The sequence below is a fragment of the Butyrivibrio sp. M55 genome (genome assembly GCF_900116865.1).
GTDB lineage: Bacteria > Bacillota > Clostridia > Lachnospirales > Lachnospiraceae > Butyrivibrio.
Genome location: NZ_FPCD01000004.1, coordinates 57,672 through 114,500, shown reverse-complemented (window position 1 = coordinate 114,500; position 56,829 = coordinate 57,672). Strand labels below are relative to the sequence as shown.

Annotated in this window: 62 protein-coding genes and 1 tRNA gene (2 of these 63 running past the window's edge); 19 read left to right on the top strand and 44 right to left on the bottom strand. The window is 41.6% G+C overall.

The window, feature by feature from the left end; genetic code table 11:
* Positions 1 to 932 carry the 5' portion of an O-acetylhomoserine aminocarboxypropyltransferase/cysteine synthase family protein gene (locus BM398_RS06460; RefSeq protein ID WP_092336940.1) on the bottom strand. The gene continues 352 nt to the left of window position 1, outside the view, so 932 of the gene's 1,284 nt are visible here — the first part of the coding sequence; the start codon lies at positions 930 to 932; its stop codon lies beyond the left edge, outside the window.
* A gap of 174 nt (positions 933 to 1,106) precedes the next feature.
* On the opposite strand from BM398_RS06460, the gene BM398_RS06455 reads away from it, so the two are divergent.
* Positions 1,107 to 1,505 carry an RrF2 family transcriptional regulator gene (locus BM398_RS06455; protein WP_092336939.1) on the top strand — a complete coding sequence of 133 codons (399 nt, stop codon included), beginning with the start codon at positions 1,107 to 1,109 and terminating at the stop codon, positions 1,503 to 1,505.
* Between the two features lie 363 nt (positions 1,506 to 1,868).
* On the opposite strand, the gene BM398_RS06450 is transcribed toward BM398_RS06455, so the two are convergent.
* The 10 genes from BM398_RS06450 to BM398_RS06405 all read right to left on the bottom strand — a co-directional run bounded on the left by BM398_RS06450 (position 1,869) and on the right by BM398_RS06405 (position 12,398).
* Positions 1,869 to 2,174, bottom strand: a complete 306-nt coding sequence (locus tag BM398_RS06450) for a type II toxin-antitoxin system RelE/ParE family toxin (protein WP_092336938.1) — start codon at positions 2,172 to 2,174, stop codon at positions 1,869 to 1,871.
* The gene (locus BM398_RS06445; RefSeq protein ID WP_092336937.1) at positions 2,167 to 2,430 is read right to left on the bottom strand and encodes a type II toxin-antitoxin system prevent-host-death family antitoxin; all 264 of its coding nucleotides are present in this window, start codon (positions 2,428 to 2,430) and stop codon (positions 2,167 to 2,169) included. Before BM398_RS06445 ends, BM398_RS06450 begins: the two co-directional genes overlap by 8 nt.
* A 72-nt stretch (positions 2,431 to 2,502) precedes the next feature.
* Entirely contained in the window at positions 2,503 to 5,283 is a 2,781-nt protein-coding gene (locus BM398_RS17515; RefSeq protein WP_330390557.1) for a carboxylesterase family protein, read from the bottom strand.
* 81 nt (positions 5,284 to 5,364) lie between these two features.
* Positions 5,365 to 6,330 carry an ABC transporter ATP-binding protein gene (locus BM398_RS06435; protein WP_092336936.1) on the bottom strand — a complete coding sequence of 322 codons (966 nt, stop codon included), beginning with the start codon at positions 6,328 to 6,330 and terminating at the stop codon, positions 5,365 to 5,367.
* A gap of 1 nt (position 6,331) precedes the next feature.
* Entirely contained in the window at positions 6,332 to 7,156 is an 825-nt protein-coding gene (locus tag BM398_RS06430; protein ID WP_092336935.1) for an ABC transporter permease, read from the bottom strand.
* 26 nt (positions 7,157 to 7,182) lie between these two features.
* A complete protein-coding gene (locus BM398_RS06425; RefSeq protein ID WP_092336934.1) occupies positions 7,183 to 7,974 on the bottom strand; it encodes an ABC transporter permease in 792 nt (263 codons plus the stop codon).
* A gap of 87 nt (positions 7,975 to 8,061) precedes the next feature.
* A complete protein-coding gene (gene ybaK / locus BM398_RS06420) occupies positions 8,062 to 8,538 on the bottom strand; it encodes a Cys-tRNA(Pro) deacylase (protein ID WP_092336933.1) in 477 nt (158 codons plus the stop codon).
* Between the two features lie 15 nt (positions 8,539 to 8,553).
* Positions 8,554 to 9,135 carry a flavodoxin family protein gene (locus tag BM398_RS06415; protein ID WP_092336932.1) on the bottom strand — a complete coding sequence of 194 codons (582 nt, stop codon included), beginning with the start codon at positions 9,133 to 9,135 and terminating at the stop codon, positions 8,554 to 8,556.
* A 105-nt stretch (positions 9,136 to 9,240) separates the two neighbouring features.
* Positions 9,241 to 11,283, bottom strand: a complete 2,043-nt coding sequence (locus BM398_RS06410; RefSeq protein WP_092336931.1) for a methyl-accepting chemotaxis protein — start codon at positions 11,281 to 11,283, stop codon at positions 9,241 to 9,243.
* A 194-nt stretch (positions 11,284 to 11,477) separates the two neighbouring features.
* Positions 11,478 to 12,398, bottom strand: a complete 921-nt coding sequence (locus BM398_RS06405; protein ID WP_092336930.1) for an AEC family transporter — start codon at positions 12,396 to 12,398, stop codon at positions 11,478 to 11,480.
* A 226-nt stretch (positions 12,399 to 12,624) separates the two neighbouring features.
* Here BM398_RS06405 and BM398_RS06400 point away from each other — a divergent pair, with 226 nt between their 5' ends.
* Both BM398_RS06400 and BM398_RS06395 read left to right on the top strand, forming a co-directional pair.
* Positions 12,625 to 13,287, top strand: a complete 663-nt coding sequence (locus BM398_RS06400) for a DUF4230 domain-containing protein (protein ID WP_175531867.1) — start codon at positions 12,625 to 12,627, stop codon at positions 13,285 to 13,287.
* A 14-nt stretch (positions 13,288 to 13,301) separates the two neighbouring features.
* Positions 13,302 to 14,078 carry a hypothetical protein gene (locus tag BM398_RS06395; protein WP_051199005.1) on the top strand — a complete coding sequence of 259 codons (777 nt, stop codon included), beginning with the start codon at positions 13,302 to 13,304 and terminating at the stop codon, positions 14,076 to 14,078.
* A 36-nt stretch (positions 14,079 to 14,114) separates the two neighbouring features.
* Here the strand turns inward: BM398_RS06395 and BM398_RS06390 are convergent, their stop codons facing one another.
* Positions 14,115 to 15,602: a 4Fe-4S dicluster domain-containing protein gene (locus tag BM398_RS06390; RefSeq protein WP_092336928.1), complete on the bottom strand. Its 1,488-nt coding sequence runs from the start codon at positions 15,600 to 15,602 to the stop codon at positions 14,115 to 14,117.
* Positions 15,603 to 15,854: 252 nt separating this feature from the next.
* Here BM398_RS06390 and BM398_RS06385 point away from each other — a divergent pair, with 252 nt between their 5' ends.
* The 3 genes from BM398_RS06385 (at position 15,855) to BM398_RS06375 (ending at position 17,188) form a co-directional block, all read left to right on the top strand.
* Positions 15,855 to 16,055, top strand: coding sequence for a helix-turn-helix transcriptional regulator (locus tag BM398_RS06385; protein WP_027208449.1), 201 nt, complete (start codon positions 15,855 to 15,857; stop codon positions 16,053 to 16,055).
* Position 16,056: 1 nt separating this feature from the next.
* Entirely contained in the window at positions 16,057 to 16,464 is a 408-nt protein-coding gene (locus tag BM398_RS06380; RefSeq protein ID WP_092336927.1) for a hypothetical protein, read from the top strand.
* Positions 16,465 to 16,543: 79 nt separating this feature from the next.
* The gene (locus BM398_RS06375) at positions 16,544 to 17,188 is read left to right on the top strand and encodes a polysaccharide deacetylase family protein (protein WP_242949768.1); all 645 of its coding nucleotides are present in this window, start codon (positions 16,544 to 16,546) and stop codon (positions 17,186 to 17,188) included.
* Positions 17,189 to 18,036: 848 nt separating this feature from the next.
* Here the strand turns inward: BM398_RS06375 and BM398_RS06370 are convergent.
* The 4 genes from BM398_RS06370 to BM398_RS06355 all read right to left on the bottom strand — a co-directional run bounded on the left by BM398_RS06370 (position 18,037) and on the right by BM398_RS06355 (position 21,509).
* The gene (locus BM398_RS06370) at positions 18,037 to 19,137 is read right to left on the bottom strand and encodes an MFS transporter (protein ID WP_092336925.1); all 1,101 of its coding nucleotides are present in this window, start codon (positions 19,135 to 19,137) and stop codon (positions 18,037 to 18,039) included.
* A gap of 204 nt (positions 19,138 to 19,341) precedes the next feature.
* The gene (locus BM398_RS06365) at positions 19,342 to 20,472 is read right to left on the bottom strand and encodes a galactitol-1-phosphate 5-dehydrogenase (protein WP_092336924.1); all 1,131 of its coding nucleotides are present in this window, start codon (positions 20,470 to 20,472) and stop codon (positions 19,342 to 19,344) included.
* Entirely contained in the window at positions 20,472 to 21,200 is a 729-nt protein-coding gene (locus tag BM398_RS06360) for a 2-C-methyl-D-erythritol 4-phosphate cytidylyltransferase (RefSeq protein WP_092336923.1), read from the bottom strand. Before BM398_RS06360 ends, BM398_RS06365 begins: the two co-directional genes overlap by 1 nt.
* A gap of 75 nt (positions 21,201 to 21,275) precedes the next feature.
* Positions 21,276 to 21,509 (bottom strand): GlsB/YeaQ/YmgE family stress response membrane protein, encoded by a 234-nt coding sequence (locus BM398_RS06355; RefSeq protein WP_026656002.1) that lies wholly within the window; start codon positions 21,507 to 21,509, stop codon positions 21,276 to 21,278.
* Positions 21,510 to 21,640: 131 nt separating this feature from the next.
* On the opposite strand from BM398_RS06355, the gene BM398_RS06350 reads away from it, so the two are divergent.
* A complete protein-coding gene (locus tag BM398_RS06350; RefSeq protein WP_092336922.1) occupies positions 21,641 to 21,892 on the top strand; it encodes a TIGR03905 family TSCPD domain-containing protein in 252 nt (83 codons plus the stop codon).
* Positions 21,893 to 21,969: 77 nt separating this feature from the next.
* Here BM398_RS06350 and BM398_RS06345 read toward each other — a convergent pair whose 3' ends face one another.
* The 6 genes from BM398_RS06345 to BM398_RS06320 form a co-directional block, all read right to left on the bottom strand.
* Complete coding sequence (locus BM398_RS06345; RefSeq protein ID WP_330390556.1) at positions 21,970 to 22,371, bottom strand: pyridoxamine 5'-phosphate oxidase family protein; 402 nt, start codon at positions 22,369 to 22,371, stop codon at positions 21,970 to 21,972.
* A 231-nt stretch (positions 22,372 to 22,602) separates the two neighbouring features.
* A complete protein-coding gene (locus BM398_RS06340) occupies positions 22,603 to 25,389 on the bottom strand; it encodes a carbohydrate-binding protein (protein WP_092336921.1) in 2,787 nt (928 codons plus the stop codon).
* Positions 25,390 to 25,609: 220 nt separating this feature from the next.
* Entirely contained in the window at positions 25,610 to 26,344 is a 735-nt protein-coding gene (locus BM398_RS06335; RefSeq protein ID WP_092336920.1) for an amino acid ABC transporter ATP-binding protein, read from the bottom strand.
* Position 26,345: 1 nt separating this feature from the next.
* Positions 26,346 to 27,014, bottom strand: coding sequence for an amino acid ABC transporter permease (locus tag BM398_RS06330; protein ID WP_092336919.1), 669 nt, complete (start codon positions 27,012 to 27,014; stop codon positions 26,346 to 26,348).
* Between the two features lie 4 nt (positions 27,015 to 27,018).
* Positions 27,019 to 27,678 carry an amino acid ABC transporter permease gene (locus BM398_RS06325; protein ID WP_092336918.1) on the bottom strand — a complete coding sequence of 220 codons (660 nt, stop codon included), beginning with the start codon at positions 27,676 to 27,678 and terminating at the stop codon, positions 27,019 to 27,021.
* Between the two features lie 83 nt (positions 27,679 to 27,761).
* The gene (locus tag BM398_RS06320; protein ID WP_092336917.1) at positions 27,762 to 28,772 is read right to left on the bottom strand and encodes a transporter substrate-binding domain-containing protein; all 1,011 of its coding nucleotides are present in this window, start codon (positions 28,770 to 28,772) and stop codon (positions 27,762 to 27,764) included.
* Positions 28,773 to 29,086: 314 nt separating this feature from the next.
* Here BM398_RS06320 and panB point away from each other — a divergent pair, with 314 nt between their 5' ends.
* Genes panB through panD form a run of 3 tightly spaced genes read left to right on the top strand, consistent with a single transcriptional unit; the run spans position 29,087 to position 31,294 of the window.
* A complete protein-coding gene (gene panB, locus BM398_RS06315; RefSeq protein WP_092336916.1) occupies positions 29,087 to 29,950 on the top strand; it encodes a 3-methyl-2-oxobutanoate hydroxymethyltransferase in 864 nt (287 codons plus the stop codon).
* Between the two features lie 42 nt (positions 29,951 to 29,992).
* Positions 29,993 to 30,847, top strand: coding sequence for a pantoate--beta-alanine ligase (panC, locus tag BM398_RS06310; protein WP_092336915.1), 855 nt, complete (start codon positions 29,993 to 29,995; stop codon positions 30,845 to 30,847).
* Between the two features lie 54 nt (positions 30,848 to 30,901).
* Complete coding sequence (panD, locus tag BM398_RS06305) at positions 30,902 to 31,294, top strand: aspartate 1-decarboxylase (protein WP_092336914.1); 393 nt, start codon at positions 30,902 to 30,904, stop codon at positions 31,292 to 31,294.
* 62 nt (positions 31,295 to 31,356) lie between these two features.
* On the opposite strand, the gene BM398_RS06300 is transcribed toward panD, so the two are convergent.
* The 3 genes from BM398_RS06300 to BM398_RS06290 are packed head-to-tail and all read right to left on the bottom strand — an operon-like array spanning position 31,357 to position 33,571.
* Entirely contained in the window at positions 31,357 to 32,109 is a 753-nt protein-coding gene (locus BM398_RS06300; RefSeq protein WP_092336913.1) for a basic amino acid ABC transporter substrate-binding protein, read from the bottom strand.
* Positions 32,110 to 32,139: 30 nt separating this feature from the next.
* On the bottom strand, positions 32,140 to 32,871 hold the full coding sequence (locus BM398_RS06295) for an amino acid ABC transporter ATP-binding protein (protein ID WP_304528541.1): 732 nt from the start codon (positions 32,869 to 32,871) through the stop codon (positions 32,140 to 32,142).
* A gap of 10 nt (positions 32,872 to 32,881) precedes the next feature.
* A complete protein-coding gene (locus BM398_RS06290) occupies positions 32,882 to 33,571 on the bottom strand; it encodes an amino acid ABC transporter permease (protein WP_175531866.1) in 690 nt (229 codons plus the stop codon).
* Positions 33,572 to 33,810: 239 nt separating this feature from the next.
* On the opposite strand from BM398_RS06290, the gene BM398_RS06285 reads away from it, so the two are divergent.
* Entirely contained in the window at positions 33,811 to 34,341 is a 531-nt protein-coding gene (locus BM398_RS06285; RefSeq protein ID WP_175531865.1) for a GNAT family N-acetyltransferase, read from the top strand.
* 69 nt (positions 34,342 to 34,410) lie between these two features.
* Here the strand turns inward: BM398_RS06285 and BM398_RS06280 are convergent, their stop codons facing one another.
* Positions 34,411 to 35,133, bottom strand: coding sequence for a hypothetical protein (locus BM398_RS06280; protein ID WP_092336911.1), 723 nt, complete (start codon positions 35,131 to 35,133; stop codon positions 34,411 to 34,413).
* Positions 35,134 to 35,243: 110 nt separating this feature from the next.
* Positions 35,244 to 35,588: a winged helix-turn-helix transcriptional regulator gene (locus BM398_RS06275; protein ID WP_092336910.1), complete on the bottom strand. Its 345-nt coding sequence runs from the start codon at positions 35,586 to 35,588 to the stop codon at positions 35,244 to 35,246.
* A 118-nt stretch (positions 35,589 to 35,706) separates the two neighbouring features.
* Between BM398_RS06275 and BM398_RS06270 the strand changes: the two genes are divergently transcribed.
* The 3 genes from BM398_RS06270 to BM398_RS06260 are packed head-to-tail and all read left to right on the top strand — an operon-like array spanning position 35,707 to position 36,879.
* Positions 35,707 to 35,907 carry a 4Fe-4S binding protein gene (locus tag BM398_RS06270; RefSeq protein ID WP_092336909.1) on the top strand — a complete coding sequence of 67 codons (201 nt, stop codon included), beginning with the start codon at positions 35,707 to 35,709 and terminating at the stop codon, positions 35,905 to 35,907.
* Entirely contained in the window at positions 35,894 to 36,487 is a 594-nt protein-coding gene (locus tag BM398_RS06265; RefSeq protein ID WP_092336908.1) for a 4Fe-4S binding protein, read from the top strand. Before BM398_RS06270 ends, BM398_RS06265 begins: the two co-directional genes overlap by 14 nt.
* 2 nt (positions 36,488 to 36,489) lie before the next feature.
* A complete protein-coding gene (locus tag BM398_RS06260; protein ID WP_092336907.1) occupies positions 36,490 to 36,879 on the top strand; it encodes a C-GCAxxG-C-C family protein in 390 nt (129 codons plus the stop codon).
* A gap of 74 nt (positions 36,880 to 36,953) precedes the next feature.
* Here BM398_RS06260 and BM398_RS06255 read toward each other — a convergent pair whose 3' ends face one another.
* From BM398_RS06255 to BM398_RS17115, 4 genes are all read right to left on the bottom strand, one after another.
* Entirely contained in the window at positions 36,954 to 38,069 is a 1,116-nt protein-coding gene (locus BM398_RS06255) for a 5-methyltetrahydropteroyltriglutamate--homocysteine S-methyltransferase (RefSeq protein WP_092336906.1), read from the bottom strand.
* Positions 38,070 to 38,199: 130 nt separating this feature from the next.
* Positions 38,200 to 38,601 carry a (deoxy)nucleoside triphosphate pyrophosphohydrolase gene (locus BM398_RS06250; protein ID WP_092336905.1) on the bottom strand — a complete coding sequence of 134 codons (402 nt, stop codon included), beginning with the start codon at positions 38,599 to 38,601 and terminating at the stop codon, positions 38,200 to 38,202.
* Between the two features lie 15 nt (positions 38,602 to 38,616).
* Positions 38,617 to 41,583: a DEAD/DEAH box helicase gene (locus BM398_RS06245; RefSeq protein WP_092336904.1), complete on the bottom strand. Its 2,967-nt coding sequence runs from the start codon at positions 41,581 to 41,583 to the stop codon at positions 38,617 to 38,619.
* A gap of 152 nt (positions 41,584 to 41,735) precedes the next feature.
* The gene (locus BM398_RS17115; protein ID WP_175531864.1) at positions 41,736 to 42,443 is read right to left on the bottom strand and encodes a hypothetical protein; all 708 of its coding nucleotides are present in this window, start codon (positions 42,441 to 42,443) and stop codon (positions 41,736 to 41,738) included.
* Between the two features lie 461 nt (positions 42,444 to 42,904).
* Here BM398_RS17115 and BM398_RS17110 point away from each other — a divergent pair, with 461 nt between their 5' ends.
* The gene (locus tag BM398_RS17110; protein ID WP_175531857.1) at positions 42,905 to 43,177 is read left to right on the top strand and encodes a hypothetical protein; all 273 of its coding nucleotides are present in this window, start codon (positions 42,905 to 42,907) and stop codon (positions 43,175 to 43,177) included.
* On the opposite strand, the gene BM398_RS17590 is transcribed toward BM398_RS17110, so the two are convergent.
* A complete protein-coding gene (locus BM398_RS17590; protein WP_242949767.1) occupies positions 43,116 to 43,298 on the bottom strand; it encodes a hypothetical protein in 183 nt (60 codons plus the stop codon). The two genes, BM398_RS17110 and BM398_RS17590, sit on opposite strands and share 62 nt — an antisense overlap.
* A 45-nt stretch (positions 43,299 to 43,343) precedes the next feature.
* On the bottom strand, positions 43,344 to 43,532 hold the full coding sequence (locus tag BM398_RS06230) for a hypothetical protein (protein ID WP_092336902.1): 189 nt from the start codon (positions 43,530 to 43,532) through the stop codon (positions 43,344 to 43,346).
* Positions 43,533 to 43,625: 93 nt separating this feature from the next.
* Between BM398_RS06230 and BM398_RS06225 the strand changes: the two genes are divergently transcribed.
* The gene (locus BM398_RS06225; protein ID WP_092336901.1) at positions 43,626 to 45,227 is read left to right on the top strand and encodes an ArnT family glycosyltransferase; all 1,602 of its coding nucleotides are present in this window, start codon (positions 43,626 to 43,628) and stop codon (positions 45,225 to 45,227) included.
* Between the two features lie 253 nt (positions 45,228 to 45,480).
* Complete coding sequence (locus BM398_RS06220) at positions 45,481 to 45,687, top strand: hypothetical protein (RefSeq protein ID WP_092336900.1); 207 nt, start codon at positions 45,481 to 45,483, stop codon at positions 45,685 to 45,687.
* 84 nt (positions 45,688 to 45,771) lie between these two features.
* Here BM398_RS06220 and BM398_RS06215 read toward each other — a convergent pair whose 3' ends face one another.
* From BM398_RS06215 to BM398_RS06180, 8 genes are all read right to left on the bottom strand, one after another.
* A complete protein-coding gene (locus BM398_RS06215; protein ID WP_139233789.1) occupies positions 45,772 to 46,233 on the bottom strand; it encodes a hypothetical protein in 462 nt (153 codons plus the stop codon).
* A gap of 401 nt (positions 46,234 to 46,634) precedes the next feature.
* The gene (locus BM398_RS06210) at positions 46,635 to 47,123 is read right to left on the bottom strand and encodes a flavodoxin family protein (protein ID WP_092336899.1); all 489 of its coding nucleotides are present in this window, start codon (positions 47,121 to 47,123) and stop codon (positions 46,635 to 46,637) included.
* A gap of 110 nt (positions 47,124 to 47,233) precedes the next feature.
* On the bottom strand, positions 47,234 to 47,962 hold the full coding sequence (locus BM398_RS06205) for a MerR family transcriptional regulator (protein ID WP_092336898.1): 729 nt from the start codon (positions 47,960 to 47,962) through the stop codon (positions 47,234 to 47,236).
* Between the two features lie 123 nt (positions 47,963 to 48,085).
* Positions 48,086 to 48,529, bottom strand: coding sequence for a GNAT family N-acetyltransferase (locus BM398_RS06200; RefSeq protein WP_092336897.1), 444 nt, complete (start codon positions 48,527 to 48,529; stop codon positions 48,086 to 48,088).
* A 16-nt stretch (positions 48,530 to 48,545) separates the two neighbouring features.
* The gene (locus BM398_RS06195) at positions 48,546 to 48,998 is read right to left on the bottom strand and encodes a PaaI family thioesterase (RefSeq protein ID WP_026656027.1); all 453 of its coding nucleotides are present in this window, start codon (positions 48,996 to 48,998) and stop codon (positions 48,546 to 48,548) included.
* A 23-nt stretch (positions 48,999 to 49,021) separates the two neighbouring features.
* The gene (locus BM398_RS06190; RefSeq protein ID WP_092336896.1) at positions 49,022 to 49,801 is read right to left on the bottom strand and encodes a recombinase family protein; all 780 of its coding nucleotides are present in this window, start codon (positions 49,799 to 49,801) and stop codon (positions 49,022 to 49,024) included.
* 222 nt (positions 49,802 to 50,023) lie between these two features.
* Positions 50,024 to 50,365 (bottom strand): arsenate reductase family protein, encoded by a 342-nt coding sequence (locus BM398_RS06185; RefSeq protein ID WP_027208430.1) that lies wholly within the window; start codon positions 50,363 to 50,365, stop codon positions 50,024 to 50,026.
* Between the two features lie 9 nt (positions 50,366 to 50,374).
* On the bottom strand, positions 50,375 to 51,142 hold the full coding sequence (locus BM398_RS06180) for a nucleoside phosphorylase (RefSeq protein WP_092336895.1): 768 nt from the start codon (positions 51,140 to 51,142) through the stop codon (positions 50,375 to 50,377).
* A gap of 229 nt (positions 51,143 to 51,371) precedes the next feature.
* Between BM398_RS06180 and BM398_RS06175 the strand changes: the two genes are divergently transcribed.
* On the top strand, positions 51,372 to 53,417 hold the full coding sequence (locus BM398_RS06175; RefSeq protein ID WP_092336894.1) for a methyl-accepting chemotaxis protein: 2,046 nt from the start codon (positions 51,372 to 51,374) through the stop codon (positions 53,415 to 53,417).
* 61 nt (positions 53,418 to 53,478) lie between these two features.
* Here the strand turns inward: BM398_RS06175 and BM398_RS17105 are convergent, their stop codons facing one another.
* From BM398_RS17105 to BM398_RS06165, 3 genes are all read right to left on the bottom strand, one after another.
* Positions 53,479 to 53,655, bottom strand: a complete 177-nt coding sequence (locus tag BM398_RS17105) for a hypothetical protein (RefSeq protein WP_175531863.1) — start codon at positions 53,653 to 53,655, stop codon at positions 53,479 to 53,481.
* A gap of 115 nt (positions 53,656 to 53,770) precedes the next feature.
* Positions 53,771 to 54,025 carry a helix-turn-helix domain-containing protein gene (locus tag BM398_RS06170; RefSeq protein ID WP_026656033.1) on the bottom strand — a complete coding sequence of 85 codons (255 nt, stop codon included), beginning with the start codon at positions 54,023 to 54,025 and terminating at the stop codon, positions 53,771 to 53,773.
* 710 nt (positions 54,026 to 54,735) lie between these two features.
* Positions 54,736 to 54,816, bottom strand: a tRNA-Leu gene (locus BM398_RS06165).
* A 504-nt stretch (positions 54,817 to 55,320) separates the two neighbouring features.
* On the opposite strand from BM398_RS06165, the gene BM398_RS06160 reads away from it, so the two are divergent.
* Positions 55,321 to 56,829 carry the 5' portion of a pectate lyase family protein gene (locus BM398_RS06160; protein WP_092336893.1) on the top strand. 615 nt of this gene lie beyond the right edge of the window, so 1,509 of the gene's 2,124 nt are visible here — the first part of the coding sequence; the start codon lies at positions 55,321 to 55,323; its stop codon lies off the right edge, out of view.

Below are 56,829 nucleotides of genomic sequence, written 5' to 3'. Positions count from 1 at the left end.
TGCTTTGAAAGAAACTCTACTACCTTCTTGGTGTTCTCTGCATGTCTCTCGAGACGAAGTGAAAGTGTCTCAAGTCCCTGAAGAAGCAGGAATGCGTTGAACGGAGAAATTGTTGCTCCTGTGTCTCTAAGAAGGATAGCTCTAATAAATGTAACGAATGCAGCAGGTCCTACGGCATCATAGAATGATACACCGTGATAGCTGGGATTGGGAGCTGCGATGTTAGGATACTTGCCGCTCTTTTTCCAATCGAACTTACCTGACTCAACGATTACACCACCAAGAGTCGTTCCGTGACCACCGATGAACTTTGTTGCTGAATGTACAACGATGTCAGCGCCGTGCTCGATAGGTCTGATAAGATAAGGTGTTCCGAATGTATTGTCGATAACAAGAGGAAGTCCGTGCTTGTGTGCTATCTCTGCAACTGCGTCGATATCAGGAATATCACTGTTGGGATTTCCAAGTGTCTCAAGGTAGATTGCTCTTGTGTCTTCCTCGATTGCACCCTCGATCTCTGCAAGATTATGTGCATCAACGAATGTTGTTCTTATTCCGTACTGAGGAAGTGTGTGTGCAAGGAGGTTGTAACTTCCACCGTAGATTGTCTTCTGTGCTACGATGTGTCCTCCGTTAGCTGCAAGTGCCTGGATTGTATATGTTATTGCTGCTGCACCGGATGCAACTGCAAGTGCTGCGCTTCCGCCTTCCAAAGCTGCGATTCTCTTTTCAAATACATCCTGTGTGGAATTTGTAAGTCTTCCGTAGATGTTACCTGCATCAGCAAGTCCAAATCTGTCAGCAGCGTGCTGGCTGTTTCTGAATACGTATGATGTAGTCTGATAAATCGGAACCGCTCTTGCGTCTGTAGCGGGATCCGGCTGTTCCTGTCCAACGTGTAACTGTAATGTCTCAAATCTGTAATTACTCATAATCTATCTCCTTCATTTGCATTTATTTTTCGTGTGTGTTATGTTGTGTTAATGTTATTCCCATTTACCTATTACGTCAATAGGTTTTATGATAACTAAATCAGCATGCCACTAATAAGTTTTTGTTATATCTCTTTATATGGGGTACAATGTCAGTATAAATAGGAGGTTCACATGTTTACTACCAAAGGACGCTATGCCCTGCGCGTTATGATCGATCTTGCGCAGCACCCGGAAAACGAATACATTCCTCTCAAGGATATCGCCACAAGGCAGGATATCTCCAAGAAATACCTTGAGATTATTGCAAAAGAACTGGTAAAAGGCGGTCTTATCGAAGGAGCCAGCGGAAAGCACGGCGGCTACAAACTCTTAAGAAGTCCCGAAGAATACAGTGTCGGAGAAATAATAGAACTTATGGAAGGCACGATCGCGCCCGTAGCCTGTCTCGAAACAGGCGCTCCCGAATGCACGCGTGCCTGCAAGTGTAACACCATATCCATGTGGACAGAGTTCTACGAACTTGAACGCAACTTCTTTTTTGGAAAGAAGCTCAGCGATCTGTGTAATTAGTGTGTAGACTTTCCGTACGCCCGGCCACAAGGTATATATTCGGAAATACGCTGTGTACGGCTGCGCAGTGATTTTCATACTTTAATAAAACCCGAAGATGCTTCCTTTCACGTTGTTCAGAGAAGTCAGCATCTTCGGGTTTTATTAAAGTTGAAAATCATCTTGCTCGTCCGAAGACAGCGTATTTCCGAATATATACCTTTGTGGCCGGGCTGTCTATGAAAAGGGCGGCAAACATAAAAAACTAGCTTCGAAAAGCACTGACCATGCTCTTTACTCATTGTCAATTTCAATTGCCTCATTTCTTTTGAATTGATGCAATTGAACCTGTGATGATGTAGTTAAGCTATTAAATCTAAACGTCTAAGTAAGTTGTCTCCCTTGATATTGCATGGTAATGACATTTACGATTTTCTTTTTCTCATTGATTTTGAAAATCGCCACATAGTTATCTATCAAAAGCTGACGATAGCCCTTGTTTGCATATTTTCCAACTTGTCTTTCCTGATGTGACTGTGGAAAAGTATCCAATCCCAAAATCGCTTCTCGAATTCGCTTGACCTGACCGTACGCATTTTCCGGAGAAAGTTTTTCACTGGCAATATAGGCGTAGATTCCATCAATATCTCTATATGCCCTTTTGTACAACTTGACTTGATACTTATCCAAAATACTTCTTCTCCAATTCGTCAAAAGCTGTCTTTGCGTCTATCGCCTCACCTGTTAATTCAAACTCAGCCTCTGCTTCGGTTATTGCCTGATCAATACGATTATTCGCTGCAAACTGTTCGTATAATTCAGCGCTCATAACAACTAAATCACTATAACCATTCTTAGTCACAAAAATTGGTTCCTGCTTTTTATGCGCCATTTCAGATATTTCACTTGTATTTCTTAAATCTCTAATAGGTATGATTGTCGGCATAATAACACCTCCTTTATACAAATACAGCGTAGCATAATTATGCTACGCCGTAAATATAAAACTACACTCATATCAATCATGTAAAAACTCTATCGATAAGAGACTGCTGTTTCCTGTACCTGTGTATCTCAGATACAATGCATGCGTTCCGGAAACCGCATCAAATCTGCACTCGTCGGCAGTCCAGATATTGGAGCCAATAGCATGAATCTTGCCAAGAGGCTCACCGTCTAAATCCGTGAGAATTTCGAAGTCTCCGTTGAAGTACGCTCTTGTCTTAATTCTAAGTCCCGTAAGCTTATCAAAATTGAAGTACTTAAATCCGATGGTCGTTCCGTCAACAATATCTTTGATATAGCTTTCTCCGTATGACTCGTCGCCGCCGACCTGAACAACTCTGGGGGCGCCGGGTTCTACATACATTTTGTGCTCTTTTGTAAAGATGTTGCAAGCAATGTATGCGGGATATTCACCCTTGTCGGAGAGAGGTCCGCCGTTCAGACCGCAAGAAGTTATCTCAACCTGAGGAATACTTCCGTCGGGGGCAAAAGAGATTTTTTCTGCGCATCCCTGTCTGCTGAACCAGGTTCCGTTGGTGTGCCTGTGATAGAAGATATACCAGTCGTCTCCGATCTCGATTATGCTTCCGTGGTTGTTTGCGCCGTAAGCTGTAGGCTCATCGGCTTTCTTATAAGTATCTATGTGCATGTCGCAGTTACTTACGATAACTCCGCCGTACTCAAAAGGTCCCGCAGGGCTCTTTGATGTAGCATAGCAAAGCTCGTGCATAACTTCAGATGAATATACAAAGTAATAAATATCTCCGCGCTTTCTTATGGATGAAGCCTCGAAGAATGCGTGTCCTTCAAATGATGTTCCCTTGCTGTATTCGCATCCGGGTGCGATTATCTTTGGAGCTTTTTTAACCGTAAGCATATCCTTATCAAGGACTGTAAACATCGAACCGCTTCTTGACTTATCACCCTGTCCGCAGAATCCCGTGTACATATAGACTTCGTCGCCTTCCGTCAACACTCCGGGATCGAACTGAGGCTCATCGCCTTCTTTATCGCCGAGCTTAACGCCGTCTTCATAGTGAACATATCCATAGAACTCGTACGGGCCTGCAGGCCTGTCACTTACCGCAACAGAAACAACGCTCACCTTATCAAGCACGTAGTAGAGATAATATCTTCCGTCGGGACCAACCGTAACATCAGGCGCATAGAGGCACATGTGTCCGTCCGGATTGAGCGGATCCTGTGTCTTCTTGTAAATAACTCCCTCATACTTCCAGTTTCCAAGATCATCCACAGGCGCCGACCAGCAAACATAATCGCCGAGGCAGAATGTCTCGCCGCCGTATATATCATGCGATCCGTAGACATAAACCCTGTCGTCGAACACATATGGCTCGCCATCGGGAATGTACTCCCAGTTAGGAAGATACGGATTGATTCCCTGACGTCTTGTGTTCTGCCTTATGCCGCCTTCCTTCTTCGGAACGGCTCCGCGGGATGTAAATTCCATCTCGTTTGGATTCTCGGAAGTGTATGTATCCCAGTTCGGGAGCTCTTTTCCACCCTTACCTGTTCCGTTCGGATTGCCCGTCTTAACAAAGTTTGCAAAATAATCGCACATCTGTGCCGCAAGATCATAGTGTCTTCCTTCATAGGCGCGATGGCACTTTCCGAGAGTCTCAAAGAAGAACCACAGATCTACCGAATGGAAACATCCGGGATATGCCTCATCCCCGGCACCGTCGCCCGGAATATCGGGGCAGAATCTATAGTAGTAGAAATCTCTGTCGGGATTATTTTTCTTAGCTCCGACAAAAACTTCTTTTACAGATTTCTCGACCATGTTTATATTATCTTCTATAAATTCATCCGTTGTATTTCCTGCTAAAATCGGTATGTTCGGATATTTGCCTTCTATAAATGCGTCCGTGACATTCTGCTTGCAGAACACTCCGTCCATTATCGGAACCATCATTGGATTATTCAAAAGATATTTATTATAACCCTCAAGAATAGTTTTTGAATTAAGTCTTCTTGCTCCCTCAATTCCATCCACACCAAGCGTTTCTATAAACTTTGCGCCAAGCTCTTCCGCCTCTGAAAGCGGCTTAGGTGTAAAGAGCTTATCCTTGGGTTTATCAAGCTTTATAATTCCGCTAAATATAACGGCGCCTTTAATTATCTTGCTGTTGTCTTCGCAAACAAGCTGATTCATGACCGACGCTCCGCCTGCGGACTGGCCTGCGATCTTGATATTATCCGGATCTCCGCCAAATGCCGCAATATTTCTATATACCCAGTGAAGTCCCGCCTTCTGATCGAGAAGACTGAAATTACCGGGCGCATCCGGTGCTTCCTCAGTAAGTTCTTTATGCACAAGATTTCCAAAACAGCCAAGTCTGTATGCTACAGAGACAACGACAATACCCCTTTTTGCCAGTGCCTCTCCGTCAAGCTCCATCTCTGCTGTATATCCCCACTGGAAAGAGCCTCCGTAGTACCACACAAGTACGGGAAGCTTTTCATCCTTGCTTTTCGCAGGAGTCCAAATATTAAGATAAAGGCAGTCTTCACTCATCGGTATTTCAGGATCGACATGCCATTCTCTGCAATAAATATCAGTACCTAACCCCGGTGTGTCCTGATAAGGAATTGGCGCAAACTGGTTCGCCTCATAGATTCCGTCCCAGTCATTGCAAGGCTTTGGAGCCTTCCATCTATTCATTCCGACAGGTGGTGCCGCATAAGGTACTCCCTTAAATACCGTTACACGCGGATCATCTCCCGCAACACCTCTGATCCTGCCGTTTTCTACTTCAGTTAATCTAAGCAACCTCCTTTTACCTCCTCTATAAACATTATATTTATGTTATACCATAATATTTTAGTTTTTGGTAAAATATTTATTTCACAATCAGCTGCCATACGCAATCTTGATAATATCGTCAATTCCGGCTTCCTCAATTGAGACATCTTTGATGTTCTTCTGCTTAGAGAGGTCTGCGATGATTTCTGCGGCGGTTGTTTCTTTTTTCATAAATTTGTATTTAGCGATATTATCGGTGTGCTCGATAAGTTCACAGCGCTCGTGCGAAGGCGCTTCATCGTCGTAGTATTCGACAACGAGAGTTTTGTATGGAGCGATTCTATCGATGATCTGTGAAAGGTTACCGTCCTCCATCATCACGCCGTGGTTAATGATTATCAGGCGCTCACACAATTCCTGTATGTCGCCGAGGTCATGCGTTGTGAGTATGACCGTTGTCTTTTTAATCTTATTGATCTCTTTTATAAAGGTTCTTAGAGCAAATTTGGAAGAAACATCAAGTCCGATCGTCGGCTCATCAAGGAAAAGAACTTTCGGAGAGTGGAGCATTGCCGCAACTAGGTCGCCCTTCACGCGCTGTCCGAGGGACATCTGGCGCACAGGCTTATCCACAAGCTCTTTTATCCCAAGAATAGAATCCATAACATCCAGCGTCTTATCATAATCTGCTTGGTCGATCCGATAAATATGCTTAAGAAGCTCAAAACTCTCCCCGAGGCGAAGATCCCAATTAAGCTGCGATCTCTGCCCGAAAACAACACCGATGTTTTTCACAACTTCTTTTCTGTGCTTGGTAATATCTTCGCCGCCGATATAAACGCTTCCCTTCGTCGGTGTAAGAATACCTGACATCATCTTGATCGTAGTACTCTTGCCCGCACCGTTGGGGCCGATGAAACCGACAATCTCTCCCTCTCCTATGTTAAAAGAAAGATTGTCAACCGCATGTATGGTCTTGTACTCAGTTTTTATAAGTCCTTTCAACGCTCCGGAAAGTCCCGGTTCTTTTTTCTTTAGTAAATAATCCTTACTCAAATTTTCAACTTTTATCATATCAGTTACCTGCACTTTCGTATTTTTTAAGTCCGAATGTAAAGTAAGCACCGGAAAGTGCCATCATCACCAATCCAACGAGTAATGTGACAAAAGGAACAATCAGTCCCGTATAAGCACCGCCCTCTATTCCAAGTAGCGACGATACCGGATAAAAAGACACCCATCCTATCGGAATCAGGTATGTCAGAATAAACTGCATACTTTCAGGATACATTGATATCGGGTACATAGTCGTCTTATCCATGATCTCCTGCGTATACTGTCCAAAGTCGACAACACTTCTCGTATGAAAAGAAGTACTTCCCAAAAAGATATATAATCCTCCCCTTATCAGCGTTGCGCCTATAAGCAAAACAACTACCTGTATAACGAAAATCAAAGAAATCTTTATATCACATTTGGCACAACCGTAGATAAATACTAAGATTCCCGGAATCAGATCGGTAATTCCAAAGACATTAATGTTGGTAAAAAAGAATTGGTACAGCACCCCAAGCGGTCTGGTAAGATACCTGTCAAATTCGCCGTGTATCACGTAATATCCCATGAACCAGCCCTGTACAAAAAAGATCATTGAAAGAGCATGAGATATGACTGAAATGCCATACAAGAACGCCAACTGTCCATAGTTCCAGCCATTTATCTCGCCAAATGACTCCACAACAAATTTGATGATCGCGAATCCCATAATAAACTGGAGCGGGTTCGATATCAGCCATCCCGCTATATTGGACGGATATTCCACTATCGTCATCATCGCCATTTTGATAACGTGCCACGTCACGTCCAGATAGTGGCAAAGCTCATCAAAAACTTTTTTCATATATTCTGTCTCCTCCCTGTTGTCATTTAGCCGCCTTGTACCATGACTTTTTGCGTCACCTTTTTCTGGGCAAAAAAGAAAAATACCGTAAGCGCCACAAGCCACAAAAACTGAATCTGCATTCCTGCGATATGCTCTGCTCTTTCGCCTTTCCCGATGTAGATACTAAGCGGAAGCTGATAGATATACACAAAAGGAAGCGACGAAAGAACCTTCGCTACCCCTGCCGGAAAAAACCATATCGGTATGATACTTCCCGACAATAATCTTATGAGATGTTTTTTCACTTGAATAAGTGCATCGATGCTAACCGTTTTAAATGCTATCATTCCAAACAACGCCGCAATAAGCCAGTTGATCAGAAAAGACTCAAGAACCGATATCACAAAAAGCGGAAGGTCATGAACATCCGCCATCACAGGAACCTTTATTAAAAGAGATCCGATAATAAAAATCGGCAGCATATTTTGAAATATAAGTGCCAGAACACTTCCAATATCTTCCGAGAAATATACACCAAATAAATTGACGGGCTTCATCATGTCTGTAGCCACAGTGCCTTTTCCGACACTCATCTCAATTCTTTTTTCCACATTTGTAATGAGTAGGACTGACAGCATCGACGATATAATGATATACGTAAGCATGCTTTCCGCATCAACGCCGCCTACACTACCTTGATCCTTATACAGAGCTTTCCAGAAATATGCTGATGTGATCATAATGATCGTCTGCATGATAATGTTCCCATAAACATTGAATTCGTAGGTCATGCTATTAATTATTTGAGTCTTCAATATATACAAGTATTTTTTCACATTATCCTCCCGTATTAAAAAAGACTCTTCGTTCCATCTATGAGACAAGAACGAAGAGTCCAATTTTCCTTTAAAAATCAGTAATCTTCACGCAATTATATCTGCAAGCGTACAACGCACCACCGACATCAGATCTGCGGGTGCAAGTTCAATCTGGCATCCAACCTTACCTGCGCTGACAAAGATCTTTTCGCCGTCCTGCGCGGTTTGGTGTATAAAAGTCGTAAAGGCTTTCTTCATACCGATGGGCGAACATCCGCCGTGGATGTAGCCTGTGAGCGGAAGAAGCTCTTTTTGCTTGATCATCTCGACTGACTTCTCGCCTGCTGCCTTGGCGGCTTTCTTGAGGTCAAGCTCGGCTTCGACGGGGACTACAAAGACGTAGCACTGCCCGGTCTTTCCCCTGGTCACAAGAGTCTTGAAAACTCTCGAAGGATCTTCGCCCAGTATTCCCGCAATCTCAGCGCCTGTAAGCGTCTGGTCGGGCTCATACGAATGGCTCTCGTAAGCAATCTTCTTGCCGTCAAGAACTCTCATTACATTTGTTTTCTCATTGTTCTTCATATCAACCTAAGCCTCTTATCTGATAAAGTTTGTAAATACCTTATCTTCGGCAACAGGCTGCTCAACACCTGCATTCTTGCCTGCTTCGATACTCTTAAGTACCCACGCCATATTTTTTCCGAGGGTACGCATGATCTGAAGTCCTTCGGTGTCGCGAAGAACCTCTTCGGGCTTTCCGCCGTGAACCATGTTCCAGTATCTTGATGCAATAAGAGGCATATTTGCAAAAAGAGGATACTTGTTAAGAACGTCAAGTGTTGCTGTTGTTCCCGCTCTTCTTGCCGATGCGATTGTTGCTGCAGGTTTGAATCTGAGATACTCCTCAGCTGACCAGAACAATCTGTCGAGGAACATGAGAATCTCGCCCGTAGGACTTGCATAGTAAACAGGTGAGCCAATGACGATACCGTCAACGCCCTTTATTATCTCAGTTGCTTCCTGCACTGCCAGGTCCACTTCGCCTTTAAATACCTTTGCTCCCGCGTTATAAATTTCTGTCTCTATATCTCTTTTATTAAGTTCTTTTTCGATTTCAGACAAAGCTGTGAATGTGCATCCCTTAGCTCTTCTGCTTCCATTTATAAGTAATACTTTCATTTCGCAAACCTCCTCAAAAAACTAATATATCAATTAAATAAATGAGCGGTAACGAACCTATTTGTTACCGCTCACACATAATTCTATATCATATTCACGAGATTGTCATTCAGAAATCTTGAATACATCAATATCTTTCTTGACTCCGTCGGCAATATCCGAGATCTGCGAAGCGATAGTCGATACTTCTTCCATCATATTGCTTACAACAGAAGTCGATGCGCTTGTTTCCTGCGTTGTAGCCGCATTTGTCTCAGCAATACTTGAAAGAGATTCTACTACACTTACAACACTGCTGCGGACATCATCGAGTCTTTGTACCGTCGAAGAAATCTCATCGATGCTTTCAAGGTTATTGGTTATCTCGCCCTCAACCGAGCCGAAGATTTCCTTCGTCTGCTGAACATACTCGTTCTGCATGTCGATGATTTTCTTAACCTCATCCATAGCTTCTATAGATCTCTTTGAATTATCAATAAGCTGCTGGATAATGTCATTGATCTCCTTGGTCGTATCAGCAGTCTGAGAAGCAAGTGATCCAATCTCGCCTGCAACAACCGCGAATCCTCTTCCCGCATCTCCTGCTCTCGCAGCCTCGATAGAAGCATTAAGAGACAAAAGATTGGTCTGGGTAGCGATAGATGCAATAAGCTCGGAAGCCTTTGAAATCTGATCAGCAGAGTGGCTTGTCTGTGCAGTCTGCTCATACATCGCATCAACGGCAGCCTTGGTCTTTTCATTGACTTCGCCAAGCTCTCTGAGAATCTCTCCCGCTTTCTTGGAAGAATCCTGCATGGACTGCGAAGTTTCTTTAAGCTGCATTGTCTTTTCCTTGGTCTCTTCAACCATAACTCCGATCTCTTTTACGGAATCGGTAGCATTCTTGGTCTCATCAGACTGATTTGTTGCACTTTGGGCAATGTCGTGAACTGCAACATCTACCTGGCCGATGGATTCAAGCGTTGACTCGGAATTCTCACGAAGCTTTCCGGAGCCGTCCTGAAGATCTCCCGATAGCTGACGAAGCGATCTGATTGTCTTTTCCACAGCACCCGACAACTTCTTCGTTGCATCCGCGATAAGTCCGACCTCATCACTTCTTCCTTTATATTTATCAAGCGCCTGCGTCTTGGTAATATCCAATGTTCCAAGGTCTGTGATTACGTTCGTAACACCTGTAATATCCTTTGATATAGCCTTTGCGATCAGAACAACGGCAACAAGTGATATCGCAAATACTATGATTGTCAGAATCAAGATAGAACTACTAAGCGAATTTATCGAACTCATAAAATCCTTCTCGGGGTCTTCTATAATGAAAGCAAGTCCCAGAGCAGGAATATTTCTATATGACAGGGTCATCTTTCCGTGGTCCTTCTCATTATATGTGAAGAATCCGGACGAACTTTCGGCCGTTTTTCCAAGTGCATCCAATTGCGCCTCGTCTTCAACCGCTACTCCAAGGAGGGCCGGATCCGGTGCAAATACGTATGTATTCTCACGCGTACCTATAAGATACATCTCAGCCTGTTCAAGGCCTTCGCAGCTCATTCCGACTACCTTGTTCTGAAGCTCTTCAACATATGTACACGCTCCTACATAGCCTATAGGTGCTCCTGACGCGTCATGAACATTTGAAAAAACCATGGCAACATTGGTATTGGTTGCAGGTGAAAGAACAATACCCGCAACAAAAGAACCTCCGGCTTCTTCTATCGTCTGTGCAAATCCAGCCATCTCAGCATTTGCTATCTGTCCGTTAAAGGAAGGATCTGTGTGCACGAATACCTTTGTATCATCATCCGCAACATACATACTCTCTATGTCGGGACGGGTTGACACATAGCTTTCAAGAACACTCTGAACATCTTTCTGAATGGCGGAATCATTCACATTCTGCATCATCTTGACTACTTCCGGCAGCCTTGCAAATGTATCACTGTATCTTTGCAAATCCGAAAAGTATTGCTCAATTACAACGGCACGTCCCTCAGTAAGTTCAGAAAGGCGCACTTCCGTCTGATTCCTCATAATAGATCTGGTACGAGAATTAATTATACCGTAGATGGCTCCAAGTCCGATCATGATCACAAGACCTATTACAAGACTCATCTTCATATAGATCTTTAAGTCGTTAATCTTTTTCATTTCCAGCCTCCTTACGCGCAAACTGAAGAAATGACTACTTCACAAACTGATTGACCATAAAAAAGGTATATATCCTATCATACCATTTTGTTCGTAATAATAATTATTTTGTAAACGGTAATTCATTAAGTTTTTATTAAATTCGCCCAAAAATTTGATTAATCACAAGCGCGATACTACGCCAAATTTCACCATCAGATTGTGGTAAAAAGAATCATCAAAGCCGTGATGGTTACCATTGATACAATCGTCGTAACCGTAATGGCTCCCGACAATATCTCGGTATCCTCACCGATCTTTTCAGACTGGATAAGAGGAAGATTTCCGACAGGCATTGTCGCCATAAGGCAGAATCCAAGCACTGTCACGTCATCGCAACCTATTCCTCTCAAAACAAAGAACATTGCAATGGGAAGAAGCACCATTCTAAGCGCGATATATCCCCATATCTTAAGATCCTTGAATCCGTTTTTGACTCCGAATCTTGCTATAGAAACGCCGAGAAGCGACATAGACAAAAAGACCGTCGCATTACCGATGTAACTCACGCTGTTTGTCACGATCGGCGGCGGTGTGATCTTAAACCAGCACACAACAAGGCTAAGGAGCGCCATTATAGTTCCGGGGCTCATAGCTTTTTTCAAACTCATCTTCTCTTTTCCATTACTGAGAACAGTAATTCCGTGTGTGTAAAAAAGAAGGCTGTACATGATATTGCACACGATAACGTAGATGATAGCTTTTGCGGGAAGGATTGCCTTAGCAACTGGAATTCCGATGAAACCTACATTTGTATAGACAACCATCAGATTGTAGAATCTTCTTTTTTCCTTAACTACTCCGAGTATTACGGGCAAAAGAGCTCCGAACACCATAAGAAACGCATAATATACAACACCTAAAAGCACCGCTTCCAAAAGAACTTTATGACTTATATCAACATTTCCGGTAAGGATTGAAGCCAGTATAAGCGCGGGATTGCATATATCCATGACAATCACCGACAGCTGCTTTGATACCGTATTGTCTACAATATTTTTCTTATAAAGATACACTCCGACAGAAACAAGGATTGCTATCATCCCCATCTGCTGCATTACTATCCAAACGCTCATTTTAACTATCTTTCCTTCCGGATAAAATTCAAATTTCCAACCGCATCATTTTAACTCAATCTTTTATAACCCACAAGCACATTCGCTTATACCAAATGCTGACAATTTTGCTGTCACTGTATCTTTTGGTCACTAAATGATAAAATTGAATTGCATATTTTCTTTTTATGAAAAAAATGATGCGACCGCCCAAAGGCCGCAGATGCAATATAACGGAGGATTACGTATGGAATTTTTCAAAAAAAATAAAAACTACCTGTACATAGTTGTGATCTTGATCGCTGTGATCACTATGCTGGTTCTTTTGACCGATTACAAGAAAAACGCAAACTCCGAGCCAAGTCTCGCTGATATAGCTGCAACGGAAAGCACTGTAAAAAAGAGCCCCGCCAAGGTCATCGTAACGGTGAATACCGAGACGATCCGCGAAGGAATCGCGAACATGGGAACTCTGATAACGCAGGAATATTACTTCACTCAGGTTGAAAAATATACCAAAGAAAAAACGATAATGAAGTTCATCACTTCTTCGTCCGAGTTTTTATACAGTTATGACGGTGCTGTCACTGCAGGAGTCGACTTCGAGAAGATAGCAATCAGCAAGGATGACGACGCCAAGACTATCACGATCGACATTCCCGACTCTGAGATTTTTTCCGTAAACATCGACAAAGATACCTTTAAGATCTATTCGGAAAAAGACTCTTTGTGGAACCCTTTAAAGCTTGAGGATTACAACACTTCGCTCGCCAAATTCGAAGCTGCCGCAAAAGAAAAAGCGCTGGCAAACGGGATTCTCGAAAAGTCCGATGCACAGGCAAAGACCATCATAGAAAACTTTGTAAACAGCTTACCCGAGGCATCAAAGTACCAGATTGAAATAAAATAAAGGGGATGAAACGGATGAATTTAAAAAAGATAACAACAATAGTAATACTGCTGCTCATCGCAGTTATATCACTTACAAAGATTGCTCCTACAGCGGCTAATCCCGCAAATCACAAGCATTCAATCGAACAGACCGACGCAAAGATTGCAACAGTAATGAAGCTCTCAGGAGGCGCAGCTGCGGCATCCGCAACACTGTCACTTCTTCCGGGCGATCTGTGCACACCTATTTCAGAACAGCTTGCAGATCTTGCTTCATATTTTCTCTTGATATTAAGTGCTCTGTACCTTGAGAAGTTCATGATAACGCTGACCGGTTATGTTTCATTTTCCGTGCTTATTCCGGCTGCGTGCCTGCTTCTAAGCGGAGCTATATTACTTAAGAAAAAGAGCTTGTCAGACATGGCCGCAAGAATCGGCATCGTTGGAATTGTCATATTCCTTCTTGTTCCTTCAAGCATCTGGCTTTCCGACAAAGTTTATCAGACTCAGTCAGCAAAGGTTGAGTCCACGATTGAAGAATACAGCGATCTCAATCTTGAAGGCGAATCCGATTCAGGGCTCCTTAGCGAACTCAGCACGATAACCACCGACACGATCGACAAGGTCTCGAATTTCTTAAAGAACATGCTTGAATCACTCGCAGTAATGATCGTAACGGCATGCGTGATTCCTTTGCTTGTATTTGTGCTCCTTGTGTGGATCGTAAAGACTGTATTTTCGTCAAGCGCGCTCAATATTGACAAGCTTGTCATAAAAAACGACACAGACTCACAAGCAACTGCTGAGTAAAAACAATTTCCTATGATATAAAAAAATGGCCTTCCGTTAATCCGGAAGGTCTATTTTTTTGCCGTCTCTATGCATTGAGAATTTATCCATAGGATATTTCTTGAGATTATCTAATACTTTTCTGTCATCTGCTTTTGAAAGAAGAGATTCTCTTGCCTTTGTAATCTCGACTTCCGTCTTGTGTTTTGACGGACCACCTACGCAGCCTCCGGGACATACCATTCCTTCGATGAAGTCCTCGGGAAGTCGTCCTGCTTTAAGAAGTAAGAGAGCTTTTTTACACTCATTGCCACCGGCAACACGGTGAAGTTTGATATTGCTTACATCTTCGCCTCTCTCTTTCATACACTCAATAACCGCATTGGCAACACCGCCGCTTGTCGCAAAGCGTTTGCCCCAGATGGAAGACTCCTGATACTCATCTGTTACGGGCTCGAAATCTATATCTTTTGACCTCATAAGAGCGCGAAGCTCTCCGTAGGTTACTACATAATCTGCATTATCCGGAACACTCTCATCAATTGCCTCAGACTTCTTGGCAATGCAAGGTCCCACAAATACAGTAACGCATCCGGGGCGAGTTGCCTTGAGATACCTTGATATCGCACACATAGGCGAAACTGTTGATGACATGTTGTTTTCAAACTGCTCGGGGAAGTGTTTTTTCAGCATGTTGATAAACGCAGGGCAGCATGAAGTCGTCATTTTTTTGCCCTCTGCGTAAGCTTCTGCCCACTCTTTTGACTCATAAGCAGCTGTCATATCGCCGCCGAGACCTACTTCAACCATATCTGAAAAACCAAGTTTTATAAGTGCATTTTTTACCGCAGCCATGGAAATATCATCGCCAAACTGGCCTTCGGTAGCAGGCGCGCACATTGCTATGACTTCTTTTCCCGACTTAATTGCTTCTATTATCTGAACAAGGAATGTCTTGGATCCGATCGCTCCGAACGGACAGTTGTGGATGCAATGGCCGCACTGAATGCACTTGCTCTCATCAATCTTACAATATCCATTCTCATCATAAGTAATAGCGCCGACAGGACAAGCCTTGTGGCAAGGGCGCTCGAGATGAACGATAGCACCGTACGGGCAGGCACCTGCACACATTCCACACTCTTTACACTTTGCGGAATCAATGTGCATCCTTACGTCTCCGGGATGTATCGCATCAAATTTACATGAATTAAGACAGGCTTTACCCATGCAGAAACGGCAATTATCAGTTACGGAAAAAGCATGAATAGGGCACTCGTCACATGCCGGGTCAATTACCTGCACGATATTTTTTGACCCCTCATTGTATGTTGTGCTAAGACCGCAAGCAAGACGTATTCTCTGGCGCACAATCTCACGCTCTTTATACACGCAGCACCTGTATACAGGCTTTGGCCCCGGTGCAAGCTTATAAACAAGCCGGTCTTTGTGTTCCTCGTCGAGCTCATCGTTCCACGCAAGTCTGCAGACTTCTTCCATGATCCTGTGCTTAAATCCTACAAGTCCCTTATCATTCGTAATCATAATAATCCGTCTCCTACCCTGTTTTAGAATTGATGTTGCCGGTTACCAAATCTAAACTCCCGTGTCTTGCCGGAACACGGGATGTGTATGTTTAATTCTCTATTTAATATACCACATCGCAAAGCATTTACAAAAAAGCTATGTAAAGCGTGCTTGACATTAATGTACACGAGTGGTATTTTGAAAATGTAAAGTGAACTTTACGTAGGTGCCAATTTTTTTCAAGAATTATTCTGTGAAAGGAGGATTCTTTTGAAAAATCGAATAGAAGAAATCAGAAACGAAAAGAATCTTCGTCAGGAAGAACTAGCCAAAGCAATGGGGGTTTCCCGCCAGACTATCAGTTCTCTTGAGAACGGAAGATATAACCCTTCGATAATGCTGGCGCATAAGCTCGCCAAGTTCTTTGAGATGACGATTGAAGAAATATTTATTTTTGAGGAGGACGAATAGTATGTATAACAATAAATTTAGATTTGCATTGAGTATTTTCTGGATTGTGCTTGGGGGTGTTCTCATGATTCTCTCTGTCTTAGACATAATCGACGGCACAATGTTTTCCGGCTTAGGCGGAGGTCTTATCGCAGTCGGTGCGCTCCAGGTTTTCAGATGGACAAAGTACGAAAAAGACGCTGAATACCGCGAAAAAGTCGATGTAGAAATTGGGGACGAGCGCAATAAATACATAAGTATGCTCAGCTGGTCTTACACCGGATACGCCGCAATCATCATTGCAGCAATCGGATCGCTCATCGCATTTATCCTCAAGCAAGATGAGCTTAACCGCTATCTTTCCTGTACATTTGGTTTCATGATGATAATCAGATATATCACATATTTCATTGCAACAAGGAAAAACTGATTTCAAGCAAGGATGACGTGCAAATGGACAAAAAAATGAGTAGAATAGGATTAATAATTACAAATGGGGATTAGAAATTATGGGTAAGAAAATAGCATTAACTTTTGATGACGGCCCGAGCACCGTCACAACACCACAGGTTCTTGAAAAGCTCAAGAAGTATAATGTTGTCGCATCTTTTTTCCTGATTGCTGACAACATAACCGATGAATCGGAAAAGATTGTCAGAGAGTGTATCGCGCACGGTTGCGAGATCTGCAATCACTCAAAGACGCATTCTCACATGCAGACATTTACGGCAGACGAAGTACGCGCAGAGCTTGAATATACCGACAAGGAAATTGAGCGAATTGCCGGATATAAGCCGCGTTTTTTCAGACCTCCGTTCATAGATGTGAGCCAAACCATGTACGATTGCATAGATCTTCCGTTTATATGCGGAATTCACGGCGAAGACTGGGAAGACAGCATTCTTGCCAAAGAGCGTGCTGAAAAGATATTGTCTCAGGCCTGCGACGGTTCGATCATCCTTATGCATGATTACACAGGAAATGTTGAAACCGTCAAAGCCCTCGACATCGTGATCCCGGAGCTTCTCACTCAGGGTTATGAATTTGTAAATATAAGCGACCTCTTCAAAGACGGAGGCGTTGAGCCCACCGTGCACAGCGGTATCGTCTATTCAAACATACACGACACCGAGCCAAGAGAACCGCTTTGCTGAAATTGAATCTGTAATGCATTGAAGCATTTCACTTATTCTTATACTACTATGACCCTGCAAGCCGGAATTGCCTGCAGGGTCATACTTTTTACTGTGATTCTTTTGTTTTTCGCTTCTACTTTTCACTTATTTTTCGCATCGCATGGTCTAGGAAGCCAAAAAATACTTTCAGGACTATACAACATGCGTTATTTCTGACCTTTTCTCTTCTGTTTTTTCACTTCGGCATGGTCCAAGAAAACAAAAAAAACGCTTGCAGGACTATACAGCTTGCTCTGTTTCTGACTTTTTCTCTTCTGTTTTTTCGCTTCGGCATGGTTCAAGAAAACAAAAAATGCTTGCAGGACCATAGCATTGATTACTAATACTCATTTTTTTACTTCCGCCTATGGACATATATGACTTTTTCAAACTATTTCATCCCAAAAAGTCATGCCCACTGCTATTTTTCCACCCTCATGCTTCTCCTCCATCGGACTTTCCATGACTTTTTCGAGCAGTTTCATTCAAAAAAGTCATGCCCGCTGCTATTTTTTCGCTCTCATGCTTCTTCTACAGCTGATTTTCCATGACCTTTTCGAGCAGTTTCATTCAAAAAAGTCATGCCCGCTGCTATTTTTTCGCTCTCATGCTTCTTCTACAACGGATTTTCCATGACTTTTTCGAGTCGTTTCATTCAAAAAAGTCATGCCCGCTGCTATTTTTCCGCTCTCACACTTCTTCTACAGCTGATTTTCCACACCTGGGCTCCTACAACCTGAACAACGCCCGTCACTTACGCATGAACTGTTAGCATCGCTCACCCTGTCACTTACAGCATGAACCGTAATAATCGCTTCCCGCGCCACTTACAGCATAAACAACGCTCCGAATATCGGCGACAGGATTATCATGACCACAGAGAACACAAAAGAGTTCACGGACATGAGTGTTGCGCGCTGTTCGGAGGGAATCATATTGTTGAGCATGACGTCGGTTCGCACTTCAATATAATTGTCTCCGAAAGCGCCGACAAATCCGCCGATAACGGCTAAAATAATGTTTCCGGAAAATGCCATTGCAAATGCAAAACACACACACAACAAGCTTATAACTCCAATATATCTGTATCGCGAAGGCTTTATGTACTCGACAGTCTTCGCTCCCACAGCGGCACCAACGCCCATGGCAAAAAGTGCAGGACCAAGAAACACATTTGAGATTCCCATCTCGGGAAGTCTTGCCTGCAGGAAGAAAAGAACAAGTATCGAAACCGCACCTATAGCCGCATTAAAGATAATAATCAGCCTGACTCTTGAGTTATTCTTAAGAAAAAGAAAGCTCTCTCTTGCAACTTCCGCAAAGCGTTTCTTAACGCTCTTCTCTTCACTAAGTTCAGTGCGAACCTCTCGCAGAGACGCCGCAATTCCGATTGCGATCAATCCCACAAGAACATCCACAGCGTACGCCTTTCTATATCCAAGCGCCAGCGCAGCTCCCGCAAGAATCTTTGCAAGCGAGCTTGTGACCTGATATATGACAAGATCGTTAGATGCAAACTTATCATACTCGCCTTCAATCCCCGCCTCTTTCAGCGAGTCATAAGCAAGTGCTTCTCTGGTTCCCGACGCAAGATTATAACTGAGCGCACTCACAACCATCGCAACAGCAATAAATAAAAATGAATTTGAAAAGATCATCATGAGAGCCGCAAGTACAGACACTACGCTGCTCGCGATCATCGTCTTCTTTCTTCCGAACACATCTGCCACAGCCCCCGACGGAACTTCGAAAATCATGCTTGCAACATGAAATATACTCTCGAACAAACCGATTTCCGCAGTTGTAAATCCTCTCGCCGCAAGAAGTGCAACCCACGACGCTCCGGCGATCATGAGACTCCCCACACTGTCTAATAAATATAATTTTCCTATCTGTCTTTTTGCTGTCTTTATACTAAATTTATTCATAAAAAAATCTCCTCATCTTTTTTGGTAACTAAAAAGATTTCGGAGATAACACGTTCTTATTTTGCAGTTAAAGTCCTTCAAACTTTGCAAATTCACCTAAAAAAGAGCGCACTATCCCCGTAAACAGCAAAAATGCATCCATTCATCAATTGAATATTAACTGTTTTCCAGGACATTCGTTCGCTCCTTTCCAAATTTCTTCTTTTATAATCCGTTAGGATAAATCATAATCTTGCAATAATCTTCCGTCTTATTGCGCATAATGTCAAGCCCTTTATTAAGGTCTTCAAGCAAGAACCTATGCGTAATAAGCTTAGAAGGCTTGATTCCGCCTGCTTCCAATCTTCTTAGCACGTAATGCCAGTCGTCAATCTGCTCTGTATCTGCACCGAAAGCATCTTTGCCACTCTGTGCAGTGTCCACGCCGCATTCAGCCGCATCTTTCCTATATGAAGAATTCCATATTCCCATAAGACGCATCTGCTTTCTCAAGATTTCCCAATAGGTATTTCTGGAAAAAGACATATCGCCCCTTGGGTTACCGACCAGAACCTGCCTCGATTTCGGCGCTCCCGCTTCAAGTCCGTATCTGATACTTTCGTTACTTCCGACGCACTCAAAATAAACAGAAACTCCGTTTGTCTTCTCTTTAAGCCATGCGACAGGGTCTGTAGTTCTGACATCGCAGTAATGCTCCGAAGCAATTCCAAGATCAAGCGCCTTCTCCCTATGACTGTCCTTGTTTCCGATAACATAGAGATTCGAAAATCCCATATCCATCAAAAGCATAACAACCATGAGCCCTATCGTTCCCATTCCGCAAACCGCAATCTTAACTTCGCAATCTGAAGGATCAATTCCGGCGCAGCCCGTTCTCACCGCATTGGCAGCAACGGCAAGCGGTTCTATCATAGCTCCCTCTTCAAAAGAGATGTTATCCACAAGCTCTATAAGGTTATCCACAGGAACACACACATATTCCGCAAAAGCTCCGTCTCGTCTTGAGCCGGTATAGTCATAGTTAAGGCAAAGATCTGTCTCTCCCTTTGCGCACATCTCGCATTTCCTGCAAGGAATCTTAGGCGAAACAGCAGCTCTCATTCCCTCAAGCTCCGAAGAAACATTCGCACCTGTCTTTACGACAACTCCCGAAAACTCATGTCCTGGAATAAGCGGCATCTTATGCGCGCCGGTCTCATAGACACGCGGCACGTCTGAACCACATATTCCAACGGCCATGACTTTAACAAGAACTTCGTTATCGCCGGGAGAAGGTATCTCCACCTCCTCATTTCTGATATCTCCTATGTCATGCAGTACCCATGCCTTCGACATTACTGCTTTTCCTCCTTAAGCTGCTTAAACCTGTCAAGGTCTGACGCTGTTGTCACTTTGAAATTCGCTTCGTTTCCGTGAATCATTGCAATGTCCATTCCCGCAATGATCGCCGGTTCCGTCGCACCATTTATGGAAAAGATCTTATCGGGCAAAAGAATCACATTTGCCTCATAGTATTTTTTATATTTAAAAAGCTCAGGCGCCTGACCTGCGTATACTTTCTGCCTGTCAAGAAGCTTTGAGACCGTCTTACCGTTCTCACTAAGATAAACCGTATCTTTCATGGAAATAACAGGCATAACACCGTCATGACCTGAAATTGCTCCGTAGCAGTCATCTAAAAGTTTCACATCAAGAAAAGGTCTTGCTGCATCATGAACAAGCACCGTATCCTTGTCGGAAACATCCTCAATATTCTCCTTCTTTGAGATATCGCGAAGAATTGCAGTCATTCCGCTTAATATCGACGCCTGCCTGTTTACCCCCGGCATGGCAAAGCCTTTTATCTTCTTCACATTAAGACCGGCCTTCTCGGCATCGGCCACAATCTCTTTTGTCCAATCATCTCCTGCAACCACATATACGTCATCGATGTGCTTGCACTCAAGAAGCGGCTTTATGGCATAAGTTGCCATCATATATCCGCCTGCACGCACATACTGTTTTGGTACATCTGATTCAGTCCTGGTACCGGTCCCCCCGGCCAAAAAAATCGCATGATTCATAATCTAAACCGCTTCCCTTTTACATATAATGTTAGTGGCCATAGCAACTAAGCCACGACCACCAAAAATGATTTTTTAGAACAGCTTTCTTCCGCCCCAAATGCAGATGCAAGCACCTACAACGGATATCAAAAGTCTTCCGATGAGACCATTTGCATTTAAATCGAGAAGTCCGAATACGAATCCTCCGACAAATCCACCGACTACTCCAAGAATTATGTTCTTAAGAGTTCCCGAAGATTCATTCATGATCTTGCTCGCAATAAAACCTGCAACAGCTCCCAATATAAGACTACCGATCAATCCCATTTTTTCCTCCATTCAAAAAAACAAAACGTTAACTATCATTTTATATGATACCGCATTTTTAGAAATTTCGGTACTTGATATTTTTTATGTAAAATGTAGAATATCCATATCAGAAAAAGGAGATTTCTATTATGCAGAATTATTCATACCAGACTCGCGGTGTCTGTGCAAAAAAGGTCGATTTTGATATCGAAGACGGCAAGCTTCACAACGTGAAATTCACAGGCGGATGTCCCGGCAACACAGTTGCCGTTGGCAAACTTCTTGAAGGAATGGACGCAGAAAAAGCTGTTGCCATCTTAAAAGGAAACGACTGCAACGGAAAAGGCACTTCATGCGCCGACCAGCTCGCAATCGCAGTAGAGCAGGCACTTGCAAACTAAATAGCAAAAATAAAAATAGCTGTTTTCAAATGACTAAGTCTTGAAAACAGCTATTTTTTATTCAATAGAATTATTCATCAAAATTTGATTGTTACAGGAGCCTCAGTAAATGAGCTAATAGTTGCTGTCGCATTCTTGAAATACAGCATCTGCATATTGTCATCATCTGCGCTGTACATTCCGTTAAGCTGAGGCATCTTCTCAAGCATTGCAACCTTAACATCGTGAGAATCATCATTGATAAGCTCTCCGGCTACACGGATCCATCTGCCATCCTTAAATGCGCAGATCTCAGCCTTGGGATTTGCTGCAAGCTGCTTAGAAACGTCTTTTACCTTACCTGTCTGAATGTAAAGCTTATCACCTGACAAAAGAACTGTGCCGAAAGGTCTTACTCTTGGCTGATCTCCGTCAACGGTTGCAAGATAATAAGTCTCTGCGTCATTTAAAAAATCATATACTTTCTGAATATCTGACATCTATTCACCCTCCAAATGTAAATCATTTTATTTCATAAACTTCATGTTAGTATAAAAAAACCGATGTGTAAATATACAATCTTGATTATATTATGCAAGAATATTCAAAAAATATCACGACTCACAGAAAACTCCTCCCACTGTTTTTCACAGTAGAGAGGAGCTTTCGGTTTCGTATCAGCTTTTTACTTTCTATTTTCTAATTCAATTATCATTATTAAACGTCTTTAATTATTTAATAAACTCATATGTAATCGTTCTGGGAGCTGTGCCCTGTCCGATGATACCGAATGAAATGAAGTTACCGTTCTCAATGTATGCATTCCAGAAGAAAGGAGTAATTACGTAATAATCGCCTTCTTCTTTGATTTCCATGCACCAGCTCTGGTTGATCTTGATTCCATCCTTCTTAATTCTGAGCTTCCATCCGTTTACTGTCTCACCTGAGTTATTGCTAACTCTGAAATCTACAAGATATCCTGAACCCCAGTCATTTACAGTGTGTGAAAGTGTAAGGTTTGACTTAGCGGGTGTAGGTGTCTCTGTGCTTCCACCGTTTCCGTTATCGGGTGCCGGTGTAGGTGTTGGAGTAGGTGTAGGTGTGGGTGTAGGTGTAGGTGTAGGTGTGGGTGTGGGTGTGGGTGTAGGTGTGCTTCCGTTACCCTGATCATCTACGCTTGCCTTCCAGCTTGCAATACTTACATCACCAACTTTACCAACAAATGCAAGTGTGTGTCTTCCTGTAATATTATCAAACTTCAATGTATAAGTTGCATATTTACCGTTTGTATTGGCAATCTTGATATTTCCAAGTGCCTTTCCGTCAACGCCACCGTCTCTGATTTCAACTACAGCGGGCTTATCTGCCTTTGCACTGATAGTGATTGATGTTGCGCCCTTCTTGAAATCTACATCAGTTACTGTGAAGTAGTCATCTGCTCCAAGGCTTGAAACAACTTTCTTTCCATCGTAATCTACATACTCGATGCCCTTTGTCTCACCATAGTTAACGCCTGTTGAGATCTCGTTGTAAGGGAAAAGAGTTGATCCTGAACCCTTCTTTGTATCCTCTGTCTTCTCAGGTGTAGGAGTAGGTGTGGGTGTTGGAGTAGGTGTAACTGTGCTTCCGTCATCCTTCTTCTCAGGTGCACTCATTGCCTTCCAACTTGCAATGCTTACATCTCCCATCTTTCCTACGAATGCGATTGTATGCTTTCCTGTAAGACCGTCAACCTGTACGCCGAATGTCTCATATTTTCCGTCTGTAGAATTAACCTTATATGTTCCGAGTACTTTTCCGTCAGCACCGCCTTCTCTAAGTTCTACCATAGCAGGCTTATCAGCCTTTGCTGTGATGAACATTGTTGCAACGCCCTTCTTGAAATCTACATCCTTTATTGTGAAGTAGTCACCGGAACCAAGGCTTGAAACAACCTTCTTTCCGTTGTAATCTACATATTCAATGCCCTTTGTCTCACCATAATTTACATCTGTTGAAATCTCATTGTAAGGGAAAAGAGTTGCTCCTGTTCCTGTCTTTCCTGTTGTATCTTCCTTCTTATCCGGTGTAGGTGTGGGAGTAGGTGTAACTGTACTTCCGTCATCCTTCTTCTCAGGTGCACTCATTGCCTTCCAGCTTGCAATGCTTGCATTTCCCATCTTTCCTACGAATGCGATTGTATGCTTTCCTGTAAGACCGTCAACCTGTACGCCGAATGTCTCATATTTTCCATCTGTAGAATTGATCTTAAATGTTCCGAGTACTTTTCCGTCTGCTCCGCCTTCTCTAAGCTCTACCATAGCAGGCTTATCAGACTTTGCAGAAATGAACATTGTTGCAACGCCCTTCTTGAAATCCACATCCTTTATTGTGAAGTAGTCACCGGAACCAAGGCTTGAAACTACCTTCTTTCCGTTGTAATCCACATATTCAATACCCTTTGTCTCACCATAATTTACATCTGTTGAGATTTCATTGTAAGGGAAAAGAGTTGCTCCTGTTCCTGTCTTTCCTGTTGTATCTTCAACCTTCTCAGGCTCTTTGTTATTGTCTCCCTGTGTATCCTTATCAGGAGTCTTTGACTTGTCGTCTGTCTTAGCGCCGGGTGCATGTAATGCCTTCCAGCTCTCAATGCTTACGTTACCAGCCTTACCTACGAATACAACGGCATGAGTTCCTGTAATATCGTTCTCCTCAGCCTTTACTGTTACTGTCTTGTACTCGCCGTCTGTAGAAGTAACTTTAACCTTACCAAGTACTGTTCCTTCAACGCCGTCAGCTCTGATTTCTAATGCTGAAGGCTCATCAGACTTAAGCGAAATATTAAATGCAGCTACACCCTTATCAAAAGTAAGGTTGTGTACTACATAGTAGTCGTCTTTCTCAAGGCTTGTAAGAACCTTTGAGTCCTTATTATCCTGCTGCTCGATTCCCTTAGATTCCTTAGAAATCTCTTCTGTCTTGATTACATCATAAGGTGAAACAAAATCTCCTTCACCTGTCTTTCCTGTCTCAGAATCAACAGGGAACTCTGTCTTAGCTTCATCCTCTGAAGATGCCTCTACAGCAGACCATTTATCAATAGCGAATGATCCCATCTTTCCAACAAAAGCGATGGTCTTCTTTCCATCAAGCTTTACAGATGAATCAAATACAAACTCCTTGTAATCGCCCTTTGTTGCACCAATCTTTGTCTTGGCGATGACGTCTCCGTCTGCTCCGCCTTCTCTAATCTCAAGTATAGATGCCGCATCGGCTTTTGCTGTTACCTTAAACTGTGATACTCCCTTAGAAAAGTTAACGTCCTTTACAATAAAATAATCACCGCTGTCGATGCTTGATACAGCCTTAACATCACCATCAGTAACTACCTTTGTTCCTGACTGTCCAAAATTTGTTTCTGCCTCTACCCCGTTATAAGGATTAAGCGCCGGCGCCGCGTTAACGTCTACGCTATTGTTAAGTATCAATAAGCCCCCCATGGCAATACTTGATAATAACGAAATCTGTCTTTTCATACATGTTACCTCCACATTTGTAAACTTGTTCCTTACAAATATTTTTATATATTAAATATTCTGTAATATTTGTTAGGATAAGACAGATTATAGCAGTAAACGATTAAGATGACTTGTCAGATATTGCTTTTCACTGCTCAAATATTGCTATTTGGTGAAATTTTGTTACTTTTCTTTTAACGTCGTATTATATCAAATAAACTTGTAATTAATATCGCATTTAATACGAGAATGTCTGTAAGAATTGCTTAAGTCTGTCAGTTTTTGGTCTGTCAAAAAACTCTTCGGGACTTCCTTCTTCGACAATCCTTCCGTTATCAATGAACACCATGCGGTCTGCAACAGCTCTTGCAAACTGCATTTCATGCGTCACAATGATCATTGTTCGCCCTTCTTTTGCCAAGGAAAGAACAACTTCAAGAACCTCGCGTACCATCTCAGGATCAAGTGCCGCCGTTATCTCATCAAGAAGAAGTATCTCCGGATGCATGATAAGTGCTCTTACTATCGCAACTCTCTGCTTCTGTCCACCTGATAACTGCCTGGGGTAATTATCTTTTTTGGTCAAAAGACCTACTCTCTCAAGCAAAGTCAGTGCCTCAGCTTCAACTTCCTTCTTATCTCTCTTTTTAACCTTAACAGGCGCAAGCATAAGATTCTGAAGCACGGTAAGATGCGGGAAAAGATCGTAGCTTTGGAATACCATGCCCGCTTTTTCCCTTATATTTCCTATGTTCTTGCTCGCAGCATCAACCTTCTGTCCGTCAAGCACGATCTCGCCGTCCTGAATATCTTCGAGCGCGTTAAGGCATCTTAAGAATGTACTTTTTCCGCAGCCCGAAGGACCGACGATCACGACAACTTCGCCTCTTTTTACAGTCAGATTCATATTCTCGAAAACTGTTATGTCTTCATATCTTTTGCTTACATTGTTAACTTTGAGTATCTCTTCCATATCAGTTCTCCCATTTCTTCTCTAAATATCTGGAAAGCATGCTGATTGGCCAGCAAGCTATAAAATACAATAAAAATATGACAAGGAACACGCCAAACGCTGCTGTAGGCGAAGCTTTCCTGTTTGCTTCGATTATCTGCTGTCCGACTTTCAAAACCTCGACGATTCCTATCATCATTACAAGACTCGTGGTCTTGATCATTCTCGTTATGAGATTTATCGACAGCGGAATCATGCGCCTGATTATCTGCGGCACAATAACATATCTGTACGTCTGAAGCCTGTTAAGTCCAAGCGAAATACTACTCTCGTACTGAATTGCAGGGATACTGAGAAGTGCCCCTCTCACAAGGTCCGCCATCTCCGCCGTTCCCCAGAACGAGAACACTATGACAGCCGCCGTCTCAGCCTCCAGACTTATTCCAAGCGCTTTAGTCGTTCCGAAGTACACGATGAAAAGAAGCACCATCTGCGGCATTATTCTTACAATCTCAAGATACACTCTCGAGATCACCGTAATTACAGGGTTCTTCAGCGCCATCAAAATTCCAAGAATAACTCCGAGCACAATACTTATCGCCACGGACACAAAGCTTATCTTAAGCGAAACCCCAAGCCCCGTAAGGAGCCTTAACATATTATTTCCTTTTAGCAAAACTTCAAATCCCATATGCTCACACTCCTAACGTCCTGAATCTGGCTTTTTTCTCTATGATGCTTCCAATTACGGAAACCGGAAGAAGCATTATTATGTAAAAGATAACCAGCAAAAACAGCGCTTCCGTCGTATCGTAGTATAGTCCTATCAGGTCTTTTGCCGTAAACATCAGATCCATAAGGCTTATCGCAGAAAATACGCTCGTCTCTTTTAGAAGGAATATCACATTTGCAAGTATTCCCGGAACGCTCTGTGAGATTGCCTGAGGAAGTATGACCGATAAAAAGAGCTGCTTCCTTGAAAGCCCAAGTGCAAGAGCGCTCTCTGTCTGCGACTTTGGCACACTCTCAAGTCCGCTTCTAAAAACTTCCGCCATATAACTTCCGCCAAGGAGCCCCAGCCCGACAAATCCACAAGTCTCCGCAGATATCGTAAGTCCCACCTTCGGAAGTCCGAAGTATATGAAAAAGAGCTGCACCAGAAGCGGTGTGTTTCTGAATAATTCTATGTACACAAGCGAGATTCCCGACAAAAACGGAATCTTAAAGTGCATAACAAATGCAGCAAAAAGACCTATGACAAGCGCCAGGAGAATACCAAGCCACCCTATCTTTACCGTCAGGATAAATGCTTCTATATATAAAGGTATGTAGGAAATAATAACGTCTAAGTTCATTTTGTGTTTCCTTTTAAACGCTGATTGGGAGAGCCCGAAAGCTCTCCCTCGCATATGTTATCAGTTATTTTTACTATAATATATTACTTTGCAGATGAAGCTTCTGTTGATGCTTCTGCTGCATCTGAAGATGCTGCGCTGCTTGCTTCCTCTGAAGAATCCGATGAAGCTTCTGATGACGTATCTGCTACTTTTCCGCCTTCAACTACAAGTGTCTCCTCGTAGTCTTTACCGTATGTATCGATAAGAGTTGCCTCATAATCAGCATGGAAGAAGTTCTCTTTGCCAAGGCTCTCAATCTCACCGTTGATCCAGTCAAGAAGTGTGCTGTTGCCCTTAGATACTGCGGGAGCGATAGTATCCTGACTTCCGAGTGAAGGAATACCTACTTCATATCCTGGATTCTCAATTGCATATGCAATAACCTCTGTATTGTCATTTGCCCAAGCCACACCTGTTCCGTTTTCAAAAGAAGTCTTTGCTGTTGCGTATGTATCGAACTTCTGAAGCTTGATATCGGGATAATTCTTTTCAAGATATGTCTCAGCTGTTGTTCCTGAGATAACAATAACCTGATCGTCAGGCTTGATCTCGCTGAGGTCCTTGATAACCTTATCTTTAGGTGAAACAACTCCGAGTGCCACGTTCATATAAGGAAGTGCGAAATCAACTTTTTCTGCTCTTTCTTCTGTAACCGTGAAGTTTGCAAGGACGATATCAACCTTACCTGTCTCGAGGTACTCAACTCTGCTTGCTGCCTCAGTAGATACGAAGTTGATCTTTACGCCGAGGTCTTCGCCGAGCTTATTAGCGAAGTAAACATCATAGCCCTGATATTCACCGTTCTCATCAACATATCCGAAGGGGTTCTTGTCTGAGAATACTCCGATGTTGATCTCTCCGCTTTCCTTTATCTCATCAAGTGTTCTATATACTTTGCTGTCACTCTGCTCCTGTGTTGCCGAAGCATCGCTGCTTGTCTGCTCTGCAGAACCTTCCTTCGCTGAAGCGGATCCGCATCCCGTAAGCGTTGCTACTCCAAGTGCAAGGGTAAGTGTTGCTGCCAAGATTTTTTTCAAATTGTTCTTTTTCATAATGTGTTTCTCCTCATCTAAAACTTAATCTAAAAATTCAGCTGTCAGATTTTTTAACGGGTCCCTTTCGTAATCACTGAACAAATATTACTTCCAATCACCTATCAGGTCAATAGGTTTTACGATAGGTAATCTTTATATCTTCTGATAGCTTGCGGTTATAGCCCGCATAACAGGCGCCATTCTGCCTCTCATAAGCGGCACTGCGTCAATTAATGCTGGAATATACAATGCATGTCTGATATAGTTACATCGAAGCCCTAAAACAATGAGACCTTGAACAATCAAGGCTTGTATGGAAAAGAGGTAAAAAAATGAAGAAGACAGTAACGACGTTACAACAACAAAAGTTGGAAGGCCGTAGAATCAGCATGCTCACATGCTACGACTACACTACCGCATGCCTTATGGAAGCGGCAGACGTAGACACAGTGCTGATAGGCGACTCTCTCGGAATGACCATGCTCGGTTATGACGACACTCTTCCCGTCACCATGGAAGACATGATCCATCACACCGCAGCCGTTTCAAGAGGTTTAAAAAACACCTTCCTAATCGCTGATATGCCCTTTATGTCATATCAGACGTCAATCTATGATGCCGTCGCAAATGCCGGCAGACTCATGAAAGAAGGCCACGCGCAGGCTGTTAAGCTTGAAGGTGGAGCAAAGGTCTGTGAACAGATTGAAGCAATCACCAAAGCGGACATTCCCGTGGTCGCACATCTTGGACTGACTCCACAGTCCGTAAATGCCTTTGGCGGTTTCAAAGTACAAGGCAAAAACGAAGCGCAGGCGAAACAGATTCTCGAAGATGCACTCGCAGTTGAGAAAGCAGGCGCATTCATGGTAGTTCTCGAATGTATTCCCGAAAAACTTGCAACACTTATAACGAAACGTCTTTCTATTCCGACTATCGGAATCGGTGCGGGCGCAGGATGCGACGGACAGGTACTTGTTTATCAGGACATGCTCGGAATGTTCGAAGGTATCAAACCCAAATTCGTAAAGCAGTTCGCACAGATTGGAAAAGAAATGAAGGAAGCCTTCAGCGCTTACGACGAAGCCGTGAAAGCAGGCGAATATCCTTCAAAAGAGCACTCCTTTGCAATTGACGATGATGTTATAAATGCGATTGATCCGGATTTTGCAATGCAGGAAGAAGCCCGTGCGATCTAACTTTCAAGACAAATCAAGATGCATCATAGAGAGGACAAACAAATGATAATTACAGAGACAATAGATGAAGTAAAAGAACATGTAAAAGAATGGAAGAAAGCAGGCTACTCTATAGGACTTGTTCCGACCATGGGATACCTTCACGAAGGTCACGCAAGCCTTATAAAAAGAGCCGTTGCAGAAAATGATAAGGTTATAGTAAGCGACTTCGTAAACCCAATCCAGTTCGGCGCAGATGAAGATCTCGCAACTTATCCAAGGGACTTCGAAGCTGACTGCACGCTGTGCGACGGGCTTGGCGCCGATCTTATCTTCCACCCCGAACCCGCTGAAATGTATGGCGATACATTCTTTTCACACGTAGGCGTAGATACTCTTTCAAAGGGACTCTGCGGAAAGAGCCGTCCCACTCACTTTAACGGTGTGTGCACAGTCGTGACCAAACTTTTTAACATTGCTGAGGCAGACAGAGCTTACTTTGGAGAAAAAGACTACCAGCAGCTTGCCATCGTTCGCAAGATGGTTTCAGATCTAAACTACAACATCGAGATCATCGGCTGCCCCATCATAAGGGAAAAAGACGGACTGGCCAAGAGCTCAAGGAACACTTATCTGAATCAGTCAGAAAGAAGCGCCGCCCTGATACTTCATAAAGCACTTACAAAGGGCGAAGAAATGGTCAGAAGCGGTGAAAAGAATGCGAAAAAGATCATCTCTGCGATCAAAGAAACAATCGAAACAGAGCCGCTTGCCAAGATCGACTATGTAGAGCTCGTCGATTCAGAAAAGCTCCAGCCCGTTGAAACAATAGAAGGTCCGATTCTTACAGCACTTGCTGTTTATATAGGAAAGACAAGGCTTATCGACAATTTCTTCGTTGATTCAGTCTGCGAATAAAACGCGGACATGATCAACGTCTACCGAAAACAATTGAATAAGGATGTATAGCATATGAATATAAACATGTTGAAAGGTAAGATACATCGTGCGACCATAACTCACGCCGAGCTTGATTACATAGGAAGCATCACCATCGACAGCTCTCTTATGGAAGCTGCGGGAATCCTTGAATACGAGCAGGTTCAGATTGTTGATGTACAGAACGGAAACCGCTTCGAGACATATACCATTGCGGGAGATGCAGGAAGCGGGATGATATGTCTTAACGGCGCAGCCGCAAGACAGGTGTGCGTCGGCGACAATGTGATAATTATGTCGTACTGCACAATTGATGCGCAAGACGCCAAGACTCACAAACCCACCGTGGTATTTGTGGATGAATCCAACAAACCTGCACGCATCACAAGATATGAGAAACACGGAAAACTTACAGATATGACATAAATATCTACTTAGACAAACAGGGCTGCCGCTATAGCGACAGCCCTGTAATCAACTAAAACTATTTATTCAGCATCGGCATATTTTGCTGCAAACTCAGAAATTGTACCGTCAGCGAGCATCTTATCGATTGCTTCGTTAATAGTCTTAAGAAGTTCTGTGTTACCCTTCTTAACTGCGATAGCATATTCCTCAGACTCAAAAGCACTTGGATCTTCTACAATAGTAAGACCTTCGTTGTCGCCAACAAAATCTTTTGCTGTAGCTGAGTCGATAACTACTACATCGCACTTGCCGTTTACAAGCTCAAGAATACACTCTGTACCTTTCTTGAATGCTTCATACTGATAGCCGAGATCCTTTACAACTGTCTCGCCTGTATAGCCCTGAACAACAGCAATTGCTTTGCCTTCCATATCTGCTGCAGTCTTGATGTCAGAACCCTCTTTAACAACCATAACCTGTGTTGCTGTATAGTAAGGAGTTGAGAAATCAACTGTCTTAGCTCTCTCTTCCGTAGCTGTCATACCTGCAATAGCGGCATCGATCTGACCGTTCTGAATTGCTACAAGAAGTGAATCAAATTCCATGTTGGCAATCTCAATATCTTTTCCTGAGATTTCACCAATCTTGGATGCGATAGCCATGTCGATTCCGTCATAACCGTCGATAACACCGTTTGTAGAAATGTACTCAAAAGGCGGGAACTCTGCGTTTGTTCCAAACACGATCTTGTTTGAAGACTTAGATCCGCAACCTGTGAGTGCAAGGACACCCATTACCAAAATAAGTGCAACTGACAATATTCTCTTTTTCATATTTATCTCCCTCTGTGCGCCGTTTATTATTTATAAGACCTTGCTCAAGAACAACTTTGCTCTCTCGCTGGTCGGGTGGCTGAATATCTGTTCCGGAGTTCCTTCCTCCATGATGACTCCCTCATCCATAAAAAGAACTCTGTTCGCAACTTCCCTTGCAAATCCCATCTCGTGAGTAACGATGACCATCGTCATTCCGGTCTCTGCAAGTTTCTTCATAACATCGAGAACTTCTCCTACCATCTCAGGATCAAGTGCCGATGTGGGTTCATCAAAAAGCATTACTTCCGGTTCCATCGCAAGCGCCCTTGCTATAGCAACACGCTGTTTCTGTCCACCGGAAAGCTGAATGGGATAATTGTCAGCTTTTTCCGAAAGGCCAACTCTCTCAAGAAGCTCTTTGGCCTTCTTCTCTGCATCAAGCTTAGTCATCTTACCGAGCTTAACCGGTGCATAAGTGATGTTATCAATAATAGTCATATGTGGGAAAAGATTGAAATGCTGGAATACCATTCCCATCTTCTGGCGGATCTTGTTGATATCCGTCGCCGGGTCATTTATCTTTTGACCATCAAGGAAAACCTCTCCCTCGGAGATCTCCTCAAGCTGATTGAGACAACGTAAAAACGTGCTCTTACCTGAACCTGAGGGACCGATGACAACTACCACTTCTCCCTGCTTGATGGAAGTGGTGATGCCGTTTAAAACTTCTAAATTCTCAAATTTCTTTTTAAGATTCTTTACTTCAATCATATCACTCATGGCATTCTCCTCATCGTATGTCCGACTTACGAAGAGTGTTCTCAACTCTCTTAAGTGCAAGTGTAAGTATCTTGATCAGTACATAGTAGATCACAGCAGTTCCGATCAAAGGCATAAATGCCAGGAATGTTGAACTCTTAATGAAATCGCCGGCCTTCTGAATATCCATAAGACCAACGTATCCTACGATAGCGGTTTCTTTTATAAGAACGATAAACTCGTTGCAAAGCGCGGGAAAAATATTCTTGATAGCCTGCGGGATAACAATACCCATAAGCGTCTGTCTCGCGTTAAGACCAAGCGATCTGCCGGCTTCGGTCTGCCCTTTATCGATCGACTGGATACCTGCGCGGACAATCTCAGAAACGTAAGCACCCGAATTTATTCCGAATGCGATCGCAGCGATGATCCACTTAGGCCAGCGAACACTTGCAAACACAACGAAATAGATGATCATAAGCTGTGTAACGGAAGGTGTTCCCCTTATGACATCCGTGTAAATTGTGCCGATAGTCTTAAGTATTTTATTGGTAGACATATTGCACATCGCGATCATAAAACCTATCACAATACCTATCGCAACGGCAACGAGTGAAACCTTGATAGTCACTCCGATACCGTCTATCAGCATCATGTATCTGTTCTCTTCAATAAAGCAACGGCTGAAATCCTCAGCCAGTTTTGCAAACCATTCTTTCATAAACTCAATTTCTCCCAGTAAATTCCTAATGAAAAATACCATATAATCATCAATTTTACAATATATTCAATTAATATCGCAAATATCGGGAAGTTTGCAAAACGGGCTGTGTTCTTTATATCAAATACATGTATACGATTCAGTATTTATCAGCATTTCAGCTGTATCATTTGTCGTCAAAAACCTTTACCCTCGCATGAATACATGTTACCATGATGAAATGTGGAGGTAATCATAAATTGAAATACGACATCTTAGGAAAGACAATCGGCCTCAGAAAAATGACCATCGATGATTGCGACAAGATCGTTGAATGGAGAAATAACGAGCGGGTAAGAGAGCGCTACGTTTATCGCGAGAAATTTTCTTTGGAAGCTCAGCAGAAATACTACAAAGAACAAGTTCAGACCAAAAATGTTTTCCAATATATGATATGCGAACTAAACAATAATGACCGCGCGATCGGTTCGGTTGTTTTTAAAGATTACAAGCCGGCAGACAGACAGATTGAATACGGCCTGTTCATCGGAGAAGACGACACTATCGGAAAAGGATACGGAAAAGAAACTGCGGAACTTAGCATGAAGCTTGGCTTTGATACATTCGAAGTCGACAGAATAATCAGCAGCATCTTTTGCGACAATATCCCCTCACTTGTTATCAACATAAAAGCAGGAATGCTTCCATGCATGATCTTACATGACGTCGAATGCACCGACGGCGAGAGAAAAGATATGATAATCGTTGAGGCGAAACGAGATAACACTTAAGAAAAAAGAGTGACCACCCTTTGAACTTTATCGGATGATCACTCTTTCTTTGTTATTAGTTTCGGCTAATTACTCTACAACTGTGAATGTAATAGGTGTTGCAGCTTCATAGTTCTTCCAATATTCTTTGAATTCTTTTTCGCCGCCTGTGAAATCTTTTGTGGCAGCTTCGTCAAAGCTGTTGGTCTCTCTTAAGAATCCTGAATATGTATTACCGTCTTTACTGATGTTATCTTTCACCATAAGACCGTCTCCGTCAGGATTTAAGAAAAGCGCCTCGTAGTAATCCGTATAGCACGCATACACCAAATCGTTTCCTACCGCTATCGGATACTCTTTTTCACTGGAAAAAGCATTACCGATATTCTTAACTATGCCACCTACTTCGCCGTAAAAAGCTACCTCTATTCCATGCTTCTCAGCGTCAACTGAATCTGTGATTGCAAGAACCTCGCCGTTGTAACCTTTAATCTTTATCTTTGTATATCCCTGGCCTTTTGTAAGATAAGAAATTATCTCATCATAGTCCTTAAACTTATCCTTTTTTGATGCCTCCTCAACAAATGAGCTTGGCATAAAATCACCGTCTGCATTATCCATCGCTATCTCATCAGCCGATGCTTCATCTTCTGAGCCCGTTTCAGCATCCGCTGTTTCCGGTTCATCTGCTTCAGGCTCAGCTACCTCTGCTGTCTCTGCCGGCTCCCCTGCGTCTTCGGATGTGCCAATCCCCGCGCATCCCGTAAATGTCAGCATTCCTGCCATAACTAAATAAGCAATTCTTTTTTTCATTTCTTTTTACTCCTCTTCCCCGTTAAAAAAATGTAAACATTGTAAAATAACAAATAAATAATATCACCCATTTGTGTTTTATCTGTGTATTTTATTATTGTGCTATAAATTTACAGATTATTCTCACCCCATCTTTTTAATTCGAGAAGAATAGGAATCAGACTCTTGGTCTTTATAGTAAGATTATATTCAACCCTCACAGGCATTTCATCATACTGCTTTCTCTCAACAAGGCCGTCTGCTTCAAGTTCTTTTAATGAATTCGCCAGCATCGTATTGGTGATTCCGTGTATAGAACGGCTCAATTCTCCGTATCTGACAACTTCATTCTTATCGATGACGCATAAGATCATAATCTTCCACTTGCCGCCGACGGTATCAATAACCTTTTTTAATCCGCAACCTTTTCCTGCGATATCTTCACATAATGGCTCGTGATTCTCTTTTTTTCTCATAGTATACTTTTCCTTACCAGATAACTAAAAACTGCGTACTTGATATAAAAATTATACCACATATAATAAAAGTATCGAATAGAAAAAACAAGTAGATCTTGAGATAAGGAGATTCATTATGAGAAAGGCTGCTGTTGACACAAACAGATGCGTAGCCTGCGGAGTGTGTGCGTTGCAATGTCCAAAGGAAGCAATCGGCATTTATAAAGGTAGTTACGCAGTTGTGGATGTCGCCAAATGCGTAGGATGCGGTATGTGCGAAAAAGCCTGCCCTTCAGGTTCTATTAATGTTGCGGAGGTACAAGATGTCATTAAATAAGAAAAAACACTGGTATGACTATCTTTGGATATGGACGATAGTTTATTTTGCGCTTGGTTTTTTCAATATCTTATTTGCCTGGCTTGGAATGATTGATTTCATACTTCCTTTAATATTTGCGGCAGTAGGCGGGAATAAATGGTTCTGCAATCATATGTGCGGAAGAGGGCAACTTTTCTGGGTACTTGGAAGAAACCTTAAGTGCTCACGAAGAAAGCCTGCTCCGAAGTGGATCTCATCAAAATGGTTCAGATATGGTTTCCTTACATTTTTTATGACAATGTTTGGATCCATGATCTTTCAGACATATCTTGTTTTCTCGGGAGCATCGACACTTAAGAAAGTGGTCAAACTCTTTTGGACATTTAAAGTACCATGGAAATGGGCGTATAATGGAAGTGTCCTACCGGATTGGGTGGCACAGTTTGGCTTTGGATTTTACAGTCTTATGCTGACATCCACGCTGATAGGCCTGATAGTAATGGCAATGTACAAAGAAAGAACCTGGTGTACTTTTTGTCCGATGGGAACTATGACACAGGGCATTTGCAAGATAAAGGCAAAGAAAGGTAGTGGATAATTATGACATTGAATGAAAGAGCCGATAAGGCTGTGGAACTCAAAAATTCCGGAATGTATAACTGTGCGCAGGCGGTAACTGCGGCATTGGCCGATGAGACGGGGCTAACTGAGGAGCAACTCAAACAGGTATCTGCCGGATTCTGCGCGGGAATGGGCAACCTTGAAGCAACCTGCGGCGCTTTGATAGGAGCAGGAATGATAGCGGGACTTAAGACAGAGGGCAAAGGAACTCTTGGCGTCACCAAACAGATTCAGGAAGAGTTTGGAAAAAGATGCGGTGCCTTGAAGTGCAAAGATCTAAAGGCAGTTACAGACGGAAAGCCATTATGCCCCTGTGAGACTTGCGTTAGAAACGCAGTAATGATCTACGGAGAAATCATGGGACTTTGATATAAGGTAAAAAATTTAACGTGTGCGATTTTGAAACACCATCAAAACCGCACACGTTATTTTTTATAAATACATTATCCCCACACTTCTTCTGCAATCTCTTTGACAAGCTTGAGCTTTGCCCACTGCTCTTCTTCCGTAAGCTTATTGCCTATCTCACAGGAAGCAAAGCCACACTGCGGGCTCAGGTAAAGTCTGTCGAGAGGAACATATTTTGCAGCTTCATGAATTCTGTCTATAACCTTCTGCTTATCTTCAAGCGCAGGAGTCTTGGTTGTGATAAGACCAAGAACAACTTTCTTGTCATCTGAAACCTTGGAAAGCGGAGCAAATCCGCCGGATCTCTCATCATCATACTCAAGGAAAAGCGCATTCACATTTTCTTTTGCAAACACGTAATCAGCAACGGTATCATAAGGTCCGCTGGTAAAATAGGTTGAGTGGTAATTACCTCTGCAGATATGTGAATTGATCACCATGTCGGCAGGCTTTCCTTCGAGCGCGAGATTGTTCACTCTAAGGAGCTGCTCTTTTACCTCCTCAAGATCTATTCCGAGAGACTTATATCTCTGCTTAGCCGCATCGCCGACAATCGCGCCCCATGTGCAGTCATCAAGCTGAAGATTACGGCATCCCGCATCGTAGAACTGCTTAATAACATCACGATATGCCTTTGCAATATCTTCGATAAGTTCATCGTTTGTAGGATAGAACTTCCTTGTTGTCTCAAAGTTTGCCGGTACGATCATCTGCTGGAAAGTCTGCGCAGGTGCAGGTATTGTATATTTCGCAACAGTGTTCTCATCCTCGAACTGCTTAAGGAACTTGTAGTATTCCACAAAAGGATGAGCCTTAGCTTTGATCTTGCCAACAAGATATGTATCATCGAGAACAGCCAGCTCACCGTTAAACTCAACGCCTTTGCCGGTAGCCTTGTGCTCCACGCCTTCAAAGCCCCACATAAAGTCAAGATGCCAGAAGGTCCTTCTGAACTCTCCGTCTGTTATCACATGAAATCCAAGCTCTTTCTGCTTTGCAACTACCTTAGTAATCTCATCATTGATAACTTTATCAAGTTCTTCCTTGCCAATCTTGCCTTCCGCAAACGCTGCCTTAGCGTCCTTAAGCGCCTTAGGTCTCAAAAAGCTTCCAACAAAATCATATCTGAACGGTGTCTGTAAACTACTCATCTTATATCTCCTCTTCAAGCTAAATATTATAGGCAAAATAATATACCTACCAAAGTGATAGGTATAATATATTTTTTGTTGGGTTATCGATAGATTTTATCTATGGAAAGGAGACGTTGGTGATTTAATTCTATAATGCTTCTTTGATTGCATCAATCAGTGTAATGTCAGCCGGAAGCCAATCAACATCGCCAAGTTGCTCCTTTGTAAGCCATCTTGCTGCCTCATGCTCATTGAGAACGAGATTCCCCTTCAGAATGTCTGACCAGAAACAATCCATTGATAAATGAAACGTCGGGTAATCATATTCGATTGTATCAATTAACTCACCAACACTTATTTCTGTGTCAAGTTCCTCACGAATTTCTCGTTTTAATGCTTCCTGAGGAGTTTCACCTTCTTCAATCTTTCCACCCGGAAATTCCCATCCATCCTTATATTCGCCATATCCCCTTTGGGTTGCAAATATTATTGGATTTCCTTCTTCATTTTCTGCTTTTATTACTGCCGCAACTACGCGTATGGTTTTCATTTTTACTCCCTTCAACTACTTTGATAAATACTCGTACAAATCCTCTCTGACAGATTGTTTTAATTGCAAATGAAAATTCATTATTGGCAATGCTTCGCCTTCATCATTTTTTATGCTCGTCTGCTGCCAGAATACAGGTGTTACTTCTCCCATATAGTAAAAATCCGCACCTTCATCATCACTTTTCTTTATAAATAAGAATAGCTTTTCCCCATTTTCATTTGCATGAATAATCTGCTGAGTTTCTTTGCTTTCCAAAGACACTCTGCTTCGAGTCATCCAATTAAATAACTGCTCATTTATAAAATGATCAGGATAATTCGTAGAACTTGATATGTCTTCATTTTTATTATATGTAACAAAAATCGGACAAGTACCATATTTATATCTATAACCGTAAACAGTTGAACTGTCATCTTTTTCCCAATTCAAGATTCTGCATACATCTTTCCTTGAATATTTCCTATAAAGAACAAGATTATTTTCATCTGCTTCCTTATAATTATCTTTATACCTAAGTAGCCCAAATTCAATTGTTTCTTTTAATTGCTTTTCAAATTGCTTATCTACAAGTGCCTGCGCATAAGCTTTTGCTCTTTTAAGTCTTCTCTCTTTTGCCTCCTCTTCATCAATCCACTCCACAAGATCATACTTAGTTTTATCTGCCTTTGAGTTAAGCCATGATAAGCTAATTATGTTCATTGCAGAATCATAATCTTCTTCCCTATATGTTCCTCCGACAGCTTCCAAAGACTCTTTGAACCTCATGTTGTCAATAACTCCTTGGCTTCCTTCCAGCAACGACTTGAGAATTATTAGCTCATGTGGTCTTTTTCCATTCATAAGAAACTGCGAAACAAAGGCAAGCATCTCCTCTTGTTCCTTAGAAAAAAGAATCTTGTAATAAGGTTCAATCCTTTTTAAAAATGAATGATACGATTCTTTTGTATATTCGATAAACAGCATCGGATCAATTTCACCATAATTATAAAAGTCTATGATAGATGGTATTCTTCCCAATCTATCTTTTAACAGCTCATATTTTTCCTTAAGCATCGCAAGGCGTAAAGTAGACTTATCGATAGACTCAAAAATCCTTTGTTTGCTTACCATATCAAAGTGCACTGTTGATGCACCCGGAATAACTCTCCCGCCTTCCATAACATATCTGCGAATATTGTCTTTGTTGTATGTTCTGTCACCTGACAACGCTATGGGAATCATGAAATTATTGTTATAATTCCCGATAAAATCCAGTATTACCGTAAATTCTTTTCCATCAGCCTTACGAAGTCCTCTACCAAGCTGCTGAATAAATACTATAGGAGACTGTGTGGGTCTTAGCATTATAACCTGATTAACTTCTACTATATCTACACCTTCATTAAGAATTTCCACAGATAAAATATAGTCAAGCGGTCCATTATCATTTATATATGAAACATCTTCATTTTCATACATCGCCAATCTTTCAAATGCATCTTCTCGCTCCGACTCTGATGCACTTCCGTTAAGCGCTATTGTTCTGTAGTACTTTCCCGTAGCCGGATTGATGGTATGATTCATCTTCTCTGAAAGGGTCTCAGACTCTTTTATTGAACTACAGAATATCAATCCTTTTATTCTGTCCCCGCTATATCCATAATAATTTGCCTGCTCAACAATATGCTTTACTCGCTCATCACAAGTTAATACCGAAAAATCACGATTTTGATCATCACCAATAATAGAAATATCAGTTATGCCAAAATAGTGAAACGGGCATAACAGATCTTCTTCCATAGCCTGCTGCAATCTTATCTCATACGCAATCTGATGATTAAACAACTCATATACATTGCGACCTTCAACATTATCATCACGCTTATCAGGTGTAGCGGTCATTCCCAGCCACAATTTAGGCGTAAAATGATTCATGACCTTCTGATATGTTGCCGCAGGAACATGATGTGCTTCATCGAGACATATTGCATCAAAATGATCAGAAGCATATTGAAGCAAATGTTCATCTCTATTCAAGGTTTGAACTGTCGCAAACACAAAATCAGCATCATAATCGCTGCTTCCTGCTCCAACAAGTCCCATAGTCACAGACTTCCCAAATACCTTTTCATATGATTTCTTAGTTTGCCTGGCAAGTTGGCCTCTGTGCACAAGAAAAAGAACCCGCTTATAGCCAAGTTCACGCATGGCAAAAGCTGACGCATATGTTTTTCCCGTTCCGGTTGCAGATATAAGAAGAGCCTTTTTCTCTCCCGCGCTGATTATTTTTCGCAGATTAGTTATAAAACCAACCTGCATACTATTTGGTTTTAATCTATATTTTTCAAGCGAAACAAGTTCTTCTTTTTTGGCAATGTCACGCTGATGTCTTATTATCTGATACTTTTGCTTGTACTCTTCAATAAAGCCATCAAAATCTCTAGCATACGGAGACTCCCAAAGCCGCTCAAACTCTTCAATAATCTGCTTTGAAACTTCTCCGTCTATTGTTGAAACAATCTTAGTATTCCATTCATAGTTCTGCTTCAGAGCTCCGCCTGTCATGTTGGAACTTCCAATTATTATTCTATAAACTTCTTCATTTCTAAAAATATATCCCTTTGTATGAAAGCCTTCACCTGAACTTTCCGAGTCATATATTTTCAAAGTAATATTTGAAAGGGAATTCAATTTTTCAAGCGCCTTGGGTTCGCTGAAATTCAAATAATTCGTTGTAAGGATTTCTCCTTTTATCCCCTTTTTTTCTAATTCATTAAGCGTCAGTAAAAGAGGTGTTATTCCACCAAGCGTAATAAATGCAACACTAATCCTAAAGGAATCACATACTGAAAGCTCATCTTCGATAGATGAGAGGACTTTCTTTCCTTCTTTATAGTTATTTGAAATAAACTGAGGCCTATACCTCTCGTTAGAAACGATAGATCCGTCAATATAGGCTGTTTCTAATCCTTTTCTTAATTCAATAATGGAATTTCCCATAATATCCCCCTTTAGAAAAACCCTTACTTCAAGTATAGTTGCATATAAATGTGCGATCAAACACTTTTTCGCTATATACAAAATGCACCTCAGACGCTGTCTCTCCTTCAGCATCTAAGGTGCATTTTTCACGTATTCTTTTTAACCATCTCTTACTTTGCTACTCTGCCCTCTGCCTTACCGTATTCATTGTAATGTTTTAAAAGCTTGTCTCCGTCTGCGCCTATTGCAGTCTGGAGATCTACATTATTGGTGTAATAAGCATATGCATTAAACTCGTCCGTATTACCCTTGTACGTCTTGAGTGCTTCAACTACACCGTTTGCCGCATTGGTCTGTGGAGCCTGTGCTGTACTTGCCGTAGCGAGCTTAGGTGGCTTACATACTTTGCATGCTTCATAACCTTTATCTACTGCGCTCTGAAGAGTTGTCTGTATCTTACTTTTACCAAGACTTCTGCAACCATCTGCGTGATATTTTGTTCCCGTCTTAGTTGTATATACAACAGTATCGCCATTTGAAGCAGCTGTAGAAGTCGTTGTAGTAGCAGTTGTTTTTGCAGGTGCTGCTACCGCATTAGCCTGAAGCGCTGCTGCCTGACTTGTTGAATCAAGCTTGGGCGGCTTACATTTTTTGCATGCTTCATAGCCTTTATCTACAGCATCCTGAAGAGTAGTCGCTATCTTACTCTTGCTAAGACTGCTACATCCATCTGAATGATATTTTTCACCTGTCTTAGTGAGATAAACGGTAGTATCTCCGCCTGCAGCGCTAACCTTTATATCACCCGTGATGAACGTTCCAACTACCATGAGAAAAGCTGTAATCACAGCAAGATTTCTTTTCACAAGCAACTTCATTGGCAATACCTCTCTTTCGAAATAATGTAATTGAAATTATATATAGCTTCGCCTGTGAATGAAACAAACTTGGAGTTAAAAGAATATAAAATAAAAAGGGCAAATAATTAAAAGAGAAAAAATAAACTTCAGACGCTGCTTCTACCGCAGTGCCAGAAGTTTTTCGGATAATCGATTTTCGTGAGGGGCTACCTTCGTGAGGCCCACTCGTGAGGTTTTAGCCTTAAATAATTAAAAAAACAGGATTGATCAACATAGTCTGTTGGTTAATCCTGTTTCTTTTTGAAGGATCATTGTCCTTCTTTCTTCCTTCTCGTATGATACTTTTTGCCGAAAATACACTTAAGAAGGATACATGAATAGTATCACAGATTCAAGGTCAGACTAAAACTATCACCATTGAAACCGGACCTGTAGCTCATTACTGCCCTAATTGCGGCTACAGGATGTATTCAAGAGGTGTGAAAAAGCGGAAGGTTAATCATCCTATTCTTCAGGATAACTACTCGCTTATCATTATTCTGAAACAGCGACGATGGTGCTGCACAAATCCTGAGTGCCTTTATGACATTAGTGAAAACTTCAAGTTCGTAAGTAAACGTCGCCGCACATCCAATACTACGGATATGCTGATAGTAAGTGCATACAGAAATCTTATGGAAACATCTGTCTCTATTGCCAGGAAGTTCCATGTTTCAGATTCTCATGCACATGAAGTATTCGACAGGTATTAGTGACAAGTATACCCTTGCCCATCATCCTTGAAGCAATCTGGGTGTTCTTTCCGCCGGGAGCAGCGCATAGATCAAGAATCTTCTCTCCGGACTTTGGATCAAGATATGATACCTGAGACATGGCGCTTGGCTCCTGAATGATTAAGGATTTCTGCAGCATGATTTTTTAATCATCTACAAGTTCGCTTTTTCCTTCAGAAGAAAATTCATCATCTTTTACATGAAGAATAGCCTGTTTTAAAGGATTTATCCTTATTGCTTTTAAAGGCTCCTTTTCCAATGCTTTTTCAAAATCATCGTACTCATCACCGAGCATTGATCTTATTCTGTTTTCAAATAATTTATCTAAACTCATAGCGCTTATTATATCATATATATTAGATTGATTGACTTTTATAATAATTTAGTTTATTCTTGAGTTTATTCTCAAGACGTAAAGGAGTAATTCATGAAGAATTCATCAATCACTACCCCCCGACAATATGATATAAAGTTTATATGCTTACTTTTTTTCGGTTGCTTTTTGAGACTTTTCTACATCGGAAACATTCCCGGTAATACAGCCTTATACTCTGATGAGATTTTTTCCGGATATGAAGCCTGGTCTATGCTTCATTACGGTTACGATTATCTTGGTTATCATTTCCCTGTATATTTACCCTGTTGGGGCAGCGGAATGAGCGTTATGCAAGCTCTTTGCCAGATGCCATTCATAGGGATATTCGGTTTAAATTCATTTGCTCTTCGTTTACCTGCAGCTATTCTGGGCTGTATCACTCTTTATGCTTTTTATTATATATGCAAAGAGATAAAAGATAACAATTTTGCTTACTTCGCGACTTTTATACTTTGCATTATGCCCTGGCATATCATGCAAAGCCGCTGGGGGCTGGACTGCAATTATTTCGCAGGATTCATCACTATTTCGATTGCACTTTTTATAAAATCCACACACAACAAAAAGTTTCTCCCTTTAGCATTTTGCTTTTTGGGACTGACATTATACACTTATGCTCTACCCTGGATTGTAATGCCAATATTTGTCTTAGGTGTACTTGTATATTTTCTTATGAATAGAAATATAGTTATAGACAAATATCTTATTTTGTCTGTCGCCATTTTAATATTGCTTGCTTTTCCTCTGTTTCTGTTTTTACTTGTAAATTATGATGTGATACCTGAAATAAGAACTTCTGTAATATCAATTCCAAGGCTTTCTAAATTCAGAAATGACGAGCTTATTACCTCAGTAAAATCGCTACTTAAGAATTTTTATAATTCATTTTTGCTGTTTGTTTCTCAGAATGATGGCCGCGTAAGTGATGTAACACCGCTTTTCGGATTATATTATAAATTCAGTAATCCATTTATACTTATTGGCTTAGTCAAATGTATCATCGATATACACGAAGCATTTAAAAAGAAAGTCGCTGATTTTTCATTTATTATCTTTCTCTTGTTTATTTGCTCCGTCATACTAAGCGCTACAACAGAAATATACTTCAGCAGAATAAATATAATCCACATTCCCATGACATATTTTTGTGCTTACGGACTGTGGAGCATAATAGATATTTTAAAGCATCATTCAAAGGAAATTGTAATAATCACCTACTCTCTGGCATGTATTATTTTCATCATATATTATTTTACATACCATGATGATGCCGTGGCAGAAGCCTATGATGATGGTTGCAAGCAGGCTCTTTCCTATGTCAGTGAAATAACAGAGCCTGATTCGCAAGCTGAAGTACATCTTTTATCTGGGGTCTTCTTTACTCATGTAATATTTTATACAGAATATCCAACCGACCGGTTTATGCAGGATGTAGATTATGCCGACTTTGAAGTGACAGGTGGCAATATGATTCCAAGAAAATTTGGAAAATACGATCTCACCCATTATGTTGAAGGAGCTCCGCTGACTGATCCCGTAAAAGGTGATATTTATATATGTTCTCATTCAGATAAAGAATCAGTTAAATATCTTGAAAAAAATAATATGAATATAAAACACTTTTCAACCATTGTAGTGGGTGTGGCTGAATAACCTGATTCTTCTGATAAAATAAGCCTTTTTGAATTACCTATTCATATAAAAAATCCGGTAAGTCTATTAAAAATCGGGTAATCGATTTTAATGAGGGGCTACCTTCGTGAGGGTTTATGCCTTTTATAATCAAAAACAGGATTAATCAACATAGTCTGTTGGTTAATCCTGTTTCCTTTTTCGAAGGATCATTGTCCTTCTTTCTTCCTTCTCGTATGATACTTTTTGTGGAAAATACACTAAAGAAGGATACATGAATAGTATCACAGATTTATTAGACCTTGAAGATGCCGACCTCTGTATCACAGAAACCCAGATTCAAGGTCAGACTAAAACTATCACCATCGAGACAAAACCAGTAGCTCATTACTGCCCTAACTGCGGCTACAGGATGTATTCAAGAGGTGTCAAAAAACGAAAAGTTAATCATCCTATTCTTCAGGACAACTACGGGAAATGAAATCTTCTTCTCTTTTACCCGCACATGAAATGCACCCCGAACGCTGTCTCTCCTGCAGCATCCGAGGTGCATTTTTCACGAACCCTATCTTCTCTTTTCTTCTTTTGCGATTCTTTCCTCTTCCTTACCCTGTTCGATAAAGTGCTCCAGAAGGGCATCACCGTCGGGGCCGATCTCAATCTGGAGATCAATATTGTTCATGTAGTAAGTGTATGCGTTGAACTCTTTGGTGTTTCCTTCGTAGGTCTTTAGTGCTTCAATTTCTTCTTCAACTTCACTTGTAAGCGGAACCGTATCAAGTGCTACGGGGTAGCAGTTTCTGCATGGTTTATAGCCATCGTCTATCGCCTCCTGAAGTGTTATCGAAATGCAGCTCTTACGAAGACTGTTACAACCTGAGCTATGATAACAATCGCCTGTCTTGGTAACATACACGGTAGTATCACTACTTGCTCCCGCGCCTGCAGCATTGCTTTTTACCTCACCCGTTACAAACATTGCGGCAATCACGAGAAACGCTGTTATCACAGATAGATTTCTTTTCACAAACATCTCAATTGCATTTCCTCACTTTCTACAAATTATGTAATTGCAATTATAATCATGAGCACCGACAAATGAAACAAACTCGGGATAAAAAGAATGTAAAAATATTTTCCCTAAAAATAAAAAAAGTATAGAAAAAATGCACTTCTTATGCTGATCTCTCCTGCAGCATATGAAATGCATTTTTCCCTGACTCTTTCCTTTTGCGTTATACCTCAGCCTTACCCTATCACTTCAACGTTAAATAATGATCAGGTTGGCCTATCCTGCCTACGCCCGGTACAGTCCATAAGCTCGAACACTGCATACCGAAACGCGACTGGGAAGTATGTAATTGCAATTATATATGTTCGGGTCACCAAATAAAACAAAAATGAAATTAAAAGATTATAAATTAATTTTTATTGATTGAGCGCAACGCAAAAACCATTAATCTGCGCGTCTTTCTCAGCGTTTGGCGCTGCTTTGGGATCTATAAAAATTGAAGTAGCTTCAAAGCCGGGTATCTCGAGAAACTTCGCAAGTTTATTGATAGCTTTTTCTCCACCCGATCCGGCCATGCAGGCATATGCGCAGAACCTTTTTCCCGCGAGGTTTTTTCTGTTATCCTCGACGAAAGTACGAATCGGCGGTGTGATAGTTCCTGCCCACACAGGGAAACCAAAAATGATGCGGTCATACTTTGAAAAATCAACACTGTAATCTTCAAGCTCAGGCTTTTCCGCCATGAGCGCACTCTTTCCGCCCCAGAAGAACTTTGCAAAACCCTTGTCGTTATAGGCTTTCTTGGGCACAAGGCGAAGTGTATCGGCATCTACCTTTTCTTTTACCTTGTCTGCAACATACTGCGTGTTTCCTTCCATTGAGTAGTAAACTATCAGCGTCTTCATGCGACCTCCCTCTCTCTTCAATTGTCAGCTTCCTTAATAGAAAAATTATACAGTATGTTGATGTCTAAATGTATAAAATATGTTGAGATAAAGATAAAAGTCGTCATTTTTTACTTGCCGCAATATTTCTTTATGGCCTTGTACGCAAATTCTGCAGTTCCGGCGCCGCCAAATTTATCGATGTTCTGAGTAAACTCACCACCTCCGGCATACATTTTTCCCAATCCGAATAGGATCTCATCAGTGCAGGTATACATATTCTCGGTAATGAAACTCTGAAGTTTCTTAACCTGCGCCTGTGCCTCGCCGGAAGAAGGCTCTCTATCCTTGATTTCGCCAAACTCTTCAAAGATCTTCATGAGTCCGTCCATGAGTTTTCTTTCATCTTCCTTGCTACGATTCTTACTTTTTTCTTCGTATTCTTTATATGCAGGTGTCCCGCCCCACTGCTCCTTGGCTTTTCTTGAATATTCATCGAGCTTACTCGAATCAAATGCTGTCCAATTCATATTCTTTACTCCTCTCGCTTTTAATCCGCGGCACATATTGATCAGGTTTTCGATATGTTCCTTCTTTAACATAAGAAGCTCAATCTGCTGATCAAGTGCCTTTGTCTTATCAAAATCCGATCGGTTTACAATTTCTTTGATATCTTTTAGCGGAAATTCCAGCTCTTTAAACAGCAAAATCTGATGTAGTTTTTCCAGTGCCGTATCGTCATACAGCCTGTATCCGGCTTCCGTATACTTCGTTGGCCCAAGAAGCCCTATTTTGTCGTAATACTGCAGCGTGCGTATACTCACCCCTGTCAGCTTACTCACTTCATTTACTGTTCGCATTGCCGTTACCTCCTTCACGTGTAATTAAATCTTAAACCATTACGTTGCGTCATAGTCAATATAAAAATTTCTCCTACCAAAATTTATCTTTTTGATAGGGGACACACATGCTTCATTATAAAGTTATTTTGTGGCTCGTTCCATCTTCACATGAGGAATCCCGTCCTCCATAAAGACATCTGATACGACTTCAAAGCCTTCTTTAGCATAGTAGCCAATGGCATACTCCTGAGCTTCAAGATATATTTTTTTTGCGCCAAGCTGTTCTGTCGCTATCTCTACGCCCTTATGAAGAATCTCTCGACCTATTCCTTTGCCGTGTTCAAGCGTCACAACTCTTCCAATCTGTGCAACGCCTGCTGCCTTGTCATTCCAGAATACCCTAAGGCATCCGGCCACACGACCACTGTCATTTATGCAAAAGACATGAATCGCGTCCTGATCTTTATCGTCAAGGTCTTGGTATATGCACTCCTGCTCGGTTACGAATATCTCGAATCTAGTTTTCAATATTTCATAGAGCTCGCGTGTGCTAAGCTCATTGAAATGTTTTACGATCAATTCCATAATCAGTTAGTCCTTATCAGAATTTAAGATTGTCACCGAGTACCGGAACTTTGCTTGCAAAGAATGAAAATTCTCCACTATCCAGAAGATTTCCGTTATCGTCGGTAACTCTGATGTCGAATACAAGGATGTGCTTACCTGTCTTAAGCTTCATGCACTCGCAGTAGATATACTCAGTGTTTACTGCAGGAAGTAAGAAGTTCAGATTCGCTGAAACGGTCGTAACATAATGCCCGCTCATGCTTCCTGTTGCCCCTGCCATTGCATCGACAAATGAAAGAAGTGCTCCGCCATGGATGCTTCCGTATGTGTTATGCAATCTTGAATCAGCTTTAATTCTGGCTTTACTGTATGTTGAGCTTAATTCCAATATTTCAAAACCTATAAATTTATTGTATTCGTTTGCATATAATTCAGGGATTATCTTTTCCCTCATTGCATTTTCTTTTTCTGTGTGTGTTGGTCTCATTTTGGTACTCTCCTTCTTTCCTATTACTTAGCATTCGCATACTCTTTGTATCTTCTTAAAAAAGTCGATTTACTTATTCCAAGCATTTTGGATGCCTCTGCGCTTTTTATTTTTTTAGCCGAATAATCCAAGAATATATCTTGCGCGGCTAGTTTGTCTATCCTTATTCTTCCTCTGCCCTTATAATTGCCTTTCTTAGCCGAAGCGGCAATTCCTGCATTTCTGCGGGAATCATGGAATCTTCGTTCTGTACTATATATTGCCATCAATAACTCAAAGTACTGTTTTCTGTTTTTATCATCCACTTTAAATTCCGGTGTTATCACAGTATTTCCATAACATATAGCATCTAACATTTTTCTGCATATAACCGCACTTCGGTTTCCGAGAGCGTTTACCGAATCTGCTTCTATTGTTTTATCCTCCGGTCTTTGAACAAAAAGCTTATCGCCGGAATACTGAGTTTTTGTTCTTATAAGCCACTCTAACTGATTCAAATATTGCATATCGCAATCTTTTAGCAGCTTCCAAAGATCCTCGCGATTCTTCCCCGGAGCCCTTTCACTGATAAAGACAGGCACTATATTTTCTCTTATATACGTCTTCTTTTTAAGACTCAGATCTATTCCGGGTATCCCCTGAAAATCTTTTACAGACAAAAGACTAATAACACTATAGTTAGGCTTTATCTTATATATAAAGCTTTCATCTTCGCGTTCGGTATAAAGAATTTCAGCGACCTTATAAGTAATATTGTATTCATCTTTTAAACAAATATCTCCACGTGTCGTTATTTCTCTCATCTTAATTAACCTCTTATCGTAAGTCTGTCAAAAGACTCTTTGAGAATTTTATCATAAAATCTAATGAGTTTTCGCGTCAATAGAGTTCCGTTTTAATTTTGACGCGCTTCAACTTTATGCTATAATTTCATCTGCGTCAAAATTAAATTGGAACTCTATTGACGCACTTTTATTTATAAAAATAGGCAGCTATTCATTGCAAATAGCTGCCCCACACTTTATTCACTCCCATTTTTTCCACACATCAGGCTGATATCCGAGTGTAGACTGCTTACCATTTCTAACTACAGGAGTCTTGATTATGTGTTGGTTCTCAAGCAGCTTCTCGAGCTTATCCTCGTCAGCTATGTACTGCATGAGCGCGACGGCGTCTTTATCTTTTGCATCGGGATTGATCATTCCCATAATTCCGCCGTTGGCGCTTGCGACAGATGTGAGTTCTCCCTTACTCATGCCCTTTTCTTTCATGTCTATGAACTGTATTTTTATACCGCGTTCCTTGAAGAATCGCTCGGCTTTCTTGGTGTCGTTACACTTTTTTGTTCCAAATATCTGTATATTCATTTCTTTTCCTCACTTATAACTTCTTAATATGTCCAGTCCCAGCAAAAGAGCTTTCTCGTGCGAATCCATCCCGAAATCGCGAAGATCGTATTCATGCACATTTGCAAGTGAATCTGCGGTAAACAGGAACTGTCCGAACTTTGCTCCACGCTTTCTGCAGCAGGCGGCGAGCGCCGAGCACTCCATCTCGACTACAGAACAGCCTTCTTCCAAGCGGTACTTCACCATATCTTTTGTCTCCCTGAAAAAGCCGTCGGTTGACCAGGTTGTGCAGGTCACAAAAGGAAGGTTGTGGGATTTGAAGCAGTTCTCGATAACAGATATCGGCTCTTCATCAAGCTCTATATATCTTGAAGCAGGCAAATACTGATAAGATGTGCCTTCGCCGCGAAGTGCTCTTGTCGGAACAAGAAACGCATTCTCGGGTATATCCGCCAAAACTCCGCATGAACCGACCGCGATTACTTTTTTACACCCGCAATTAACAAGAAAATCCATCAGTCCCGTTGCGGCGGGAGCGCCAATTGTCGGCTGGACAAGGCAAATATCCTCTTCTTCCTCATGCAATATATAAACGTTCACGTTATGTGAGACGGTGATGTATTCATTTGCAATTTCCGCATCATGCTCTTTTGCATAATTATGTACAACATCCCCAAGGAAAGCAAACAAGCACTTCTCCGGAAGCTTCAAGTCCTCATTACCATGATTCGGTGTAATTACCTCCAATGAGCTGTCATCATATTCAAGTAAAGGTATCTCATTTTTTATGATCATATTGTCGCTCCTTATAAAGTCAATTTACTTAATATAAATACTAATTCCCATAACCGTCAACAAGTTTCTTAAAAATTGATAAAAAGTCTATAAATATGCATTATTTTGACAATTTTCATTGTAAAATTGAAATTGACCCCTTTATTGAGATTATTTCTTTTTTTTATTGATTTAATGATAATTTTCCATCAAATAAAAAAGGTTTCTTGATTTCTTCAAGGAGGTATCTATGGCGGCGAAATCTAATGTTAGTAGCAAAAATGCAAGCAGTAACATCAGTTTCAAAGACAGCATCAAGACAAAACTGGTCGCAATCTTACTGGCAGTTGCAGCAGTTCCTCTTACAATTGCCGTAATCGTAAGCTACCAGACTTCCACAACCAAGGCAAAGAATGATGCCTTAAACCTTCTTACTTCTGATGCAAAAGTGGTTGAAGGTAAGTTTTCAACAATTGTTCAGCAGAATGTAATAGCACTTCAGACCTGTGCTTCAGCGCAAAGTACTATAGATTATTTGAAAACTTTTAATATGAGCGGTGCTGACAAAAAAGCTGAACTTATCATGGCTCAGATGGATGCCATCAATACAAACATCAATGATGGTAATACCAACTGTATCCTTTCTATTTCCACCGGTGATCAGCTTCTTAGAACCGACCGCAAAGAGTTCACAAACATAGCTGACAGAGCATATTTCCAGGAATGTTGGGCCAACAAAGCCATCGCTGTTTCTGAGATTGTCGTAAGTAAAGCGGCCGGAAACAGAATTGTTATAATAATTGTTCCCGTTATCGATACCGAATCGGGTGAAATGATTGGTTCTCTGCAGCGAAGCTTCGATCTTAATGTATTGCATGGTTTCCTTGCAGACAACGTAAAGAACGGATATATCCTTGATAAAGCAGGAACAGTAGCTGCACATTCACAGTTTGAGATAACTCCTGAGGACGAGCCAATCGTACACACAGATGAAGAATACATGACTTCTTCACTTTCAAGTAACACCTTTGACAGTGTGATTGATGGCAAGCTCACTTACACGGCATGGATAAAAGAGCCTACAACAGGATTTGTAGTTGCCGTTTCCGAGACAAACTCAGAGATAATGGGACCCGCAATCCGTTCCGCTCTTACAGTTATAATAATCGGAATAATCCTCCTTGTTGTCGCAATAGTTATTTCACTTATGATGGCAAAGAGCTTTACCGATCCCATCGCTGCAGTTAATGAGTCACTTGGAGCTCTCGCTGACGGAAGATTTGTAAAGGTTGAAAAATTTGATAAAAGAAGCGACGAATTCGGAACTATTTCCAAAGCTACCAACTCCGTTATCGGAACTCTTGACGATATAGTAAGCCATATAAAAGAATCTGCATCAAGCGTAGGAATTTCATCTGAGGAGTTGTCTGATATGGCAAATCAGATCTCTCAGACCGCGGAAGATGTTTCCAATGCGGTTCAGGAAATTGCATCAGGCGCAACTCAGCAGGCCGATGAGATTCAAAGTGCTTCCGAAAATGTAAGCCGTATCGGTGACGCGGTAACTGATGTACAGACATCTACCGGTAGTCTTTCAGACCTTGCCGGCAAGATGAAAGAGGCATCCGAAGTATCAAGCAAGTCTCTTACATCACTTCAGACTTCATCTGTTGAGATGACTTCTAAGATAGATGATATCGCAAAGACCATACAGGCAACGCAGGAAGCCGTTGATAATATCAGTGATAAAGTTGAAGGAATCACATCGATTGCAACACAGACAAACCTCCTTTCACTCAATGCTTCAATCGAGGCTGCAAGAGCCGGAGAAGCAGGAAAAGGATTTGCGGTTGTTGCTGAAGAAATCGGAAAACTTGCCGACGATTCAAAGGCAATGGCTGATGATATCATGAAAGAAATGAGCACACTTCTTGAACAGAGTAAAGCAGCCGTTTCTGCTGCCGAAGATGTTAAGAACGGAAACAACGAGCAGCAGATCGCAATCGGAGAAACACTCGATGCCGTAAACGGAATGCTTCAGGATATCGGAAGTACCGTAGGCGGAGTTCAGGATATCTCAAACGGCGCCGATACCTGCGCTTCATCCAAGAATGCCGTAGTCGATACTATGAGTGCTCTTTCAGCCATCTCTGAAGAAAACGCCGCTTCTTCACAGGAGACGGGAGCATCCATGCAGGAACTTTCCGCTACAGTTACTACTCTTGCATGCTCAGCCGACAACCTGAAAGATATCGCCGAACAGCTCAATGAAGAAATGAAGTTCTTCAAATCATAAATCAACATGTCTCTGCATAACCAGAAGGAGACGGTCGTATCAATGGCCGTCTCCTTTTATTTTATTCACCGCTCAATTCTCTATTTGTCATAAACATGGAAACAAATGTCCAGATCAGGTTCTTGATAATAAGATTCCAGATTACTCTGACTATCAGATATGGAAACAAGAAAATCCCGATTGCAGCCCATATAAGGCCAAAAACAATATAAAAGAAAAAAGATTTTCCGAAGATCATTAAATATGGCTACCTTTCTAAATAAAAGAAAACAGGGGATGTCACCGTTTCCTGCGAATCTACGCAAAATATGCGGAACATCCCCTGCATTTATGTCTGAGACGATCATGCTTTTTCAAGCACAGATACGTGCTCTTGCACCTGTATCTAAAACAATGATGTCTTCCATAGATACTTGAAAGATCATTGCAAGAGCAATAAGGTTGTCAATGGTAGGCATTGTTGTTCCATGCTGCCATTTGTAGATTGCCTGTGGAGTTGCAAAACCAAAAATGTGCTGCAATTCTTTAACAGTCAATCCAGCTGCCTTTCTCATCCTTACAATATTTCTACCTGTAGCCGCCATATCTATGGAAGGCATTGTTATCATCTCGTCCTCCTATTCCGGCATCCGCCAAAGAGATGGTTTCTCCTTGACGCGATGCCTTTATGTATTTAAAATGAGTATTATTATGTCAATGGATTATGTTTTACAGTTTCTCTGAGTACATATTTTTATGTCCTCCTAGCCCCTTGTATGTCATAGGTTTCTCTGTTCAATGTATTTTCTTTACAATTCTGTTTTTAGATGATCTCTAAGCTTTCCTCAACAAAAATCTATTTAGAATCAGCACTTTCTCTCTACAATGGGCTGCTGTTTTGCGCCCCTTCCGTTACAACTCCACCTGTCTCAATATAATTATGTGCATCAAAAAGCTTAAACCCGAATTCATTTCCGTTATACCAAACCAGCAATCAAGTTCATTAAACGCCTCTTCTCTTCACCCTGTCCCATTTACACGTATAGTCTGATTGATTGGTTTTATATAAATACGTTCCGAATCCGATATCGGTGCAGCCAACTAAAGAACTGTCTACCTGTAAGAATTATATGTGGTTCCTATGGCTCAACCTCTACCGGACCGAACGCCGGTCATAATTTCGGTCGTATAACCTCTGTCGCAGGATAATCACATATCCGTCTTGTCTATTTAGCTATCTCGTCTTTGACTATCCTTAAAACAAAAGATTTTACTATAGTCTCCTTTCACTACGGATCATTTTCCAAAAACTATATTGTTCAACAAAATCATTGAACAGTACACGAGGAGGGATTCGAACCCACATGCATTTCTGCCGCTGACTTTACGTCAGGTGCGATTACCGGTTTCGCACTCGTGCAATAGATAAACATATTTACCTTGGAATACGGAGGAATTTCCAAGTAATAGAAAAACCGCTTGCCTTCATACAAGGCAAGCGGTTTGCTTTTATGTTTATCTATATGCTTTGATTCTTTATTGAATCTCTGCTAAACCAACATCTTCCAGCATCTGCTTTGTCTTATATGAACGCACAAAAGAAAATCCCCACTCGAATCGTTTAACGAATGATGATTTTTTAAAGGATTTCATATTTTTTTTGCAGAACATGCTATTGTATGTTGTCACTTTAATTCTTTTCCCTTTCTCAGAGCCTTTTTGCAAGCCCCGTTTGTAGCTTATGAATGTATGATAGCACCATTTCAAAAAACTGTCATTATACTTCTGGTATAAATATTGAAGATGTCAGATTATTTGCATCATATGGCTACATTTGTTACTTGCTTTTTAACATCTCTACTGCTATAAATATCTGTATAAAGGCGCATACCGCCAATTTGCAGTAAACGGAGGAAGAAAAAGTATGGTCAAATTATCAAAGCGCATCGGCTTACTCTTAACAGGTGTAGCAATGTTCGCTTGTTCATTGTATATAATACCGCCAATTTCGGCGCATGCAGAAGCTATAACGCCCGAATCAGGCAGTGTTTACTATCTTAAGAACAAAAATAGCGGATTATATCTGACAGTTGAGAACGATTCCGCAACAAATGCCGCTAATGTAGTGCAGTCCAAAGGAACAGGCTCAAGCGGACAGAAGTGGATCCTGGAGGAGAACAACTCGGGAACATATCGCTTACATCCAGCAACAGACACATCAGGCGGCATGTCTCTTGATGTTGCATACGGTTCATCAAAGGATGCAACCAACGTTCAGATCTATTCCAACAACGGTGCTTCAGCTCAGAACTTTAAGCTCGTAGAGGCGGATTCCAAAAAGGGCTACTATATTGCAACAGAAGCTTCAAACTTTGCATCCGTTCTTGATGTAAACAGAAAGAGCACTTCATCAGGAGCAAATGTACAGCAGTACAGAAACTTAAAGCAGAGCAATCAGATCTGGTACTTTGAAAAGACTGATATGCCTTCAGGTGGCAATTCTTCAAAAACAAAAAGAAGCAACAACAGCAATTCCGGAAACAATACCTGGAATCAATGGTGGAATAACAATAACAGCAACAACAATAACAAACCCGCTGATCCACAGCCTGCAAATCCGCAGCCCGCAGACAACAATTCCAACAACTCTTCGGGAAATCAGAACAGGCAACCGGATTACAAGCTTGATTCTTCCTATCCTCAGCAGCAGATGCAGTTCCAGAACTGCTCTGACGGAAAGTACGTAACAGGAAACGGCGGCTCGGTAACAACAAGTAATTCATCTTCTGCAAACACAAGATGGATCATTGATTATATAAGTAACGATTCATTCAGGATCATAAATGTAGCAGACGGAACATGCCTTACTCAGGCAAATAACGCAGTGTCTACAGCACCTGTTTCTTCTAATGATAACGCTCAGTGCTGGACCATAGCATCCGTAAAAGCTGACGCAAACGGAATTCCTCTTAATTACAAGATCGTAAGTAAGGCCAACAACTCACTTGCGCTTACTCTGTCAGGAAATAATTACGGACTCAGCTCTTTTAACGGATCTGCAGCGCAGTGCTTCAGACTTAATTCATACGGTGCAGAGGGCTTTGCGGGATACAGTCTTGATATGAGCAAAAGAGAAAAAGCATCCGTAACAGGTGGTGTTCTCGGACAGGTTGCAAAGGTAAACAACCTCTCAGACTTACAGCGTTATGCTCAAGGCTCTAATCCGTGCACAATCGTAATAACCGGCGACATATCTGCAAACTCACTTACAAAAGTTTCGGTCGGAGCAAACAAGACATTTATCGGATCTTACGGCGCTCATACGCTGAACAATATACACTTTAGAAATATATCCGCTTCAGGAAACAATATATATAAGAACATTACTTTCTCACATTCGGTAAACATCAACGATAACGATGATATTCAGATG

Coding starts and splice junctions, on each gene's coding strand:
- BM398_RS06455 (WP_092336939.1), top strand. CDS start 1,107: ATGTTTACTACCAAAGGACGCTATGCCCTGCGCGTTATGATCGATCTT.
- BM398_RS06445 (WP_092336937.1), bottom strand. CDS start 2,430: ATGCCGACAATCATACCTATTAGAGATTTAAGAAATACAAGTGAAATA.
- BM398_RS06435 (WP_092336936.1), bottom strand. CDS start 6,330: ATGATAAAAGTTGAAAATTTGAGTAAGGATTATTTACTAAAGAAAAAA.
- BM398_RS06430 (WP_092336935.1), bottom strand. CDS start 7,156: ATGAAAAAAGTTTTTGATGAGCTTTGCCACTATCTGGACGTGACGTGG.
- ybaK (WP_092336933.1), bottom strand. CDS start 8,538: ATGAAGAACAATGAGAAAACAAATGTAATGAGAGTTCTTGACGGCAAG.
- BM398_RS06415 (WP_092336932.1), bottom strand. CDS start 9,135: ATGAAAGTATTACTTATAAATGGAAGCAGAAGAGCTAAGGGATGCACA.
- BM398_RS06410 (WP_092336931.1), bottom strand. CDS start 11,283: ATGAAAAAGATTAACGACTTAAAGATCTATATGAAGATGAGTCTTGTA.
- BM398_RS06405 (WP_092336930.1), bottom strand. CDS start 12,398: ATGAGCGTTTGGATAGTAATGCAGCAGATGGGGATGATAGCAATCCTT.
- BM398_RS06400 (WP_175531867.1), top strand. CDS start 12,625: ATGGAATTTTTCAAAAAAAATAAAAACTACCTGTACATAGTTGTGATC.
- BM398_RS06395 (WP_051199005.1), top strand. CDS start 13,302: ATGAATTTAAAAAAGATAACAACAATAGTAATACTGCTGCTCATCGCA.
- BM398_RS06390 (WP_092336928.1), bottom strand. CDS start 15,602: ATGATTACGAATGATAAGGGACTTGTAGGATTTAAGCACAGGATCATG.
- BM398_RS06380 (WP_092336927.1), top strand. CDS start 16,057: ATGTATAACAATAAATTTAGATTTGCATTGAGTATTTTCTGGATTGTG.
- BM398_RS06375 (WP_242949768.1), top strand. CDS start 16,544: ATGGGTAAGAAAATAGCATTAACTTTTGATGACGGCCCGAGCACCGTC.
- BM398_RS06370 (WP_092336925.1), bottom strand. CDS start 19,137: ATGAATAAATTTAGTATAAAGACAGCAAAAAGACAGATAGGAAAATTA.
- BM398_RS06365 (WP_092336924.1), bottom strand. CDS start 20,472: ATGTCGAAGGCATGGGTACTGCATGACATAGGAGATATCAGAAATGAG.
- BM398_RS06360 (WP_092336923.1), bottom strand. CDS start 21,200: ATGAATCATGCGATTTTTTTGGCCGGGGGGACCGGTACCAGGACTGAA.
- BM398_RS06355 (WP_026656002.1), bottom strand. CDS start 21,509: ATGGGATTGATCGGTAGTCTTATATTGGGAGCTGTTGCAGGTTTTATT.
- BM398_RS06350 (WP_092336922.1), top strand. CDS start 21,641: ATGCAGAATTATTCATACCAGACTCGCGGTGTCTGTGCAAAAAAGGTC.
- BM398_RS06345 (WP_330390556.1), bottom strand. CDS start 22,371: ATGTCAGATATTCAGAAAGTATATGATTTTTTAAATGACGCAGAGACT.
- BM398_RS06340 (WP_092336921.1), bottom strand. CDS start 25,389: ATGAAAAGACAGATTTCGTTATTATCAAGTATTGCCATGGGGGGCTTA.
- BM398_RS06335 (WP_092336920.1), bottom strand. CDS start 26,344: ATGGAAGAGATACTCAAAGTTAACAATGTAAGCAAAAGATATGAAGAC.
- BM398_RS06330 (WP_092336919.1), bottom strand. CDS start 27,014: ATGGGATTTGAAGTTTTGCTAAAAGGAAATAATATGTTAAGGCTCCTT.
- BM398_RS06325 (WP_092336918.1), bottom strand. CDS start 27,678: ATGAACTTAGACGTTATTATTTCCTACATACCTTTATATATAGAAGCA.
- BM398_RS06320 (WP_092336917.1), bottom strand. CDS start 28,772: ATGAAAAAGAACAATTTGAAAAAAATCTTGGCAGCAACACTTACCCTT.
- panB (WP_092336916.1), top strand. CDS start 29,087: ATGAAGAAGACAGTAACGACGTTACAACAACAAAAGTTGGAAGGCCGT.
- panC (WP_092336915.1), top strand. CDS start 29,993: ATGATAATTACAGAGACAATAGATGAAGTAAAAGAACATGTAAAAGAA.
- panD (WP_092336914.1), top strand. CDS start 30,902: ATGAATATAAACATGTTGAAAGGTAAGATACATCGTGCGACCATAACT.
- BM398_RS06300 (WP_092336913.1), bottom strand. CDS start 32,109: ATGAAAAAGAGAATATTGTCAGTTGCACTTATTTTGGTAATGGGTGTC.
- BM398_RS06295 (WP_304528541.1), bottom strand. CDS start 32,871: ATGAGTGATATGATTGAAGTAAAGAATCTTAAAAAGAAATTTGAGAAT.
- BM398_RS06290 (WP_175531866.1), bottom strand. CDS start 33,571: ATGAAAGAATGGTTTGCAAAACTGGCTGAGGATTTCAGCCGTTGCTTT.
- BM398_RS06280 (WP_092336911.1), bottom strand. CDS start 35,133: ATGAAAAAAAGAATTGCTTATTTAGTTATGGCAGGAATGCTGACATTT.
- BM398_RS06275 (WP_092336910.1), bottom strand. CDS start 35,588: ATGAGAAAAAAAGAGAATCACGAGCCATTATGTGAAGATATCGCAGGA.
- BM398_RS06270 (WP_092336909.1), top strand. CDS start 35,707: ATGAGAAAGGCTGCTGTTGACACAAACAGATGCGTAGCCTGCGGAGTG.
- BM398_RS06265 (WP_092336908.1), top strand. CDS start 35,894: ATGTCATTAAATAAGAAAAAACACTGGTATGACTATCTTTGGATATGG.
- BM398_RS06260 (WP_092336907.1), top strand. CDS start 36,490: ATGACATTGAATGAAAGAGCCGATAAGGCTGTGGAACTCAAAAATTCC.
- BM398_RS06255 (WP_092336906.1), bottom strand. CDS start 38,069: ATGAGTAGTTTACAGACACCGTTCAGATATGATTTTGTTGGAAGCTTT.
- BM398_RS06250 (WP_092336905.1), bottom strand. CDS start 38,601: ATGAAAACCATACGCGTAGTTGCGGCAGTAATAAAAGCAGAAAATGAA.
- BM398_RS06245 (WP_092336904.1), bottom strand. CDS start 41,583: ATGGGAAATTCCATTATTGAATTAAGAAAAGGATTAGAAACAGCCTAT.
- BM398_RS17115 (WP_175531864.1), bottom strand. CDS start 42,443: ATGAAGTTGCTTGTGAAAAGAAATCTTGCTGTGATTACAGCTTTTCTC.
- BM398_RS17590 (WP_242949767.1), bottom strand. CDS start 43,298: ATGTCTCAGGTATCATATCTTGATCCAAAGTCCGGAGAGAAGATTCTT.
- BM398_RS06230 (WP_092336902.1), bottom strand. CDS start 43,532: ATGAGTTTAGATAAATTATTTGAAAACAGAATAAGATCAATGCTCGGT.
- BM398_RS06225 (WP_092336901.1), top strand. CDS start 43,626: ATGAAGAATTCATCAATCACTACCCCCCGACAATATGATATAAAGTTT.
- BM398_RS06220 (WP_092336900.1), top strand. CDS start 45,481: ATGAATAGTATCACAGATTTATTAGACCTTGAAGATGCCGACCTCTGT.
- BM398_RS06210 (WP_092336899.1), bottom strand. CDS start 47,123: ATGAAGACGCTGATAGTTTACTACTCAATGGAAGGAAACACGCAGTAT.
- BM398_RS06205 (WP_092336898.1), bottom strand. CDS start 47,962: ATGCGAACAGTAAATGAAGTGAGTAAGCTGACAGGGGTGAGTATACGC.
- BM398_RS06200 (WP_092336897.1), bottom strand. CDS start 48,529: ATGGAATTGATCGTAAAACATTTCAATGAGCTTAGCACACGCGAGCTC.
- BM398_RS06195 (WP_026656027.1), bottom strand. CDS start 48,998: ATGAGACCAACACACACAGAAAAAGAAAATGCAATGAGGGAAAAGATA.
- BM398_RS06190 (WP_092336896.1), bottom strand. CDS start 49,801: ATGAGAGAAATAACGACACGTGGAGATATTTGTTTAAAAGATGAATAC.
- BM398_RS06185 (WP_027208430.1), bottom strand. CDS start 50,365: ATGAATATACAGATATTTGGAACAAAAAAGTGTAACGACACCAAGAAA.
- BM398_RS06180 (WP_092336895.1), bottom strand. CDS start 51,142: ATGATCATAAAAAATGAGATACCTTTACTTGAATATGATGACAGCTCA.
- BM398_RS06175 (WP_092336894.1), top strand. CDS start 51,372: ATGGCGGCGAAATCTAATGTTAGTAGCAAAAATGCAAGCAGTAACATC.
- BM398_RS17105 (WP_175531863.1), bottom strand. CDS start 53,655: ATGATCTTCGGAAAATCTTTTTTCTTTTATATTGTTTTTGGCCTTATA.
- BM398_RS06170 (WP_026656033.1), bottom strand. CDS start 54,025: ATGATAACAATGCCTTCCATAGATATGGCGGCTACAGGTAGAAATATT.